The following is a 50,719-nucleotide window of genomic DNA, read 5'->3' as shown; positions in this document are numbered from 1 at the left end:
ACGATCGCTGGTCCGGCAGCCGCAGCCAGCAGTCCAGCGCCGGCTGCGATCACAACGGCGTCCCCGCGTCCGAGCGCGAGCCGGGGAAGCGTCGGATTCCACGCGAAACAACGGGCCGAGAGCGCGGTTCCCAGCCGGTCTGCCCGACCGAACGCCCGGTCGACACCGGCGACGGCGACGATCCGCATGCGATCACGGACCGGGAGCGTGCCACCCCCGCGGGCGTGAAGGGCCTCGCGAATCGTCAGGAGATCACGCCGCAACAGCGGTAGAAACCGGAAGACGAGCGCCACCCCGATGCCGAGGAACGCACCGGCGCGACCAGGAATCGTGTGCTGGATCGCCGCCCGGGAGTCCCGCACCGGCGTCGACCTGACGTACGCCGCGGCGACGACGAAAACGAGAAGCGCACGGTAGCTCGCCAGCGCCGTGTCGGCCGCACGGTCGAGGCGAAACCACGGAGCTCCGAGCGTCACACCCGCCACCACGGGAGCGACGAGGAGGAAGGGAAACGCGAACCGAAACCCCCACAGCGACCGCGGCCCGCCGCCGGCGAGCCACAGCGTGGCCGCCGCCAGCGCCGTCAGTGCCGTGAGACCACGGGGCGTGGTGTACGCGTACGCAGCCGCCGCGAACCCGATCTGCACGACCAGCTTCGACCGAGGATCGAGCCGATGCGCCGGCGTGTCGTCGGGGACGTATGTGAGCGTCACGGGTTCGCTCCCGGCTCGGGAACGCGGACGCCGAGCTTCGGCAGGTCGTCGACCGCGTCTTCCGGCGGTGCGTCAACGACGATCCGTCCCTCGGCGAGCGCCACGACCCGGTCGGCGATGTCGAGGACGTCACGGAGGTCGTGGGTGACGACGACGACGCTCGTCCCCTCGCGGTGACGTTCGCGGAGTCGATCGAGCACGGAGCGACGGGCCAGCTCGTCGAGGCCGGTGAACGGTTCGTCACAGACCAGATGATCCGGCTCCATCGCCAGCGCGCCGGCGATGGCGACCCGTTCGCGCTCGCCGCCGGACAGCGTCGCGATACGGTCGGCTCCGCGGCCGTCCATCCGCACCGCCGCGAGCGCCTCGCTGACGCGGCGGTCGATCTCCGCCCGCTCGAGACCCAGGTTCTCCGGCCCGAACGCGACGTCGGCCCCGACGGTCGCCGAGACGAGCTGGTCCCGAGGGTCCTGAAACACCATTCCGACCGCCGACCGGGCGGCGACGAGGTCCGCCGCGACCGTCGTCCCGTTGACGGCCACGGACCCCTCGTCGGGCGTGACGAGCCCGTTGAACGTCCGCACGAGCGTCGTCTTTCCGGAGCCGTTCGCGCCTGCGAGCACGAGGAACTCGCCGTCCGGGACGGTGAGCGTCACGTCGTCGACCGCGACGACACCGTCCGTGGCGGCTCCCGCGGACTCTGACGCCTCGCTCGCGGAGCCGTCGTCGTACCGGCAGGTAACCGCGTCGACGTCGATCACGTTCGGACCTCCGACGACCGGGAGCAGGTCACGGTGGCCTCACGTCGCTGCGATCGCGTCCGACCGGACGATCCCGACCGCGGCGGCGATCTTCGCGGCCTCCGCCGGCAGGAAGACGGCCGCACCCTGAACGAACGCCTCCGGGAGCGTGAGCTCCAACACGAGCGCCATGCCGACCACGCCGAACGCGTACACGACGGCGGTTCCGGCGACCATCGCGCCGACGAGCGTCCCGACCCCGACCGTCGAGAGGTCACGGAGGTCGACGCCCCGGTGAACGACGGCCCCGACGAGCACCGCGGCGATCGGGTACGACCAGAGGTAGCCGAGCGTCGGCGAGCCGAGCAGCACGCCGACGCCGCCGGTGCCCGCGGAGAACACCGGCGCGCCGAGCGCACCCGCGAGGAGGTACAACACGAGCGCCGCACCACCCCAGACCGGACCGAGGAGGATCCCGGCGAGGAACACGCCGAGCACCTGCAGCGTAACCGGTGCCGGAGACAGCGGAAACGGGAACGATACGTACGCGAACGCACCGACGAGCGCGGCGAAAAGCGCCGCTCGAGCGAGATTGGTCGCCGCTTCGTCGCCGACGAGATCGACGGACTCCGTCCGAGTTGCCATGGCGACGCCTCTCTCGTAAACCAACTTGAATATGGTGGTTTACGAGAAGCTCCCGGCGACACCCTTTTTCCTCCACCGAGCGTACCGTGGCGGTCATGGATGAGAAGACCGAGCGCCTCCGTGATCTCTTCGTCGACGCCACCGGGTCGGAGACGGTCACCGAGCCCCAGGAGGAGTCGCGCGGATCGCTCGCCGACCGCGACGAGGCGGCAGCCGCCGAGCGCGTCCGTGAACTCGTCTCGGTGATGCGCGACCGGTACGAGTTCTCGACGGACCTCGGTGACAGCGTCTACGCGGCTGTCGTCCGCGCCTACTTCACGGAGGGGATCGACGGCGACGCGGCGATCGCCGCCGCAGTCGGCGACGAGGAGGACGGATCCGTGGTCGACGGCGACGTCGACGCAGAGACGGTCAGGGATCTCCGGCTCGACCTGCACCTCGTGGACGACACGGACCGCGACGCGCCGTTCGAGTACGCGGAGCTGAAGCGTCTGGTCGTCGCGGACCGTTCGGTGGCGGAGTGCGCGCGCGAGCTCGACGCGGACGCCGACACCGTCGAGCGATACGCCGCCGTCGCGCGCGCCGACGCCGAGTCCACTCGGGCGAACGACCGGTTTCGCGACGAGTTTCGGGCGCTGCTCACCGACGCGGAGATAACGGAGTCACACGCCGGCGACGCCCGCGAGGACGGGCTCCGAGACGCGACCGAGGATATCGAGACCGACGTCTCCTTTTGAGTGTCACCCCTCTCCCCGTCCCTTTTATCTGAAGCCGCGGCCAGTCGCCCCGTGATCCCGTTCAGCGATCTCGCCCGCGCCGCGTTCTGCCCCCGACAGCTCTACTACGCCCGCCGCGAGGAGGATCGTTCGATTCCGGCGGAGAGCCGTACCCGGATCGATCTGGCGTTTCGCTATCCGGAGCTCGCCGACGCGCCCGACCGCGAGCTTCGCCGCCTGCCGCTGCGACGGTCGCCCGCAGCGTACAGGCGTAACCTCTCGCGGCTGCGCGAGCGCGACGACTACGACGCGCTCGCCGACCCCGACCGCGAACGCGCGTTCGTCTCCGGGCGCGACTGTCACGGGACGGTACGGAAGGTGTTGGAGTCCGACGGGGAGGCGGACGCCGACCCACCGGTCCCGGTCGTCGTCTCCCCGGGTGAGCCGCCCGAGACCGGCGTCTGGGAGCCGCAGTCGGTGCGGGCGGTCGCCGCCGCGAAGGCGCTCGCGTGGGAACACGAGCGGGACGTTCCACGGGCGTTAGTCGAGTACCCCGCGGTCGGCACCGTTCGCGAGGTGCGGCTTACCGTCCGCCGAACGGCGACGTATCGCCGGGCGCTCAGAACGGCTCGTGGGATCGACGGACCGCCGCCGCGCGTGGACGACGACCGCTGTGAGGCGTGTTCGTACCGCGAGGAGTGTGGGACGCGAACGCGGTCGATCCGCTCGCTGTTGGGTTGAATCCGGAAGCGTTGTGGGTCGTGCTCACGGCGAAAACGACGTGCCGCAGGCGGTACAGGTGAATCGGAACCGCCCGTCGTCATCGAGCTCGGTGGCGTGTGGTCGCTCTCCCTCGCAGGAGTGACACGTCGCGATCGTCTCGATCGCGTCCCAGTCGTGGCGAGCCCCGGGCGCGCCGAACGCCCAGGCGACGACCTTCTCGTCGGCGTCCTCGCGGACGAACCCGGACTGAAACTCGCCGGGCGCGAACCGGATCAGCTCGCCGGCCGCGACGTCGACCCGCTCCCGGTTGCGCCCGACCTCGAAGGTGGCGACGCCGGAGAGCACGTGAAATATCTCCTCCTGATCGCCGTGCGCGTGAAGCTTGCCGGCGAACGCGTCCCCGGGCGAGAGCTCGAAGTAGTTCATCGCGACGTGGTCGGTGCCGAGCGCTCGGGAGACGGGTTTCCGGATGTCGTGGACGTCGAGCGGATTGGTGACGACGTCGACGTCGTCGATCGCGACCTTGCGCATATCGAAGCCGTCCGCCGGGAGGCCGTTAACTGTGTTCCCCCGGAGCCGACCGGCACGACGCTCCCACCGATCCAACCGACACGACGCTCCCGCCGGTCAGGAGATCAGTGGTTCGTCGTGCGCTCGTGTGCGTGCAGGTCGATCTCGAACGTTCGCGCGCGAGCGGGCTGTTCGACGAGATGGTAGCACGTCTCCGCGGACGCGGTCGGGTCGATGAACCGGTCCTCGTCGATCTCGCCTTCGGCCTCGTACACGTCGGGGTTGAGCAGCTTCCCGTCGATGATCACGTGAGCGACGTGGATCCCCTCGGAGCCGTACTCGTCGGCGAGCGACCGAGCCAGTCCCCGTGTCGCGCCCTTCCCACTTTTAAACGCGAAGTCGCCCGCGTCGGGGAACGCGCCGAAGAAGAGCGCGGTTCCGCCGGTCTCGCGGAGGTCGTCGAGCAGCTCCCGGAAACAAAGCAGGCCGCCGTACGCGTACAGTCGCCACATCTTCTCGAAGCGATCGGGGTCGAGCTCCACGTTGGAGGCGCTCGTCGTCGTACTCGCCATGTGTGCGAACACCTCGACGGACCCCAGCTCCTCGCGGACGCGATCGAGCGCGTCGGCGACCGCGTCCGGGTCGGTGACGTCGACGGGGATCGCGAGCGCCTCGTGGCCCGCCTCGCGCAGGTCGGCCTCGAAATCGGCGAGGTACGCCTCACTTCGCGCGAACATGGCGACCGGGTGCCCCTCGTCGGCGAGTTTCCACGCGAACTCCTCACAGAACCCCGGACCCAGTCCGGCGATGACGGCGACGCCTGTCATGCGCGAACGTTCGCGACGGGTTTGATAAGCGTGGCGGAGCCGGCGATCCGGTCTGCGGAACGCGGCGGTGTGCGGAACGCGGCGGTGTGCGGAACGCAGCGGTGTGCGGAACGCGGCGGTGTGCGCCACCCGGTGGGCGATGATGTGCGCCACCCGGTGGGCGATGATGTGCGCCACGCACCACCCGGCGGAAGGTGGTCGGATCGGATAATGGATCGTCGGCGGGATGCGGGTCCAGTCGAGGGTTTTCAGGGAGATACGGACTCGACCCGACGATTTATATGTGTGTGACCCGTCAGCAGGGACACGAATGACACGAGATACTCGTGGCAGTTCGGAGGATAGAGGAAGTCGCCACGCGGCGGCTGGCCGTGAAATTCTTCGATAACGTCGATACCGCGACGGCCACCCCGATGACCGACGGCGGCCGTCCCGCTGGCGAGACGATCGGTGACGCGACTGCGACGACGACCGGTGACGACACCGCGGCGACCGGTGACGACACCGCGGCGACCGGTGACGACACCACAACGACGACGACAATGGAGGACCTTTTGAACCCACTCACACATCTCGAGGAGGTACAGCTGCTGGACACGACGCTGCGTGACGGCGAGCAGATGCCGGGCGTCTCGCTGACGCCGGCCGACAAGGTCGTGCTCGCTCGCGAGCTCGACGCCGCCGGGATCCACGTGATCGAGGCGGGGTCGGCGTGCACCTCGGCGGGCGAGCGCGAGGCGATCCGCCGCGTGGCCGACGAGGGGCTCGACGCGACCGTCACGAGCTTCGCCCGCGGCGTGCAGGCCGACATCGACCACGCGCTCGACTGCGGCGTCGACGGGGTCAACCTCGTCGTCCCCGCCTCGGACAAACACGTCGAGACGAAGGTCGGGTCGACCCGCGAGGCGGTCGTCGAGCGCACCGTCGAACTCGTCGAGTACGCCAAAGACCACGGGCTCTGGGTCGAGGTGCTCGGCGAGGACGGCTCCCGTGCCGACCTCGAGTATCTCGAACGGCTACTCGGCTCGGGGCTCGACGCCGGCGCGGACCGGATCGCCTACTGTGACACGGTCGGGGCCGCGAGCCCCGAGCGGACCGCCGAGATCGTCTCGCGGCTGGCGGATCTGGGCCCGACGAGTCTTCACACCCACGACGACCTCGGCTTCGGAATGGCGAACGTCCACGCCGGACTGAAGGCGGGAGCCGACACCGTCCACGGCACCGTCAACGGCGTCGGCGAGCGCGCTGGCAACGTCGCCCTCGAGGAGGTCGCGATCGCGTTGGACCGGTCGTACGACGTCGACACCGTCGATCTGGAGCGGCTGTACCGACTCTGCCGCGTCGTCGCCGACACGACCGGCGTCGCGATCCCGCCGAACAAGGCGGTCGCCGGCGCGAACGCGTTCGCACACGAGTCCGGCATCCACACCGACGGCACGCTGAAGGACGGGACGATGTACGAGCCGTACCCGCCGGAGACGGTCGGGCGTGAGCGCCGGCTCGTTCTCGGGAAACACGCCGGTCGGGCAGGGGTTGCCGCGGCGCTCGCGGAACACGACGTCGACGTCGACGAGGAGGAGCTCATCGAAGTCGTCTCCCGGGTGAAGGATCTCGGCGACCGCGGCAAGCGCGTCACCGACGCGGACCTCCTCGCGATCACGGAGGACGTGCAGGGTCGCGAGCGGGACCGGTACGTCGAACTCGTCGATCTCTCGGCGACGTCCGGCGGCAACCTCCCGACCGCCTCCGTGCGGCTCCGCGTCGGCGACGAGGAGCGCGTCGCTTCCGGCACCGGAGCCGGCCCCGTGGACGCGGGACTGCAGGCGGTCCGAGACGCGCTCGCGAGCGACGGCGGCGTCTCCTTCGAGCTCGACTCCTATCACGTCGACGCGATCACCGGTGGGACCGACGCGGTCGTCACCGTCGAGGTCGACCTCTCGCGAGGCGATCGCTCGGTGAGCGTCTCCGCCTCCGACGCCGACATCACCCGCGCCAGCGTCGTCGCGATGGTCGACGGGCTCGACAGGCTCCTCTCCGCGGCGGCCGAGGACGGGGACGTCGAGCCCGACGCGGTGAGCCCCGCGGACGACTGACCGACGCGGTGAGCCCCGCGCCCGGGGACACCGCGACCGCGCTCCCGCGATCGTTAGCTACCGTGATCCCGAAGTCGACGCCGTCGTCCACGAGGCGCTGTACTCGACGCTGACGAACGTGAACTGCAGCATGCACGACCACGTCGAGATGGCGCTCCGGGTCGGCGTCTCGGGCTACCGCTCGCCGCGGAGCCAGACGTACTCGCAGTCGTCGAGCCACAGCGTGACGCCGCCGTCCGCCACGTGGTACCCGCCGGGTCCGACGATCCGCTCCACGCCGTCGGGGTCGACGTCGAACCCACAGACCACCTCGCGGTGGTCGTCGGCGAAGTTGTGCGCACACAGCAGCGTGGCGTCCCCGTCGTCGAACCGATGGACCCACACCTCCTTCGGATCGACGTCGACGGGAGCGTAGGTGCCGCGGGCGATCTCCGGGCACCGGTCGCGGGCCGCCGACAGGTTGCGGACGCGAGAGAGCAACGAGCCGGGGTCGTCGCGCTGGGCGGCGACGTTGATCCGGTCGTAGGCGTACTCCCCCTCGTCGATGACGGGGTTGTAGCAGTTCTCGGGGTCGGCGGTCGAGAACCCGCCGTTCGGCGAGTCGTCCCACTGCATCGGGGTGCGGACCGCCTCGCGCTCCGGAAGCGAGAGGTCGGACCCCATCCCGATCTCGTCACCGGACTGGAGCGCGGGAGTTCCGGGAAGCGAGAACAGCAGGCTGTGGGCCATCGCGATCCGGTCGTGGTCGCCGGCGTACAGGTCGGCGAGCCGGAGGCGATGGCCCCGCTCGAAGATCCACGAGTCGCCCGCGTCATCGCCGAAGAACTCGCGGGCGTGCTCGAACGCCTCCTCGGGGAGTTTAAGCAGGTTCCACTCGTCGTGGTTCCGCAGGAAGTTCACCCACTGGCCGACGCCCTCGACGTTCGGGAGGATCTCCTCGGCGCGGCGGATCGGCCACGTGTCCTGCACGCCGATCGCGTACGTGAGGTGGGCGTTCATCACGAAATTGAACTGCAGATGAAACGCCTCCCCGTCGCCGAAGTAGTAGTCGAGGCGTTCGGGCTCGTCGTCGGCCTCCGCGAGCAGGACGGCGTCCGACTGCTCGGCCACCACGACCCGGCGCATCTCCTTGAACAGCTCGATGCCGTCGCCCAGATCGGTCTCGTCGAGCGTCGTGGCGTCGTGTCCCTTCGGCATCAACATCGGGTGGGCGGCGTCGATCCGGAAGCCGTCCGCGCCCTGCTCGAGCCAGAATCGGAGCACGTCGTACAGCTCCTCACGAACCGCGGGATTGGCGACGTTGAGATCCGGCTGATGTGCGTAGAACTGATGGAAGTAGTGTTTGCCGGCGACGTCGTCGTACGACCAGACGCCGTCCTCGTACTCCGGGAAGATGTTCTCCCGGTTGTGGGCGTCCTCGACGTGACTCGTCCACAGATAGTAGTCGTGGTACTCGGAGGACGGATCCTCGCGAGCGCGCCGGAACCACTCGTGGTGGTTCGAGGTGTGGTTAAACACGAGATCGGTCAGGACGCGGATGTCGCGGTCGTGGGCGGTCGCGGCGAACTCGCGGAACTCCGCGAGGGTGCCGAGCCGCTCGTCGACGCCGTAGTAGTCGGCGACGTCGTACCCGTTGTCTCGGAGCGGGCTCGGGTAAAACGGACGGAGCCAGACGGCGTCGACGCCGATCTCGTCGAGATAGTCGAGCTTCTCGATCGCGCCGCGGAAATCCCCCCACCCGTCCCCGTCGCTGTCGTTGAACGTCTTGATATCGAGCGAGTATATCGTCGCGTTCTCGTACCAGTCCCGGCCACTCATGCGCGTCGCTACGAAACCGGGGAACTTGTCCTCTTTCGATCGACTGCGCATGCGCCGGTCACGTCGCCGCGTCCGACGTGGCTGGTGTTCCACGCGCCGCGTCTGACGAGGTTTTTATTCCATGGCGCATGAACACTGCCCGTGAGCGTCGTCGTCGCGGTCAAGCCCTCGGCGCGCAAGCGCAACGCGAAGGTCGGACGGCTCGTCTTCGAGGACGGGTCACGCCACGCGTTCGAGAGCCGTGCGGCCGCGGAGCGGTGGGCAGCTGACCTCTCGACGGGTGACGGCCACGTCTGGGTCGCGAGCGCACATCCCCGCGACGACGGCGACGTGGACCTGTACCTGCTCTCGCGGGCGACGAACGCCAAGCTCGAGGCCGCCTACGACAAGCGCCGACGCCGACTGCACGGCGGCGACGACGGCGAGCAACGCTCGCTTGGCGGCGAGTCGTAGCGCCGCACCGCCGGATCCCCGACGCCTCGGTGAACGCCTTACACCTCGGTGAACGCCTTACACCTCGACGATCTCCGCCCGGAACCCATCGATCGCCTCGAGCACCGCCTCGCGGTCGGCGTCGCCGACATCGAACTCGCAAAGCGCGTCGTCGAGGTGGCCGGCGATCGCGTCGAACTCCTCGTCAGTGATCGAAAGACCCTCGTGGGCCGTCCGCATGTCGTCGCCGCCGTACTGGATCGGCCCGCCGGTGACCGCGCTGATGAACTTCGTCTGGTGCGAGCGCTGTTCGCTCATGTCCACATCGTCGAAGTGGTGGGCGACCGACTCGTCGGCGAGGACGCGATCGTAGAACTCGTCGACGACCGCGCCGATCGCCGGCTCGCCGCCCAGCCGGTCGTACAGCGTCTCCTCTGACATACTCGTGGATCGACGCGTCGACGTATGGGTCTTTCCCCCGCACCGGCGGTACCGAATCGAGGACGCGCACGAACGGAGACCGGCGGGGTCGCGACACCGGTGGCTCAGGAGGTGAAACGACGGGAAGCGCCGAGGCGGAGATTTGAACTCCGGTGTCCGAATGGACAGTAGATTTCGAATCTACCGCCTTGGCCAGGCTAGGCTACCTCGGCTCGTCTCGTCGTTGGCCGGTTTCGAGTTTAGGGGTTTCGATCCGGGTCCGTCGCGGCCGATGTGTTCAGTCCAGCCCAGTCCGCTCCAGTCCAGCCCAGTCCGCTCCAGTCCAGCCCAGTCCGATCCAGTTCGGTCGGCAGAGGACTCTTGGTCCGACGCGTCGTTCGAGAGTCCATGAACGTCCCCGACGCCGCAGACGCCTGTGCGAGCGTGGTCGACGAGGTCGCGGGCGCGGTCGTCGCCGACCGCGAGTTTCTCGAGCGCGTCACGCTCGGCATCGTCGCCCGCGGACACGTCCTGCTGGAGGACGTGCCGGGCACCGGTAAGACGCTCTCCGCACGGTCGTTCGCGACCGCGCTCGGGCTCGAGTTCTCGCGGGTGCAGTTCACCCCGGATCTCCTCCCTTCCGACGTCACCGGGACGAACGTGTTCGACGAGTCCGACGGCTCGTTCCGATTCTCACCGGGACCGATATTCGCGAACGTCGTCCTCGCCGACGAGATCAATCGCGCGCCGCCGAAGACGCAGGCCGCGCTTCTCGAAGCGATGGAGGAGGGACAGGTCACCGTCGACGGCGAGACGCACACCCTCCCCGACCCGTTTTACGTCATCGCGACGCAGAACCCCGTCGAGAGCGAGGGAGCGTTCCCGCTCCCGGAGGCGCAGCTGGACCGGTTCGCGGTGAAAACCTCGATCGGCTACCCCGACGAGGACGGTGAGATCGAGCTGCTCCGGCGACGTGCCGGCCGGGTCGAACGAGCTCCCGCCGTCGACCGCGTGCTCGACGCCGACGCCGTCGCCGAGCTGCGCGAGGTCCCCGAAACGGTCCGGGTCGACGACGACCTCCTCGCGTACATGGCGTCGATCACGCGGGCGACCCGCGAGGACCGCCGCGTCGACGTCGGCGTCTCCCCCCGCGGCACGCAGCGGCTGTTCGAGCTCGCGCGGGCTGCGGCGACGCTCGCCGGCCGCGAGTTCCTCACGCCGGACGACGTGAAACGCGTCGCGGAGCCGGCGCTCGCACATCGGCTCGTGCTCACGCCGGACGCCGCCGTCAACGACGTCGACAAGCGGGACGTGATCGCGGCCGTGCTCGACCGTGTCGCCGTGCCGACCGTCGAGTCACCGGGGGCGTGACGGGGTCACAACGGCGTGGCCGCCTCGATGCCCGCGATAAGCAGTGTGGTGTTGTACACGGCAACGACGGCGAAAAGCAGCGCCGGGATCCCGTAGCCGACGATCCGGACGACCGGCGCGAGGTGTCCGTCGGGGCGGCGGGCGGCGACCGCGATGGCGGCGATCTCGGTGAGAAGCGTGATCGCGACGACGACGACGAACGAGCTCCACAGCAGGCCCTCGACGATCCCGATCCGATGAAACGCCGCGTTCGCGAGGGGGTTCGCCTCGTAGATGCCCGGGACGTATCGGAGTCCGAACCCGGTCGTCAGCGCGTCCGTGAACTTCGTCGCGGTGAGCAGGAAGATGCCGGAGACGGACAGCGCGCTCCGCTCGAAACAGGCGAGCGGTGAGATACGTGATCGAGTGGTCGTCTCGAACGACCGATGACGCGCGTCGCTCGTCGACTCACCGGAGTGGCGGCCGCCGGCCGAGCGGTCGGATCGAGTGTCCGGTCGAACGCGCGTCATTCGTTGACACGTCTGTGTGTCATTTCAATACACTTAAAAGATGCTGTCGCCGTCAGGGAGCGGCGCAGGTTGTTATTAAGCTGTGTTGTCAGGATCCACTCCGAATCTGATCTCGTCGATCAGATCGACCGTATCAATCGCCTCTCCATCGAATGGATTACCAGTTGGAGCCGCGGCAGACTGTATCTGTCCCGGGAATCCATCCGGATTTTCAAGATCGACGATAAGATCGATCTGCTTTGTTTCACCATCTTCGATCGTCACGGTATCAGTAACGGTCTGGTCTTCGACGCCGTCATCACCTCCGAAAGAGGACTCTCCACGATTCGTGGAGATCGTCGTACCGTCGGCTTCGAACTGAAATCCCTCTACAACGTCGTTCGGATCCACGTCACCGTCTGGCGTATCGTTGTAGTCCGCCTCGTCAACTAGATCGACATCCTCACCGAACCCCGAGAATTTGATACCGAGTTCCCGTGATCCAACACCACCATTGTTAGCGACTTGGAGAATGTTTCCAAACGTCACCGTGTTCCCCCCAGGTTGCATATCAACCGCCAGTGCGGGTGAGAGATTACCATTCACCTCGTCGTTTATCGTCGCAGCACGTTCACCGTTGAAATCATCGAGATCGATTTCATCGAGTCCTCCATTGTCGAAGAGAGAATTATCCCCATCGTGTGCCCAGTCCTCACCCTCGCTAGGATTGAAAGAATCATCCGAACCGCTTCCATCGCGAAAAGCGACACCGGGTTCGACTTGAAGATCCGTGTCGGCGACGACGCGGAAGTCACTGCCTGCGTCCAAGTTCTCTTCGAACGCCGCGCTCGTGAACGCCGCGCCGCTTCCCGTCGCCAGTGCACCTAAGCCGAGTATCGTGGTTCGCCGCTTTACCATGGAGTTTCCACCTATCCTCCAAATTGAGGGTAGCCAACATAAAGGTAGGGAGCTTGAAACGACGAAAGGTCCGCTTGAAAACCGAGAAAGCACCGCTTGAAACACGCACGATCCGTCTGCCTGCGTCGGGTCCATGCTACCTGATGACATAATTCGTCAATTTTCGGCCGGGAAGTCGGGGTGATCGGTCGCAACGCCCGGTCGTGGTTCCCGTTTATATTCCTCCGGAGCGTATCCGGCGGCAATGCGAACGCGTCGCCGAGTGCTCGTCGCGAGCGCGCTGTCGCTGTCCGTCACCGTCACCGGCTGTCTCGATGACGGGCTCGACGAACTCCCGGGCATAGGCGGTCGCGAGGAGACGGAACAGCAGGACCAACGGCGCGAGATCCTGCTCACCTACGAGGACGCCCTCGGGGAGCGTAACGACGGGATCGAGACCCGCGACGGCGGCATCGAACTGTTCAACGCCGAGGCGTACGCCGACGCGATCGACGAGATGGAGACGGCGCTCGACCGCTTTGCGGCCGCGGCGGACGGCTTCGAGACGGCCGCGGACGCCGCCGCGGAGATCGATTCCGATGACCCCGACGTCGAGGACGCCCGCGGGATCTGTTTGGACGCCGCCGAGAACACCCGGATCCAGGTCGAGGCGACCGAGGCCGGCCTCGCGGCGACGACCGCGGCTGCCGACGACGAGGCCGCCGGCACGATCAACGACCACATCACGACGTACCAGGATCTCGTCGAGGAGGCCGAAGCGATTCCGGTCGCCGACGGCGACAAGCTCGCCGACGTGCTCGGCTTCTGAGACCGCATCCCGGCGGACGGATGACTGCCGGCGGCATCGACGCATCGACACCACCGGTTGTTTCGTTTAATTTAAATAACGAGGATTCGACGTTCTGTATGGTATGGAGCGGGTCCGGAAACCGAGCGGGGCGGGGGACGCCGATAGACGCGATATCAACCGCTCGGACCGCGACCGCGCGGCTGGACGTACGGGGAACGGATGTCACTGACGAGCCAAGAGAAGTACGACGCGCCCGAGAAAGACGAGCTGTACGACCTGCTGAGCAGCCACCGACGTCGGTACGTGCTTCACGTGTGTAAAAAACACGACGGGCCGGTGACACTTTCGGAGCTGGCCGAACAGATCGCCGCGTGGGAGCACGACAAAACCGTCGAGGAGATCACCTCCACGGAGCGAAAACGCGTCTACACCTCGCTCCAGCAGACGCATCTCGACCGGATGGCGGAGGCGGGGATGATCCGCTACGAGGGCGACGAGATCGAACTCACCGACGAGGCCGAGGGGCTCGACGTCTACCTCGACATCGTCCCGCCGCAGTCGATCCCGTGGGGCGTCTACTACCTCGGGCTCTCCGTGCTCGGCGCGATCGTCCTCGCCGGCGTGTGGGTCGGCTTCGTGCCGACGGGGACGGTGCCCGCGATCGGCTGGGCGGCGTTGGTGCTTATGGCGTTCCTGTTATCGTCGATCGGACAGGTAATACAGCATCGTCGGCACCGCCTCGACCGATTCGATCGACCGCCCTGAGGCCACTCCGTGCGTTCAAGCACGGCAATACAAAGTACGTGGAGCCCCAAGACCAACTGAGAACGAGGCGAGCAGCCTGATCGACGCCTCGACTCGATCCTATGGGACGAAACCGTAACCGAAGCCGGAGCCGGTCGAGTGGCGGGATCAGCCGCCGCTCTCTGCTGATTCTGGCGGGGGTCGGAACCGCCGGCGCGACCGGCGCGTACACCACCGGCGCGTTCGACGCCGTCACCGGTGACCGCTCGCTCGGCGTGGGGACCGCGGGCGACGACGCGGCGCTTCTCGGGATCGACGTGGAGGAGCGGTCGGGCGTCGACGGCGACACCGTGACGCTGTTCGAGCTGACGAACCGGTTCGGATCGGGGCTCACGTCGATCGACGCGGAGATCGTCGACGGCGTCGACGGCCCCGTCGACCCGAACAGCCTTCGGACGCCGACCGGACTCCCGCCGGGCGGGTCGGGCGTCATCGAGGGCGATCTGGCCTGTAGCGGGGACATAGAGCGCACGATCCAGGTGTCGATCTCGGCTGCGAGCCCGGAACAGTCGGTCGATCTCACCCGGTCGGTGACGGTGAGCTGTACGGTGCCGGATCGGGGACCGTGTGCGCCGCTGACCCCGCCGGGCTGTATCGACGACGAGTTTCCCGGGTGGGACGGCACCGACTGCAGCGTCGTCATCGACACCAGCGGCGAGATCGAGGAGACGGTCGGCGGCGGCGTGGAGATCGGCGGCGCGGTCGATCTGACCACCGACGACGAGGTGGATCTGACCGTTCGTGGGACGATCGCAGACTATCTGGGCATCGACACGTCCGACGAGATCGATGTCCTCCTGGACGGTGGCGGATCGATCGGTGGTCCCCTTCAACTGACGACCTCCGATGAGGTCACGCTCGATATCGGTGGGACCGTCGGTGGGGGGGTGTGTGCCGACGAGTCGGGCGAACTCGACGTGTTCGTCGGCCGAGGCGGGATCGTCGACGGCGAGCTGTCGCTCGCGTCCAGCGACGAGGTGAACGTCGATCTGGACGGTGACGCGTCCGTCGGACCGCTGTCGGTCGAAACGCTCGACGAGGTCGACATCGACGTCACCGGCGGCTCCGAGATCGACGGCTCTGTCGACGTGGAGACGAGCGACGAAGTGGAGCTGGAGATGGACGGGAACGAGCGCGTCCGCGGAGACGTCACGATTACGACCGAAGACGAGGTCGACGTCACGCTCTCGGGAAGCTCCGTCATCGAGGGCGACTTGACGATCGAAACCTCCGACGAGGTCGACATCGACGTCACCGGCGGCTCCGAGATCGACGGCTCTGTCGACGTGGAGACGAGCGACGAAGTGGAGCTGGAGATGGACAGGAACGAGCGCGTCCGCGGAGACGTCACGATTACGACCGAAGACGAGGTCGACGTCACGCTCTCGGGAAGCTCCGTCATCGAGGGCGACTTGACGATCGAAACCTCCGACGAGGTCGACATCGAACTCAACGGCAACTCGGCGATCGAGGGAGACGTGTCGACCACGACCGAGGACGAAGTGGATGTCGATATCGGCGGGAGTTCGACGATCGGCGGTGATCTGACGATCGACACGGATGACGAGATAGACGTCTCCGGCTGCCGGAACATCGAGGGCGAGGTCACGCCGCCGGGCGTGTGTTAATCGATCGTCCGACAACCACTCATTTTGATTGCTTTATCGCCAGCGTAAATCGCGTGTGCTCATTCCAGTCGTTCTGCGATGATATTCAGTTCGAGTTCCGCTTCGGAGTCCGGGAAGTCTGTGAGTTCAGCATCCCTACTCGGAAGAAAGTTCACTGTAACCCCAAACGTGATCGACTCACCCGGTCCCAGTCCGCCCTCCGGCTCAATTACGAAGGTGTCGTCATCCTCCGCAACGTCAGTACCCTCGGAGACGACACCCATCACGCTGGCCGCTTCGGGGCCCGAATCATCAAGGACGGAGAACTCGAACGTCAGCCTGTCGTAGCCGACGTTTCCTTCGTTCACGATCCGAACGAGCTGTCCGAAATCGGTGAATGCACGTTGATTCAGTTTCTCGATAACGATCTCGATCTCATCATCTTCGACATTGACATACTGATTGTCCTCACGAGCCGGTTCCAAGCGAAGATCCGAGACGACGACGACCCGCATGTCGGCCCCGGCCGACACGCTGGAGGTGAACGCCCCCGCGGAGAGGACGGCTCCGCCGGCGGCGGCCGAGGTGAGCCCGATGATCGTCTGTCGTCTCGTTGGCATGGTACGCGTTGGCGTGGTGAAATCCACGCTCGTTACGGGTTCATACGTTGCCCGCACGCTTTGTATTGTTGGTCCTGCCGGGGAGAAAGGAGTGCTTGAAACGTCGATCGAGTGTTCAAGCCGAGCCATACGGCGTTCCAAGCCGTGCCATCCGACCGGACGGGACCGTTCAAGCGACCCAATACAAAGTGGGTAGGGGTACATGGTGTAGATATGAACCGACGCAATGTGCTGATCGGACTGGGCGGACTGGTTGCAGGTGGCGGCGCGCTCATCGGTACGGGCGCGTTCGATACGGTGGAAGCCGAGCGGACGGTCACCGTCGAGACCGCAGGGGACGCTGATGCGTTCCTCGGGCTGTCGCCCGCTGATGGCGTTAGTGACGAGCTCGTCGAAGACCCCGGTGATGACACGATCGAGGTCATTCTCAACGACACTGACGAGGGAGCGGCCGGACTGAACCAGAACGCCGTGACGACGTTCAACGAGCTGGTGACCGTGACGAACCAAGGGACACAGGATGTCGACGAGATCAACCTCACGATCGACCATGATGAAGGCGACGACATCGAGGGTGTGTTCAGCTACCCGGTCGACGGCGACGCAGACGACCCGGTGGCAAACGAGGGGAACATCCTCGACGAGGCCGAAACGGAGCCCCTCACTCCGGGTGATGAGGTTACGTTCGGACTCATCGTGGATCTCTTGGACAACGAGGAAGACATTAGCGAACTGCCGGACGACGCCGCATACACCCTGACTATCGAGGCCATCGCCGCAGAATAGAATCCAAACGGTCGGCGGTCTTTGGCGGCCGTTGCATGAGCATAGCCGGACGAGACGGCATACAGAGGTGGAATGAGATGGTTTCTCGACGACGGACGATTCTCGGTTTCGGTGGCCTGCTCGCCGCGGGCGGCGCCGTCGTGAGCACCGGCGCGTTCGACACGGTTGAAGCCGATCGGTCGGTGAGTCTCGAAACGGCCGGCGACGCGAACGCTTTTCTCGGGATGACCTCGTTGAACGAGGACGTCGTCGATCCGGACACCGAACTGATCGGATTCGAGATACCCGAGAGTGCGTCGGTGACCTACGAAGAGCTCGTTCTCGTTACCAACCAAGGTACGCAGGCGGTTACGTCGCTGCGGTTCGAGTTCGCCGTTACGGGGGCGGACCAACCGGACGCCGACGTGGAGGACGCACTCCGGATCGTCTCTCCCGATCCCGATACTGACGGAGTCACGGAGATCGACGCCGTCGATGGGGCCAACCTGATCGCCGAAAGCGACGCCGAAGACGCCGACAATAACGAACTCGTACCCGGAGAGTCGTTCCCGTTCGGAATACGAATCGATCTCACCGATGCCGAAATCGACGAGATCACCGGTGATCCAGATATCACGTTGACGATCATCGCCGAGAGCGGCGAGGTCGACGACGGTGACGACGGCGACGGCCCCGGTGGGGTCTCCCGATTCGCCTTTTCACCCGGTGACCCGACCGCCGACCCACCGGATGCGATGGAGTTCACGGTCGAAAATCGGGGCCCGGACGCGACGATCGAAGGCTTCCGAGTCGAAGTTACGGGGACGAATCCTCCGACGTCGTTTACCGAATACGAGCTTGAGACGACAGGCGATCCCGAGACGGCGCGCGAGGCAGAACGCGAGGACGACCCGTTCGAGGTGAACGCGGACGTCGACCACGACCCCTACACGCTTCCGCCGGGTGGCGAGGTCGAATACAGCCTCGAGGGCTTTGACGAGAACACGCAATCGCTTTTGAGCAACGAACCAGACGATTTCACGTTCGTTCTTCTCACGGCCGACGGCCCCGCCGACGTCGCTCCGAGCGGCGAAACCTGACGATCCGCCGCTACGCGTCCTGCAGTCCGGGACCGACCTCGAACCGCGCTCCGCCATCCTCGTCCTCTGCAACCGCGATCGACCAGCCGTGCGCCTCGACGATCTCCCTGACGATCGGCAGGCCGAAGCCGGTGCCGTCGGACGCGGTCGTGTAGCCGTGTTCGAAGACCGTCTCGCGGTCGTCGGCCGGGATGCCGTCCCCGTCGTCCGCGACGTAGAACCCCTCCCCGTCCGGCAGCGTGCCGACGCGGACGGTGACGGGCGGATCGTTGTGTGCGGCAGCGTTCCGAAAGAGATTCTCGAACACGCTGCGGAGTAGCTCCGGACTCGCCTCGATCCGGGCCTCGTCTATCTCCGTCCGGAGCGTCGCTCCCTCGGTGTGAGACGTCTCCCACGCGTCGTCGACCACGGCCGTGAGCTCGACCGTCTCGGTGTGTTCGGCGGCGTCTTCCGCACGGGTCATCGCGAGCAACCGGTCGATCATGCTGTCCATCCGATCGAGAGACCGTCGGACCGCCGCGAGGTGTTCCATCTCGTCCGTCTCCTCGGCGAGATCCAGATATCCTCGTGCGGTGTGTAAGGGGTTGCGCAGGTCGTGGCTAACATAAATGCACGTGCAAGACGTGACCGCGGCCGACGCTGACTGCGCGACTCCACGGGCTTCTTACTGATGGGGACGCTCGGATGAGGTATCGATGCCCGACGGTCCAGTCGTGCTGCTGGTCGAGAACGATCCCGAGCTGGTCGAGCGCCACGCGGAGTGGCTCGCCGACGAGTACGCGGTGCGGACGGCGATCGACGGCGAGACTGCGCTGGAGCGGTTCGACACCGACGTCGATGTCGTGCTCCTCGACCGCCAGCTGCCGGATATGTCCGGAGGCGGGCTGCTCGGTCGACTCCGCGCACGTGATGGCGATCCGGCCGTCGGGATGCTGCTCGGGCTCGACCCCGACAGACGCGTGTTGGGGCTCGACGTCGACGAGTTTGTGGTTCGCCCCATCGACCGCGAGACGCTCGTGGGGCTCGTCGAGCGGCTCGACCGCCGAGGGGCCGTCGACGAGGCGGTCGACGCGTACCTCTCGCTGCTCGACCGACGACGAGAGTTCGAGGTCGAAGGAGGTCCGGACGCGCTCGAGTCGAACTCCGACTACCGGGCAGTCACCGGTGAGCTGGTGGCGCGACGTCGTCAGCTCGAGTCGCTGCTCGACCGGCTCGAGGAGGCGGCGGGCAAGGAGGCAACGGACGGCGAGACTGACGAGACGGCGCCGACCGCGAGCCCGTCGCCATCCGGTGGCGAGAGCGACACGAGCACGAGTGGGTGGGCGGTCAGCGACGGGCCGGCGGCCGACGAGATCGGAGCGGCGGCGGTGGAGCCGATCTACCGGCGACGACCGGTGGAGTTCTACGGCCTCTGGCTCGTGGCGGCGCTCACTTACGGTGTCGGAGATGTCGTCTCAACGCTGTATGCGGTGTTCGGCGTGCCCGGCGTCGACGAGGCGAATCCGGTCGTCGACGCCTTACTCGTCAATTTCGGGGTTCCCGGGTTCCTCTTTTTAAAGCTCCTCGTCTTCCTCGTGTTGATCTCCGTGAGCGTGCAGGGAGCCCGGACCGGAGACCGGTTCTCCTACTACTGGCCGCCGCTTTTGGCCTCGGCGCTCGGGATCGCACTCACGGCGTGGAACGTTTCGCTCGTCGTCGGGGTCGGGACCGCGATTACAGTGACTCCCGGGATCGGGATGCGCTCGGTAGCTGCTACAGCCACTTGCGGACCTTCCGCCGGACGCTGTCGGCGATCGACGTGTCCCGATCCCTGTCGCGGAACCGGAGCGGCTCGAAGCCGACGGCGACCGCGAACACGGCGGTGACGGCGACGGCGAGGGTGAGATTGATCGCGCCGATGGCGACCCACGGGTGGATCGCGTGTAGCGCGGCGATCACCGCAAGCGGGAGGATCCCGATGTACTGCCGCTCGGAGATCGCTCGGTAGTACACGCCGGTCTCGTCGGGAGCGTAGATCGTTGCGACGGTGTCCGCGCTCTCTCCCCGTCTCACCCAGTGTGTCGTCTCCTCCACCGTCACTCCCGTGCTCGCGGGCTCGATGATCGCCACCTGTGGGACGTACCCGTCGTTCGTCACGTTGTACTCGACCGTCTGGGTGCCGCCGCGTTCGATGACCGTCGGGTTCGAGCTCGGCGACTGTGAGCTCACGACGGTGATCTCGTTGATCCCCGACGGGACCACCATGCTCGCCGTGGCGGGAACGAGGATCAAAAGCAGGATGATCCCGAGCACGGCTCCGGCGCGCATCGCATCCTGCCGGTCGCGGTCGCGGTTTCGCCCGCCGCGCCCACTGGCGAGGAGGTCGGCCGCAAAGCTGTACAACAACAGCAGGATGCCGCCGCCGACCATGATCGAGCCGACGTCGCCATCGGCGATCGCGTCACCGCCCGGGAGCCCGGAAAGCAGCCCCGCGACCGCTCCGACCGCACCCTGCAGCGCCATCGCGGCGGTTCCGATCGACGGGATCACCACGAGCTCGTCGTTGAACTCCCACGCGACGGCGACGATCTGTGACTCCTGGACCGGTGGCTCGTCGCCGTCCTGGTCGGTGAAGGGGTTGGCATCGCCGCGTGTGATGTACCCCTCGTCCGTTTCGCCGACAACTCGGTGCGTGGTGAGCCCGCCGCCCTGCAGCTCCCGAGCGTCGAACGTGACGACGTCACCCTCCTCGATGTCGCCCGCCAGCTCCGGCGGGAGCGCAACGAACCCGTCGCCGGGTTCGAGCGTCGGCGACATGCTGCCGGTCACGACGAAGCCGAGCAGGATCGGCTGGCCGAGCTGTTGGCCGACCAGCATCGCGATCACGACGGCGACGAGCAGCAGCGTACCCGCCGTGCCGATCGAGGAGCGCAGTCCCATATCTTCGTGTCACCGAGTCGTACGAGAGAGCGACTTAAATACGGCCCGCCGCGAGCCGGCTCGAGCCCGGACAACGACTATATCCGACGAGCGAAAAATCCGATCGACGGGTCACCGTAGCCCTCTGCGCCGACGTCGCTACCTCGCACTCGCCACGGCTGGCGTCGGAGTCGCGCTGTCGGGCTGTGCAGCTCCCGGCGGGGATGATGAGACGGAGGCCGACGCTCCGGACGGCCCGGAGCCGTCCGAGCCGGCCGCTCAGCCACCAGCTGCCGACGACGAGGAACCGCCGGGCGATGACCCGCATCCGGCGCGCCTGCGAGTGCGCGACGTCTCGATCGACGGGAGCGAGGACGGGCCGCGACCCGGGTTCGAGACGCCGACGCGCGTCGCGGGGCCGTTCGACGTCGTCGTGGTGCTTGAGGATACGCGCGGACCGGCGTCGGCCACGGCGACCGGTCGAGCCGAGCGTGCGATCCGCCGACTCGACGCCTTCGTTCACGGCGTCGACCCCGACGGCACGCCGCACGAGAGCATCGACGAGCTTCTGGGCGGCGTCGCCCATCTCGACGCCCACGAGAGCGTCGAGCCGCTGATCGATGCGATCGTCGAGATGGCTGACGACCGCGAATCGACGGCTCGGGATCTCCGTCAGGAGGGGCTTGACGAGGCGGAGTGATCGGCAGCCGTCCGCCGGTCCGACCTCGGAGCGTCAGAAGTCGTAGGAGTCGAACTCGTCCATCGTCATGTCCGCGTAGTTGACGAGCCAGTCGCTGGCGGGCGAATCGGGGCGGACGTACACGTAGATATACTCGCCGTCGAGCACGGTGCTCACGCCGAGCTGTTCGTCCTTGATCACGCGCTTGTTCGTGTCGATGGCGACGTCGACGAGCCCCTCGAGGTCGTCGACGAGGATCGTCGCTTCGTAGTCGCGCTCGGAGGGGAACGTGCCGCTCGTGATCCACTCGGAGAACTCCTGTTCCTGCTGGTAGATGTCGAGCAGCTCTCGCTCGTCCTCGGTTAACTCGACGTACCCCATCACGCGACCGACGGTCAGTCCCGCGAGTCCGACCACCGAGAGGACGACCACGAGCAGCGAGCCGACCACCTCGCTCGTGTCCGGCTCGATCGGTCGCTCGACGACGTCCGTCTGCTGGTGGGTCTCCGAGACCGTCTCGATCTCAGTCACGCGGAACGTCTCCGGAGTCACCGTGATCGGCATCACGCTCTCGTGGGTCGTCGACACTTCCTCGCCCTCGACGACGCCCTCGACGGTCGATATCGACAGAATGCGGATCTCGATCGTCCCGGCCGCGCGGAGCTGTTCTTCGACCGTATCGACCGTCTCAAAGATCGCATCCATCTCGACGGTTGCGTCGACCGTGTGGTTGCCTTCCGGCGAGAGCGTCTCGTCGGTGCCGGTCGCGAGCGGCTCGGAGTACTCCCACAACACGTCGTCACCCTCAACGCCGCGATACAACAGCTGCGTCTCGGTCGTCACCTGCAGCTCTCCTTCCGCTGCATCGTACGCGTACACGTACGTCACGTCGAGCTCGTCGGAGAGGCTCGTGTAGTACACCGGGCGATTCGCGACGCGCTCACCCTCCTCGAACGGGATCGACTCGTTGACGATCACCGAGCCGTGCTCGTAGGTGGTCTCCTCGGACCACTCGGAGACGGTCACCGTTTCGCGTTCGACCTCCGGCGTCGCCTGTACCTGGTACGCCCACCAGCCACCGAGTGCGGCGACAAGAAGCAGGATGACCACGACGGCCGCGAACCACTGGTCGAGCAGCGCCCGCAGCCGGATCGACCGGTCGAGCTCGGTCACGGACTCACCACCCGCCACGGACGTCGCAGTCGACGCGTCGGTCGACGCCACCGTTCAGGCAGCGGACCGATCCGGGAGCTGCCGACGCTCCGGACGGATCGAGACGCGTTGCGGACCGAGCCGCCCGAAGAGATGCTCGCTACGGCGTCGACGCCTGGTGAGTCGAACATTCGGTTCGACGGCGCTACGACGGCGACCGTAATGAGTGCTGTGGCGTCGGCGTCTCGGGATCTGGCGTCGGCGTCTCGGGATCTGGCGTCGGCGTCTCGGGATCTGGCGTCGGCGACAGGGAACCCAACGCGAACGGTCGGTGAGCGCACGGCAGTCACTCGAGACTGACGCCCATATCGTCGATCGAGACGACCTCGTCGAACAGGGGTTTGAGCGTGTTGATATCCTGAACATCCCCCGCCAGCGGATCGACGTGGAAATGTGAGATCGCATCGCCGCTGTCGAGCGTCCCGAGGAGGATGTGCAGAAACCGGAACGTGCTGCGGGGGTCTTTGTACTCGAGCAGGACGTTCAGCGAGTCGTAACACAAAAGCGTCTCGCCGGGCCCGTCCGCCCAGTCGTCGACGGTGCCGGAGACCAGGATTCCCAGCCGCGTGATATCGTTCGGATTGTTGATCTCGACCGTCTCGACCGACTCTCGAACCGACTGGGGGATCGGCTGTGAGTGGCCGATCGAGATAACTTTGGTCCGCGCGGCCGCGTCGGCGATCCGTTCGAGTCGGCCCGTGTGTATCTTGCGGTACCGAACGAGGAGGACGTTTCGGTCGCGACCAGCGTCGGCGAGCCCGAGCAGGTCCGTGCAGGCGGCGTGTTTCCTGTCGTCCTGTGAGTCGCACTGAACCAGCACGCTCGTCCCGGGATCGAACGAGAGCTCGTCCGGCCGGGTGTACTCGTCGGACTCCGTCAGACCCTCGGTGAAAGCGTCCACGGGGTCTGCATCCGTCTCGTCGGCACTCGGGGCGCCGTCCCGTGAGGGTCCGCTCCAGATGCGGCGGCTGCGTCCGGTGTCGTCGGACTCGACGTCACCGTCCGGCTCCGACCGGCCCGGTCCCGAATCGTCGCGGTCCGTCGGCGGATCCGATGACGACGAGTCGGTAGACCGATCGAGACCGACGTTCGGGCGATCGGTCGACGTCACGGACGGCTCGGATCGATCGTCCACCGATGGCCCGTCAGTCTCCAAGTCGGCCTTTTTGGTGTCAACGGGAGCGGAAGCAGGCTCATCGGTATCAACGGGAGCGGAAGCAGGCTCATCGGTGTCGGTGGCTTCCGGAGGAGTCTCCGTCGTGTCATTGTCGATCCAGTCCCACGAGTCGATGTCGTCGGCTGCCGACGCGCCGGTTTCGGACGTCGCGGAGGCGAGCTCGGATTCCGTCGTCGATTCCGGCTCGTCAAGGGAGCCGTCCGCCCCGACCGTCTCGTCCTCGGATCGTTCCTCCTCGGTCGGTCCGCTTAGCGGCTCTTCGGTCGATTTCGACCGGGAGCCGCGGACGCGCTCCGACAACTTCTTGAATCGAGGACTGCGGCCGCTCGAGGAGTCGTCACCGTCGTCGCCGTTCTCACCGGCATCCTCCGTCATGGATCAGGTGTTGTGGGGGCGGCAGACGCGGTGGCGGCGACGCTCCCAGACTGCGTCCGAGACGCCGGATCGTGGGTGTTGGATCCGCGAATCATCGGACGAACACCCGGAGACGATCTCGGTGATTCATTGTACGAACGTAGTTGGATAGCAGTTCCATGTCGAGACGATTTCGTAGCAGTCTCATAGATCGTTCACTACTGCTGAATTACTGTGTCGCTGGGGAGTCGCGGATCAACGGAATCGACAGATTCCGTGATCCGCACCGACGACAGTTCGCTACTCCGCCAGCAGCTCGTAGTCAAGAAGCTTGAGAACCAGCTGCTGCGACGCCAGATTACTGCACAACAACAGAAGATCGAACAGCTTGAGGCTCGCCTCAAGCAGTACGAAAATCCAAACACACCACCCAGTAGACAGGGTGGTGCGGCTAATTCATCAGGCGATGACGACCAAACCGAGGACGAAGACCAAGAACCTGATGAAGACGACGCTGGCGGCGACTCTGACGCCGCCAGCGACTCATCGCCTGGACGCAGCGAAGGTCACGAGGGAACAACTCGAACAGCACCTGAACCAGAAGAGACGATCCTCGTTGATCAGGGATTCTGTCCAGACTGTGAGCAAATCCTCTCTAGCCCTGATAGCTACGTTTCACGGACTATTATTGACGTACCGCTTCCTGTTCCAACCACTGTTACCGAGTACAAGCTCGGTAAACACCACTGTTCTTGTGGTAACGAGGTTGTTGCTGAGCATCCTGACTGTCCCGAAAAGGGGCGGTTTGGGCCAAATATCATGGCCCAAACCGCTCTCGGTCGGTTCCATCAACGACTGCCGAACCGGAAACAGGCCGAGCTGTTTGACTGGGACTTCGACCTTCCGATCTCTCACCGGACGATCTACAACTTGACTAAGCGGGTCGCAGACCGGCTGCGACCCGCTTACGAGGATGTCAAAGAGAAGATTCGGGAGAGTGAGGTCGTCTACTGCGATGAAACAGGCTTTCCGGTCGATGGAGAACAACACTGGGCGTGGACGTTCGTCACTGATGACGAAGTGCTGTTTTGGGTTGATGAAAGCCGAGGAAGTGGAGTCTTAGAAGACGTCCTCGGCGAGGAATTCGCCGAGGACTCGACGCTCAGTTGTGACGGCTGGTCGGCGTATTCGAGTTATCACACGAAACTGCAGCGGTGCTGGGCGCACCTGTTGCGGGAGGCTGAGTACGTCGCTGAACGGTACGAGGAAGCAGAGCGGCTGTCTGAAGAGTTGCACGCACTCCACGACGATCTAACGACGTTCGTCGAAGGAGATCCGTCCGCTTCCGCCCGCGAGCAGAAGCGGGCGGAAGCATCCTTACACTTGGAGGGCCTGGTGAGGGAAGGTTACGAGGCCCAAGAGGTTCAGCAGCTGATCAAGAAGATCAGCAATGGCTTGGGTCACTGGCTGACGTTCGTGACCGAACGGGGTGTTGATTCAACGAATAATCGCGCAGAGCGGGCTCTGCGCGAGCAAGTAGTCCTTCGGAAGATGTTTCGGACCCTGCGTTCGGCAGAAGGGGTCCAGATTCACGAGACAATAACAACGATGTTGGCGACGTGGAAACGACGAGGACTTGATCCACCTGAACAGCTCCAGTCAATTCTGGGTGGGAGAGAACTTCGGTAAGGACGAGAGGCATCACTGAGCGGTGTATCTTTGTCTTGCTATCCAACTACGTACGAACCAGACAATAACGAGATATCAGAAAAGGAGACGGTTAAAATTACCGGAGACGGCCACGTTCGTGGGCAGCACGACAACGCGGGGGGAAAACAGCAGGATCCGGTGGATTCGACGTCTGCACGCTCGCGTCGGAAGCGAGGCACATGTGCAGAACTGTTAAAGGCCTGGCGGACCAACCTCGGATGATATGTCTGAGTCTCCGGGACCAGGCAACGGTTCGCCAGTCGGTTCCGAGGCCTTTCAAGAGTGGGTCGAACACACCGCATCGACGCGGGGTGTCGACGAGCAGGAGCTGTTGAACCAGCTGGTGTCGGCGTTCTGGGTGCTCGACGAGATGAACGGCGTCACCGGTGAGACGGAGCCGTTCGGGACGGAGATGGGGGACGAAACCGTCACTGAGCAGACGGGTATGGGCTCACCGCTGGACGCCGGAACTGACGACGGGGATACCGATCCGACCGATTCATTCCTCGGTGCCGACCAACCCGAACCGACAGACTCGTCGTCGACCGTGGAAGACGACACCACGACCCCGGGATCGGATGACGGGGACGCCGGGGAGCCAAGCGGGGAGGAGACAGATACCTCGCCCAGCGGGAGATCGGCGACCGGTGAGGGGAGCGAGGAGATAGCCGAAGAGGTTCGTGCGCTCCGGGAGTCGCTGCACACCCAACTCGAGATGGTGCAGGCGGTGAGTGAGATCCGTCGGCAGCTGTCCGACCTCTCGTTGGACGTCGAGAATCAGCGGTCGCGTCAAGAGCAGTTCACCGACCGCATCTCGGACGATCTGACGCGGCTCCACAGTCGGGTGGAAGAGCTGGAGTCGAGCAGCAAGGATACGGAGACGGCGAACGCCGAGGCGGTCGACCGCCTGGCCGCGGAGCTCCGCGAGGACGTCGAATCGCTGGCGGCCACCCAGCGGGAGTTCGAGTCGTGGATCGACGAGGAGTTCGACGAGATCGAGAGGCTGTTCGAGCACCTCCTCGACGTCACCGACGATCTCGACGACCGTCTCGCGACCGTGGAGACGGAGCTGAAGACGATCCGGGAGGAGGAAACCGAACGTGAGCGGCTGGAGACGCTCCGACGGACCGCCCAGCGGTCGGGAATCGATCGCGCCGTCTGCGGAGCGTGTGACGGTACGGTCGACGTCTCGATGCTGGACGAGCCGCACTGTCCCGAGTGTGAGACGACGTTCGAGGGCGTCGACCCGGCGAGCGGCTGGAACCCGTTCGCGAAGGCGACGCTCCGAACCGAACCGGAGCCACCAACCTCACCCGAAGAACTCGAGTAGCGAGTTCGAGTAGCGAGTTCCAGTGGCGCGAGCCGACCTTCTCGAAGCGCGTACCTCGGCGACGTGGACCGACCGACCAGTTATCCCCTCGAAGTTCTGCCTCAATAACACTTATTCGGCAGTAGTCGTATCGGTTCAACGGGATGTTCCCCGAGCCGGTCCACGACTCCGACAAAGTGCTGATCAGCGGGCCGTTGTTGAGTGGGAAGCGAACGCTGTTTCACCGGCTGTTGCGGACGTGGGCCGACGAGCCGGTCGTGGCCTCGACGCGGCAGGGCGCGGAGCGCGTGCGGCACGACCACGAGCGTGCGACGGGGTACAACGGCGACAGTGTCGTCGTGATCGACTGCGTGTCGGCGACTCACGAGGAGGAGCCGACGGAGACGCCGCGGACCAAGTACGCCGCTGGCCCGGGGAATCTGACCGACATCGGAACGACGTACACGGACGTGCTCAAGCGGAGGAGTGGCGACCTGGCGGTCGGGATCAGCTCCGTCTCGCCGCTCGTGATGTACGCTTCGCTGGAGGAGGTGTATCGGTTCACGCGGCTGCTGGTCCAGCAGGCGGTCGGAGAGGGGTATTCGGTTGCGGCGGTCGTCGAGTCGGAGACGCACGACGACCGAGAGCACAACACGCTCAAGGAGCCGTTCGAAGTGCTCGTCGAGACGCGGATCGGCGAGGACGGCAACGAGTTCCGCGCGCGGAGCCGCGAGGGGACGACGGAGTGGCGACTGATAGCCGAGACGGCCAAGTGACGGAGACCGCAGAGTGGCCGCCGGAGCGTGACGACGCGATGGTCTCCATTCCGACGCGTGTTCCGCACCTGACCACTCTCCGACGGGTTCGTCGGAACTGCGATCGGCGGCGGTACGAGCGTCTCGACGGTCAGATCACGGAGAAAGCGTCGTCAAGACAGCAGCCGATACGAGCCGATGACCAGACGCAGACGGCGGACGGAGCGGTCCGGTCGTCACCGCCATTCGCGTCGGGCACCAACGAACTCCAGTTCGTGTGCGAGATACGCCGTGGTAAACCCCAGCGCGTAGCCGAGGAAATGCACGTACACGTTCGTCACGGTGCCGTCGACGACGCTCACCCGCGGAAATCCGACCACCAGCAGCCCGAGCCAGACGCCGACGCCCGCGACGACGGACGGATCCGACGCCAGCCGCGAGAACGGAACCGACCCGGGAACGCCGAGCGCGAGCGCTCGCGCCACGACGGCGACGACGACCGCCAGCGACATCCCGATCACGCCGGCAGTGATCGGCGAGGGCGGCACCGCGACCGCGGCGACGTAGCCGGTCGATGCGGCGAACCACGCGATGAGCAGCGCCGCGTCGATCCGTCGACCGAGTCGCCACTCGGCGTACCGCACCACCGCGATCGGGAGAAAACCGACGAGCGCCATGTTCACGCCAGAGAAGCCGTACGTGACGCCGGGACGCGGCACCGCGAGATTCAGCAGGGTCACGGCGGCCGGCAGCGTCGAGATCACCACCGTGAGCGCACCGAGAAACAGCCACGGCGACCGCGCTCGCCGGGAGAGATGCGAGAGCGCGAATCCCGCGAGCAGCAGCACCGCGACGTTCCCCAGCAGATGTGACGGCGAGAAATGGACGAACGGTGCCGTGTACGCGGTGAGAATCGTCGGATCTCCGTACTCGAACGACAGCCCACGCCGTGCCGACTCCGGCAGCTGAGCAATGCCGACTAACGCGCCAGCGAGGACGACGACCGGAGCCGCCTGCAGCGTGTCGCGAACGCGATCGACGCGACCGCCCGATCCGGAGTCGTGTGCCATGACGAACGCTTCCCTGACTACACGGAGCAGAGATCCGAACCTAAATCCCCGCCTCCGAATATACAGTCTGATAACGTCGTCGTGACGGAACTGCCCACCGGCAGTTCCGGCTTCTGAGCTGAGTTTGCGGCGCTCACGAAGCGTATCGGATGATGGTCGTTGACGAGCTGCGAGAATGCATCGACCACACCGAACGGGTCAGTCCGCGATCGCCTCGGCGTCGGCGGTCGGCGCGGACGGATCGCGGATCCACAGGTCGCCGAACAGCTCGTCCTGCTGGAGCGTGACCAGTCCGCGGTGAGCCATAAACAGAAGCGCGAGGAACGTCATGAACGGTCGACCGCCGGCGGTCTCGATCTCCGCGAACAACACCTCCGTGCGGCCCTGCTCGAAGTGGGTTCGGAGTGCGGCGTCGATCCTCGTGATCACCTCCTCGATGTCCTCGTCGTGAGTCCGGTCGGTCGCGTCGTCGGCGGTCGGCTCCCCCTCGCGGCGGAACTCGTCGCCGGTGTGGTAGTCGAGCGTCTGCGTCCCGCGGGCGTACCCGGACGGTGAGTCGGTGGTGTCGTACTCGCGGGAGCGTTTCCACCACGAGTCGCGCTCCGCCTCGCGCAGCTCCCGGACGAGCTCGTCGAGCGTCTCCGGCGACCCGCGCGTGCTCTTCCGTTCGAGCCGCCGGTCCATCTCCGCCTCCAGCCGGTCGATCGGGTCGAACTCGGGATCCTCGGGGTCGGCCGCGCCGCCCTCCATCGCAAGCTCCCACGGCTCGGCCTCCGGCTCCGCCTCCTCGTCGTCGTCAGCGAGCATCTCATCGCTTTTCATCCGCAGCAGCACGCTGGCGTAAAACAGCGCGCGACCCGTCGTCCGGAGGTCGGTCTCGTCGAGCTTCTCGAGGAAGGCGTCGGTCACGTGGACGATGTCGATATCCCACGGCTCGATCTCGCCGTTCTCCGCGAGCTGGACGAGCAGTTCGACCGGCTCGACCTCGCCGTCGTCCGTCTCCCCGGACGGTTCGATGGCGACCGGGTCGGACCGATCGCCGTTTGCTGTCCGGTCGGGCTGGTCGCCGTTCGACGCCGGATCGGGGTGGTCGCCGTTCGACGCGGGCCGTGCCCGTTCGCTCGGCCGGGAGTCGGCGTCGGCATCGTCGTCGTCGCCGTCGCCATCGTCATCGAAGGAGAGACCCCCCTCGCGCTCGCTCGTCAGATCGAGTGCTGGGACGTCGTCGGCGTCGGAGTCCGAGCGGTCAGTCATCGGCGGCCACCTCCTCGTCGCCGTCGTCGGTCCCGTCGCCGAACTGCATCCCGGTTACGGCGGAGACGTTGTCACCCTGCATCGTCACGCCGATGGCGCGGTCCGACCGCTCCAACAGCGCGGAGCGGTGCCCGACGACGACGAACTGCGCCTCGTCGGCCAGCTCCTCTATCATCTCGCCGACCCGCTCGGCGTTCACCGCGTCGAGGAACGCGTCGATCTCGTCGAGCGCGTAGAACGGTGCGGGGTTGTGCCGCTGAATCGCAAAGATGAACGATAGCGCCGTGAGCGACTTCTCGCCGCCGCTCATCGCGTCGAGCCGCTGGACGGGTTTGTCGGCCGGCTGTGCTTTCATCGTGAGCCCCTCCTCGAACGGATCCTCGGGGTTCTCCAAGAGGAGCTCTCCCGTGCCCGCGGAGAGCCGCGAGAAGATATCCCGGAAGTGGTCGTTGATCGACTCGAACGTCTCCATGAACGTCGCCTTCTTTTCGGCCTCGTAGCTCTCGATACGCTCCTGGATCGCGTCCCGCTCCTCGACGAGCACGTCGCGTCGGTCCTGCAGCTGGTCGAGCTCCGCCTGCACCTCGTCGTACTCTTCTATCGCGAGCATGTTGACTGGCTCTAGTGCCTCCATCGCCGCCTCCAGCTCATCGATACGCTCCTCGACGACGTCGAGATCGGGGATCGCCTCGGGGTCGTACGCCTCGACCTGCGACTCCAGCTCGTCGATCTCCCACTCCAGCCTGTCACGTCGGTCGCGAAGCTCCTCGAGCTCCGACTCCGCCTCCGAGACGCGCGTCCGCTGCTCGTCGCGTTCGCGTGTCGCCTCACGGATCGTCTCGCGGAGCTCCTCGCGGTCGGATTTCAGCTCCGTCAGCTCCGCTTCGAGCTCCGCGATCGACTCCCGTTTGTCCTCGAGCTGCTTTTCCTTCCGCTCGATCGACGCCTCGTACTCGGTGATCGACGCCTCGGCGTCCGCCTTCCGGTTCTGGGCCTCCTCGACCGTGTCGTGGAGATCCTCGAGGGCGTCCTCCGCGTACCCCTTCTCCAGCTCGAGCTCGTTACGCCGACCGTCCAGCGAGTCCATCCGGCCTTCCAGGTCGGCGATCTCCGCGCGGATCTCGTCGGCGCGCTCGGAGAGCTCCGGGATCTTCGAGTCCGCGAGCTCCGCCTCGATCTCGTCGATCGCCGCCTCCGTCTCGGCGATCTCGGCGTCAAGCTCCTCGATCGTCTCGTCCAGCTCGGCCATCTCCGCGTCGACGCTGTCGCGTTCCGCGCGCAGGTCGGCGAGCTCGTCGTTCAGCTCCTCGATGCGCTCCTCCGTGGCCTCGAGCTCCGCCTCCGCACGCTCGATGTCCGACTCCAGCGACCGGACGCGGTCGGCGGCGTCCGCCTTTCGCTCGCGGGCGTCGTCGATCTTCGACTCCAGCTCCGCGATCTCGGACTCCAGCGCCTGCCGGTCGTCCTCCAGATCGGATATCTCCGTCGCGAGGCGTTCGAGCTTCCCGCCGCCGGACTTCGTGAACGAGTACCGGGAGCCGCCGCCGGAGCCGCCGGTCATCGCGCCCGACTTCTCGACGAGGTCGCCGTCGAGCGTCACCATCCGGTACTCGCCCATCAGCTCGCGGGCGGTCGCCATCTCCTCGACGACGAGCGTCGAGCCGAGCACGTACGAGAAGATCGGCTCGTACTCGGCGTCGTACTCGACGAGGTTCCGGGCAAAGTCGACGACGCCGGGCATCGACGGTGCTCGCGGCAACCCCCTGTCGTCCATCTTCGTGATCGGGAGGAACGTCGCGCGGCCCGCGTTCCGGCGCTTGAGATAGTCGATACACGTCGATCCGACGCCGTCGTCGTCGACGACGACGTTCGCGAGCCGGCCGCCGGCCGCCGTCTCACACGCCTCCGCGTACTCGGTCTCGACGGAGGCGAGCTCGCCGACCGCGCCGTGAACCCCGTCGATATCGCCGTTTTTCACCTCCGTCACCGCGCGCGGCCACGAGGCGTCGCCGCGCTCGCTCGCGGCCGCCTCCAGCTTGGCGTACTCGTTCTGTTTTTCGCGGAGCGTCGACTCGACCTCGTCGAGCCGCTCGCTCCGCTCGGCTTTCTCCGCGAACAGATCCGCAACCGCGTCCTCGATCGTCTCCCGGTTCTTTTCCGCTTTGTCGAGCTCGCCGTGAAGCTCCGAGATCCGGGCGTTGATCTCCGGCACCTCCTCGTGGGCCGCCTCAAGCGCCGACTGCGTCTCGCTTATCGTGTTCGACCGGCGGCGGGCCTCGTCGAGCAAGCGGTCCTTCTCGCGCTGTGTTTCGTTTTTCTCCTCGCGGAGCTCCTCGATGCGCTCTTTTTTCTCCGCGAGGTCGCGTTTCAGCTCGTCGAACTCCGTGTCCGCGCCCTCGATCTCCGCCTCGACGTCCGCCAGCTCGGAGCGTTTCGTCGCGATCTCGGATTTCACCGACGCCTGCTCGACTTTCACGGACGTGATCTCCTCGTCGAGCTCGGCGATCGTCTCCTCCTTGCGGTCGATGTCGACGAACGCGTTTCGCCGTTCCGTCTCCGCGGCCTCGGCACGCTCCTCGGCCGTCTCGATCTTCCCCTCGAGCCGAGAGATCTCGCCTTTGATCTCCTCTATCTCCGACCGGATCGCGATCTGTTCGTCCTCGCCTTTCGTCTCGATCTCGTGGTTGAGGTCGGCGAGATCCTCTTCCAGTCTGGTGAGTCGTCCCTGCCGGACGTCGAGCTCCTCGCGAAGCTCCGAGAGCGTCTCGTCGGCGTCGGCGATCTCCGCCTCGACGCTCGCGAGGGCGTCGCGTTTCTCCTCCAGCTCGGAGGCTTTGAGATAGCCGCGCTGCTCCTCCAGCTCGTCGCGATGCTCCTGATACTCCAGTGCCGTCTCCCGCTCGTCGGACAGGCGGTCGAGGCGGTCCCGTTTCTCGTCGATCCGGAGGTCGGCCTCGCCGATCCGGTCTTTCACCGTGTCGAGCTCCTCGAAGGCGGCCTCCTTCTTCGCGTCGAACTCGGCGACGCCGGCGATCTCGTCGATGATCCCCCGTCGCTGATACGGGGTCATGTTGATGATCTCAGTGACGTCGCCCTGCATGACGACGTTGTACCCCTCTGGCGTGACGCCCGCGGCGGCGAGCAGCTCCTGTATATCCGAGAGATTCACCGACCGACCGTTGAGGTAGTAGTACGAGTAGTAGTTCTCCTCGGTCTCTTTCACCCGGCGTTTGATCGTGATCTCGGAGACGTCGCCGACGTTCTCGGAGCCCGCCGCCGAGACGACCTGCGAGCGGTCGAGCGTGCCGTCCTCGTTCGAGAGCACGACCGTGACCGACGCCTCGTTCGGGCCGCCCGACGCCTCGCCGTCCTCGTGACCCGGATTGTAGATGAGATCCGTGAGCTTCTGTGCGCGGATCCCCCGCGTCCGGGCCAGCCCGAGCGCGAACAGCACGCCGTCGATGATGTTCGACTTTCCGGAGCCGTTCGGGCCGGTGATCACCGTGAAGTCCTCGTAAAAGGGGATCCTCGTCGTCCGTCCGAAGCTCTTGAACCCGTCCAGAACGACTTCCGTGATATGCATGATTTGCGGGGGTTATGACGTGAGGGACGCGTGAACACGCCGCCGTGACGGAGTCACGTCGCCTCGAGGCCGTGACCCGTCGCGGCGTGGGCGACGGCGTGTCGTCCGTGGAGCGCCGTGTCGCCTCACGCGACGATGATGTCGCTGTCCTCCTCGGATTCGTCGCCCTGCTGCTCCTTAGCGGCTTCGGCATCCGGCGTCGTCGCGTCCTGTTCGGCGACGACGACCTCGTCACCGGTGGCGCCCGCATCGTCGACGCCGTCCGACGCGGAGCCATCGGCAGCGTCCGTCTTCTCGACGACGTCAGCGTGGTCGTCCGAGTGGGTCGTCCGCTCCGTGGGCTCCGTCGGCTCCGTGTCGGCGGTCTCGTCGTGAACCGGTCCCGCGGCGGGCTGTGTCTCCCGCTCGACCGCGACCTCCTGTTCGTCCTCCAGCTGTCGAACGCGCTCTTTCATCTCCACCAGCTCCTCGGTGAGGCCGTTCACTGCGGCCTGCAGCTCCGCGACCTGCCGTTCGAGGTCCTCGACACGATTGCTCATGGTACACGTGTGCCCGCGCGATCCGTATAAACCTGCGTCAGACGCACGTGTGACTCCATGCCATGAGGGCGTGGGAGATGGGTGTGCGTCCGACGCCGCATGGGAGACCAGTGTCCATCGAACGACGCGTGGGAGACACGTGTCCGTCGAGCGTCGGACGCGTAAGAAGATACTTATACTCGGTCGTTGAATCGGGGAATGAAGATGAGCAAGATCACGTTCCGGGCCGACGACGACCTCGTCGAGCGGCTGGAATCGTGTGACGCCTCGAAAAGCGAGGTGATGCGGAACGCGTTGCGCTCGTATCTCGATGCCGTCGACGACGACTCCGGCGGAAGCGACGCGAGCGGCGACGGGATCGACGGCGCGATCGCGGACCGGATCGACGAACTCATCGCCGACCGACTCGACGAACTCATCGCCGACCGACTCGACGCGGCATTGGACGAACGGCTCGGAACGAACGCTGCGGGCGCACACACACCGTATACGCAGAGAACGCCCGGCGAGATCAACGTAAACGTCAGCGTCGAGGGCTCTCGCGCCGACGAAGCAGACGCTGACGTGACGCGTGAGACGACGTACGACGACGCACCCGACGCATCCGACGTGGAGTACGACGATGTGAAAACGCGTAAGACGGGTGGTGACGTCCCTGTGCAAACGCGTGAAAACGCGTGTGGTGGGTGTGGCGAAAACGTACCCGAGGACCACGTTTACTGCCCGAATTGTGGTGAAAAACAATCGCACAGAGCGTTCTGCGAGTGCGGCGACGAGGTGCGAACGGACTGGGCGTTCTGCCCCGGCTGTGGTCGTCGAACCCCCGCGGCTGACGTTCTAAAGGACCGGTAACCGACGCAAACGCCCGTTTTAGGCACGTATACGACGTAATCGCTGCTTGTCTTACGACCGTCGTTAGTTTTATAAGGTTAGCCTCGGTGCCTACAACTGCGTAAGACGGCCGTCTTACAGCGACCGTCCGTCGGAGAGGATGTCCTCGCCGTCGGGCGGTTTCGGGCTGTAAGACACACCCGACGTGTGCGGACCGTCTTACCGGGGGAATGACAATGGAGCGTGTGACACTACGAATCCCGAAACAGCAGATAGATGAGGTGGAGCGGATGGTCGAAACGGGCGAGTTCCCGAACCGGAGCGAGGCGATCCGGTCGGCGGTCCGCGACATGTTGAACGAACAGGACGGCGAGCGCGAGGAGCGCGGCCGCAACCGCAGCTGGGCGAAGGTGTAACGATGCAGGATATCGTGCAGGACGCCTTAGAGAACGCGGAAGCGGAGAAACGAGAGATGGACGCCAGCGTGGACGACGACGAGTTCGGCGATCCCCAGATCGTCGTCGTCGGCGCGGGCGGCGCGGGCAACAACACCATCAATCGACTGTACAACATCGGCGTCGACGGCGCGGACACCGTGGCGATCAACACGGACAAACAGCATCTCAAGATGATCGAGGCCGACACGAAGATCCTCGTGGGCAAGTCACTCACGCAGGGGCTCGGTGCCGGCGGCGACCCCAAGATGGGCGAGCGCGCCACGGAGATGGCGCAGGGAACGATCAAGGAGGTGCTCGGCGACGCCGACCTCGTCTTCGTCACCGCCGGCATGGGCGGCGGCACCGGAACGGGCGCGGCCCCGGTCGTCTCGAAGATCGCCAAAGAGCAGGGTGCGATCGTCGTCGGTATGGTGTCGACGCCGTTCAACGTCGAGCGCGCCCGCACGGTGAAAGCCGAGGAAGGATTGGAGACGCTCCGGAACGAGGCCGACTCGATCATCGTCCTCGACAACAACCGGCTGCTCGATTACGTCCCCAACCTCCCGATCGGCAAGGCGTTCTCGGTGATGGACCAGATCATCGCCGAGACCGTGAAAGGGATCTCCGAGACGATCACCCAGCCGTCGCTGATCAACCTGGACTACGCCGATATGTCCACGATCATGAATCAGGGAGGCGTCGCGGTGATGCTCGTCGGCGAGACGCAGGACAAGAACAAAACACAGGAGGTGGTGAACGACGCGATGAACCATCCGCTGCTTGACGTCGACTACCGCGGGGCCTCCGGCGGACTCGTCCACATCACGGGCGGTCCGGATCTCACGCTGAAGGAGGCCGAGGGGATCGCCGACAACATCACCGAACGCCTCGAGGCGAGCGCCAACGTGATCTGGGGCGCACGCATCCAGGACGAGTACAAAGGAAAAGTCCGCGTGATGGCGATCATGACCGGCGTGCAGAGCGCACAGGTGCTCGGCCCGTCAACCCAAAAGCAGGCCGACAAGTCACGTCAGAGCATCGACGGCGACCTCGGCGACGCGAAGTCGCGCGCCGGGGGCCCGGCCGGCGCTACCGGAGATGCGGGCGGCTCCGAACGCGCAGCCTGGGAGTCGGATGGTGGCACCGAGCCGGTCGAGAAGAACAACGGGCTCGACGTCATTCGATAGTTCCCTCGGAACCACTCGCGAACGGCAACGCTGCTTTTCTTCGGGTTCGGTGGATCGAACCGACGAGCGACGCGTGTCGTCTCGCTCCGCTATCACGTGGTTCGTCAACGCAAGCACTTAATAACGACCAACCCGAGATACCGGTGTGTCGTGTCAGGAGTCGTTGGTGTCGGTTCGGTCGAACACCGACCGTGATGCCGGACGATGAGCGACGCCGCGCTGTACTTTACCGCGCCGGAGACGGTCGAGATACGGCCGATAACCGTCGGGCCGCCTGACCCCTCCGAGCTACTCGTCGAGACGAACGTGTCGGCTGTCAGTGCGGGGACGGAGCTGCTCGTGTATCACGACGAGACTCCCTCCGACGTCCGGGCGGACGAGACGATCGACGCGCTGGACGAGGAGTTCAGCTATCCGATCCGCTACGGCTACGCCGCCTGCGGCGTCGTTCGGGCGGTGGGATCGGACGTGGACTCCGAGTGGGTCGGCCGGAGCGTGTTCTCGTTTACCCCCCACCAGACGAGATTCCACGCCGACCCCGAGTCGGTCGTCGTGGTACCGGACGGGACGACGGCCGAGACGGGCGCGCTGGTGCCGTCGATGGAGACGGCGACGAACCTCGTGCTCGATGCGGCCCCGCGGCTCGGCGAGCGCGTCGTCGTCCACGGCGCGGGCGTCATCGGACTCTGCGTGGTCCGGCTGCTGTCGTCGTTTCCGCTGTCGGAACTGGTCGTCGTCGACCCGGTCGAGCGGCGTCGATCCCTCGCACGGGGGCTTGGTGCGGACCGGGCCGTGACGCCGGAGGCCCTGTCGGAAGCGGTCGCGGACGTCGATCTCGCCATCGAGCTGTCCGGAGAGCCCGCGGCGCTGGACGACGCGATCGACGTCGTCGGCTACGACGCCCGCATCGTCGTCGGGTCGTGGTACGGGACGAAGCGAGCCGAGCTGGATCTCGGCGGGCGGTTCCACCGCGACCGGATCGACGTCGTCTCCAGTCAGGTGTCGACGATCAGCCCCGAGCTCCGAGGACGATGGGACCGGGAGCGCCGGTTCGACACCGCGCTCGACTGGCTCGGGCGGCTCGACGTCGAGACGCTGATCACGCATCGCATCCCGTTCGAACGCGCCGAAGAGGCGTACGAGCTGCTCGATGGCGACCCGAACGCTGCCGTGCAGGTTGTACTGGAGTACTGAGCATGGAAGGTACGGCGGAGCACTGATCATGGTGGGTGTGAAAGCACTGTTCACGGCCGTGCGAGCGGCGACGGCGACCGCGGTGGCGGCTCCGCTCTGGCGAGTCCGATCGCTCGCCGCCCGCGTCTCGGACCGGCTGCCTGACGCCGTCGTGCCGTATCAGCTGTCGGTGTTGCCGCCGCCTGACGCGGAGTACGCGGGGGTGTGGGATCGCCCGCCGGCGGTCGCGCGGCGGCGACTGATCGACGAGTACGGGTTCAGCCAGCAGCTTCGGGCGTACCTCCACGCGTACGAGCGCGACGGGCGGACCGTCTACGAGACCGCGAGCTGTGCGTACCGTCCCGAGGGGTTCACCGGAACGTGGCAGCTCCACGTCCGACTGTTTCCGGCCGGGCCGGACCGAACCGACGTCTGGTGTCACTGGGAGCGCAACCCGAACGTCTCGCCGATCGCCCACCTCAGACAGGAGGGATACGATCCCGAAGAGGGGGTACGCCGGTTCCGGGAGCTGGTCTCCGAGCCGATACAGCCGCCGTCCGGCGAGAACGCTCCCGCGACGGGATGCGGCGGCCGGACCGTCGACGAGGGCGGACGGTCGATGGAGGACGTCGCCGAGATCCGACGGTCGCCCGACCACGTTGACGATGCCGACGACGATTGACCACACCCATCGAAGCGCGGACTATCCGTCCGCGTCCGCCCGGAGAAGAAGGTCGAGGTGGTGAGCGACGAGGATCAGCTCCCCGCGGTCGAGCTGTCGTCGTCTCGTGTCGACCCACGCCTCACGGACGGTCGGGTCGAGCGTCTCGTTCGGGTAGTCGGCGAGCGCACCGTCGATCGTCGTCAGGAGGTGTGCGAGAAACGTCGCCTCCGCGTGCGGGTACGTTCCGTCCCACGGCCTGACGACCCAGTCACAGCCGCCGACGGCTTCGACCGTGAACCCGTGAGAGGGCGCGCGTTCGAGCACCTCACGCCCCGCTCGGCTGCCCCCAGGGCGCTCCCGTACCTCGTCCATATGTCGGTGGTACAGTCGCTCGATCCGGGAGTCGTGGTCCTGCGGCGGCGAGAACTGGGTCCCGCCGTCGAAGGTGCACGGTGCGTACACCACGCCGGCCGGCCGGAGCAGCTCGCGGAGCGCCGGCAGCATGCGGTCGAGGTCGACGACGTCGAGAAACGCCGCGGCGACGACCGCGTCGGCGTCGTCACTGGCGCGTCCGTCGACGGTCGCCCCCGATCCGTCCGCCCCCGACGCCGATCCGTCCGCCCCCGACGCCGATCCGTCCGCCCCATCTGCGAGCGCGGCCGCGTCGGCGACCGTAAACGACACGTCGAACTCCGTCCGCACGTCCTCCGTCGAGGCGTCGTCCGCTCGCGCGTCGTGCGTCGCCGTGGACTGTTCGTCGTCGCGCGTCGCCGTGAGCCGTCCGCAGTCGTGCCATTCCGTCTCGTAGCCGGCGTCCGCGAGCCACTCCGGCACTCGCTCGCGGGCGGCCGAGACCGTCGTCTCGTCGACGTCGACGAGGCGGTACGACACCCGCCCGGGAAGCGACTCCCACGACGCCAGTCGGGCGAGCATGGAGCCGACGCCAGCTCCGACCTCGACGACCTCGACCGGCTCGGCCGACGACCGCGCGCGATCGACGAGGTGGGAGACGAACCGATCCCAGACACGGCGGTCCAGCGCGCGGTCGTCGACGCTCCGCTTCGCCGTCAGGTACTCGACGAAGTCGGTCATCGGCGGTCACCCCGAGCCGGCGACCGGTCGCCGGAGTCCGCCTCCCTCGCGACCGTCGCAAGGAACGCGCGGAGTCGGTCGGTCGTCTCCTCCCACGTCGGGTGCGCCTCGGCGGTGGAGAGCGCGGCGACGCCCAGCTCCGCGAGTCGGTCGCGGTCCGCGGCGAGCCGCCGGAGTCGGTCGGCGATCGCCCGGTCGTCGTCCGGGTCGACGAGGAACCCGTTCACCCCGTCACGGACGAACTCCCCGGTGCCCCCGACCGCGCCGGCGACGGGAACCACACCGTGTTCGATCGCCTCGAGATGCACCATCCCGAACGCCTCGTATCGCGCCGGGACACAGCAGACGTGCGCGTCCTCGAACGTCTCCGCGAGCGCCACGTCGGACAGCTCGCCGACGAACGACACCCGGTCGTCGACGCCGAGCGCCGCGGCCCGCTCGACGACGCGGGCGGCGTACGCGGGGTCTACGTCGTGGCTGCCGACGACCGTCAGCCGCCAGTCCGGCGCGTGTCCGTCACGTGTGTCGTCGTCGAGCCCGGCGAGCGCGTCGAGCAGGGTCGTCGGGTTCTTCCGCGGAACGACGGTGCCGACGAAGACGACGTGGAGCGGTCCGTTCCCGGCGCGGTCGCGGACCGCCGTCGCGGTCGTCGCAGGCCCTTCGGCACGGCCGGCGGGGCGCGCCACGAGCGTCGGCGTCGTCGCGATCGACCGCTCGCGGCGAGTCGCTCGCTTCCGGGTGAATCGACTGGTCGTCACCACGGCGTCGACGGAGCGGAGGAATCGGCGCTCGAACGGACGCGCAAGCGCACCGAACGGGTCGGTCGGATCGTCGGACCGAAGATGGTGGACGAGCGCGACGACCGCGTCCGGGCCGGCGAGCGTTCGGTTGTGTCGCCACACCGACGGATGAGCGAGCCCGTCCTGGACGAGCACGTCGACGTCGCGGTCCAGCCGGTCTCTCACCGTCGGATCGAGGGCGTCGCGGACGCCGTCGGAGTAGCGCCGCCACGGCAACGAGATCACGTCGACGGTGTCGCCACGGTCGCGGAGCCGGCGGATCACCTCGCGGTCGTACCGGAATCCGCCGGAGGTCGTCTCCAGGTCGCCGTACACGACGAATCCGATGTGGAGCGGCACGGAGTCCACGTCTCGGGGTCGAGCGCGGTCGGATTCGGCGGGCCGGTCCGCTCCCGTGACACCCCCGGTCACAGCTCCCGCTCGTGGGTGACTTCGGCGACATCGTCCTCGCGGACGGTGACGACGAGTTGAGTGGCTGTCTCGGGGGCGAGTCGCTCGACGAGCCGGTCGCCGACGATCCGGGCGAGATGCTCGGCGCTCGGGTTCAATCCCTCGAAGGCGGGCACGTCGTTGAGCGTTCGGTCGGCCAATCCGTCGACGACCGCCTCCAGCGCCTCGATCACGGCGTCGATGTCGACGAGGTAGCCGTACTCGTTCAGCTCCGGGCCGCGGAACGTCGCCTCGATCCCGAACCGATGCGAGTGAAGCGTTCCCTCCGGCCCGGGATCGGGGACGGTGAGGTAATGCTGTGCGATACAGGACCGGGAGACCGACACCGCGTACATGTCACGGCGTTGGATGGGTAGACGTATAGTTCCGTCCCCGAACGGATCGAGCGCCGGGCTCCGCGCCCGCTCATCGACCGACGGACTCCCCACACGCTCAGTCGGAGTCGGTACGGCCCGCCACCGTCTCCGCGTACCGCCGCCGAAACGCCTCGTACGCGTCGGGATCGACGTCGACACAGACGTAGCGCGCGTCCTCGCCGAACGCGCGTTTCGCGGCGAGAGCCGCCGGCGCGGTGCCTGCACACGGGACGAGCACCAGCTCGCCGGGATCGACCAGTGCCTCGATCCAGGCCTCGTAGGGAGCGATCGGCTTGGCGCGCCCGCCGCGCCCGTACGCCGCGTCGGGCCACGTCGCAACCTGCCTGACTGCGGCGTCGCCCCGCCGGTCGGTCGGCCCGTCGTGGGCGAACACGACGGTGTACCCGCCCGTGCTCAGATGGTCGCCGTGGGTGTCGCAGTCGGGGGCTCCGTCGTCCGTCAGATACGTCACGCCGCCAAGCGCGCGGAAGCCGCCGCTCTGGGGCGTCGCGGCCGCGTCGCCCCACGTCGTCCGGAGGTGATCGACGAGCCGCGGCGCGAGCCAGTCGTCCGCGTCCGCCATCAGCCATCCGCCGTCGACGAGCGCCTCCCGGGCGGTCGCAACGAGCTCGGTCGTCGTGATCGAGTCGTCGACGTCGTCGCCCGCGACCGCGTGAGTCTCGTCGAACGGATGGAGGTCGTACGCCAGCCCGCCCTGTTGAGTTCGTCCCGGACGCGCCCACGCGTCGTCGAGGAACACAGCGGCCGCCGCGTCCGTGTACGCGGCGAGCACCTCGACCGCGTCGCCGACGACGTACCACTCCCCGTCGTCGACCTCGTGTGCGATCGCGTCGGTCCCGTCGGTCAGCGCGGCGAGGTCGGCTCGCATGGCCGCGGGATCGACCGACGCGGCAGCGCGAGTATCGTCGGAGAGTGAATCATCGGAACCCGTCATCGAACGACTCCAGTTGCGGCGGTGTGGGAATGAAGCTTCCGCCGGCCGCCCGCAGCTATCGGTCCACGCGACCCGAGACGACCAGCCAGTCCCACGCGAAATGCAGCAGGACGGGCACCGACACGACCCCGGCGACCCAGCGTGAGACGGTCGCGCCCGGGAGCGGCGCGAGCGCGATCAGAACCGTGACCATGATCGTCGCGCCCGTGACGCGGCGGAACTCGCTCGGCGGTAGCTCGGCGACCGGGAGCCCACGAGCGGACCGCCACCGACTCCCGGCGACGAACGCGTAGCGAGCGATCCCCACCGCGAGAAAGACGAGCGGCGCGGTCCCCTCGACGACGGCGACCGCGACACCGACGGCGACGAGCAGCGCGTCGATCTCGGTGTCGAGCCGGCCGCCGAGCTCGGACACCGTGTCCGTCCGTCTCGCGAGCGCGCCGTCGACAGCGTCGAGTCCGGCGGCGAGCCCGAACAGCCCCGCCGGCACCCACAGCGTTACGCCGCCGGGCGGAGCCGTGAAGAGGAAGCCGGCGAACGCGATACACAGCCACGCCCGTGCGAACGTCACCCACGTCGCGAGCGTTATCGGCTGGGGGCCCGCCGCCGCCCGCGCGCCGGAGAGCGTCCGTCGACTCACGACCGCCACCGCGAGGAACGCGACCGCGACGCCGCCGAGAAACGGCCACGTGGGCTTCCCCTCCCACGCCACCGCCACCGCCCCGACCGTACACAGCGTGACGGCCGCGGTGACGAGAAGCGGCGCGGAGAGTCGTCGAGCGAGCCGATCCGGACCGAACGACGCCGACGTCTCCGTCACGAGTTCTCACCCGGGGTGTCGGCGTCGCTCGTCTCGGCCCCGAGGTCCCGGAGATCGGGGTGTAAGCGGCGGTCGGAACGCGAGCCCGAGGCCGTGTCGCGAAGCCGGTCGCGGACCGCCTGCCAGTTCGCGTGTCGACGGTGGATCAGCACCGGAACCGACTCGATCCCGAGCAGCTTCGCGAGCGCGAGCCGGTGTTGGCCGTACGCCCGCCAGTAGAGCGTTCCGTCGCGGCCGACGTCGACGTTTATCTCGTCGAGCCGGGCGGTCGTCGCGTACGCGTCCGGCCCGCGAAGCGTCTCCTGTCGCCGATATCCCTGGTCGCGAAGCGACGCGTGAAGCCGGTCGATCTCCCGGCAGCGACGCGTGAACCCCTCCCGGCTCGTGTACCCCCACGCGTTGCCGAAGCGGGCGAGCTGGTCGTCGAACGCCTCGACGAGCGCGGTGTCCACCCAGTCGCGCCCCTCGACGTAGCGCTGTCGGAGCCCGGTGGGAACCGGCCGCTCGTCGAACGGCTCCCACTCGGCGTCGAAGTCGCCGCCGACGACCCGACCCCACTGGGGCGTTCGCGGCGCGGTTTCGAGCACGCTCCGACGGATCCGTGCCGGGTCGACGCGGCGGAGCGCGAACGCCGGCGCGTCGGTGTAGCGCCCCGGGGCGAGTCGTCGTCGGAGGCGGTGGGCCGCCGCGAGCGGTGCCAGCGGGGCGACGCCACGGACGGGACGCGTCACTCGCGAGCGGAGCGCCGCGGCGACTCGCCCGCGGATCCGACGGTGCCGAGACACTGCGTCGTCCGGATCCCCGACCGGCGACGAGGCTCTCGACGACGAGGCTCTCGACGACGAGGCTCTCGACGACATTGATGTATCACTCCGCACGAGCGTACAGGAGGGCCAACACGACGATCAGCGCGGCCTGTGCGACCTTGTCGATGGCGTCGGCGGCTCCGATCGCGTCGAGTCCCTCGGGACGATTCAGCGCGTACCAGAGGAGGATCTGCGCGCCGGTGAAAGGGATGCCGAGCAGGTAGACGAGCCGTCGCCGTCGGTCGGTGACGACGAGCCAGATCCCGACGAGGAAGCCGCCGGTCGCCGCGAGAAACGCAGCCCCCATCCAGTGGGGCAGAAAGCCGACGCCGAGCACGAGATGCACCGCGGCGGTGACGAGCGCCAGCGCGATCCCGGCCCAGTGCAGCGGCGTCAGCGTCGCCGATCGAAACGTCTCCGTGCCACTCATTACCGTTATCACGGGACGAACTGACATAGTTCTTTCACCGGCCGCCGGGACGCGCGGGTCGCGAGCCGGGCGCTGGAGCTCCGGACTACCGGTTCGACCGGACCAGCCGTCACGCCGCGTCGATCGCATCGAGCAGGCGGCATTTCCGGCAGACGTCGCGGCTGGTCGTCGAGCCGCACCGCGAGCACGCCGAGAGGGCGGGGCCCTCGCCGTCGTCGTCCCCGCGATACGCCTCGGCGGCGAGTCCGGCCAGCTCCTCGTAGCCGGCCATGATCGAGTGGCGCGTTCCGGGGTGGTTCTCCTCGAGGTCGTGTAACAGCGACTGGATCTCGCCGCGGTACGCCTCCTCGGCGTGGGGACACTCGGCCATGTGAACGGGGAGGTCGCGGACGTGGCAGTACAGGGCGATCTCCTTTTCCGGGACGTCACGAAGCGGTTTCGCTCGCGGCACGAACGCATCGGTGGCTTCCCGCTCGTCGAACGCGCCCAGCGACGCGTCGAAGTGTTTCGCGACCTGTCGTACGTCACCCTCGAGCACGTTCATCAGGGCGGTCTGGGCCTCGTCGTCGAGGTTGTGGCCGGTGAGCAGCTTGTCAGCGTCGAACTCGGCTGCGTAGCGTTCGAGGAGGTCACGGCGGAACACGCCGCAGTACGCACAGGCGGCCATGTTCTCCGGGTCGCTGTCTACGACGTCGTCCATCCTGACGCCGAACTCCTCGGCGTAGCTCACGAGCTCGTGTCGCATCGAGAGGTCGTCGGCGAGCTCGACCGTGGCGTCGACGCTCTCGTCGCGGTACCCCTCGATCCCCTCGTGGATCGTGAGCGCGAGCATCTCGACGCGCGGGTCGGGCCCGAACACGTCGTCGAGGATCTGCGTCAACACGACGCTGTCTTTCCCGCCCGAGAGACCGATCACCCACCGGTCGGGGTTCTCCGGCGTCGCGTCCGGATCGAGCAGCCCGTCCTCGCGGATGCGGCGCTTCACGCGTTTTTCCACCGAGCGACGAAGATGCTCGCCGCAGAGATGCGCCCCCGAGTAGGCGGCGTGGTGGATCGCGTCGGCCCCGCACGTGTCACACTCCATCGCCTCCCGGTTGCGGACGCGCGCGGATACGGGTTTCGGGACGACCGACTCCGGGACGGGGTTCGAGACGAACGAGCGGGCGTCATAGCACAGTTCACACACCGACACGAGAATCGCTCGGTGCAGCCAGCGCGGCGAGGAGTGGTATATAAATGAGCGATGGAGGGGAAGCCGACTTGGAACTGGCAGCCGCGATCCCCGCGAGCGAAGCGAACGGGATCGAGCCGCGTCGCTTAAGGAGAACCGGGGATATTACCGTACAATGACCGAGCCAACCGTCACCCGCCTGTTCGGCGGTCCCGGCAGCGGGAAAACCACGGCGCTGCTGGATCGCGTCGAGGGAATCTTAGCGGAGGAGGATGCGGACGTGCGTGACGTGCTCGTCGTCTCGTACACGCGAGCGGCCGCCGCAGAGATTCGCGAGCGACTCGCAAAGCGACTCGACGTCTCCCCGCGCAGTCTGCAAGGGAACGTGTGTACGATGCACGCGAAGGCGTACGAGCTGTTGAATCTCTCCCGGGGCGACGTCGTTGGCGAAAGCGACAAAGAGGAGTTCTGCGAGGAGTACGGCATCGAGTTCGAGGACCAGCACGGCGGTGCGGGTCGCCGGACCGCCCGGTCGACGACGATCGGCAACAAGATCATCGCCACCTCCCAATGGCTCCAGCGCACCGAGCGCGACGTCGCGGACTGGTACGACGTGCCGTTCCAGTGGAACGTCGAGGAGGTCCGACTCCCGCCGGAGGAGGACCCGAACGCCCAGCAGGGGAACAAGTACACGCCGACGTGGCCCTCCGACGACGACCGGATCGACGTTCCCGAGACGATCCGGGCGTGGCGGGCGTACAAGGGCGACCACGGGCTCGTCGGCTTCGCCGACATGCTCGAACGCGTCGCACAGCGCTCGCTCGTCCCGAGCGTCGAGTATCTGATCATCGACGAGTTCCAGGACATCACCACCCTGCAGTACAACGTGTTCGAGGAGTGGCGACCCCACATGCGGAAGGTGCTCATCGCGGGCGACGACGACCAGGTCGTGTACGCGTGGCAGGGTGCTGACCCCGACCTCCTCTTAGACACCGAGGTGGACGAGGACGTGGTGCTACCGAACTCCTACCGGCTTCCCTCTGAGATTCTCAACGTCGTCAACGCGGAGATCCGCCACATCGAGAAGCGCCAAGAGAAGGATCTCCACCCCCGCAAGGAGGGTGGCACCGTCGAGGCGATCGAGTCGCCGTCGATGCTCGAGCTCGTCCGAAACGTTCGATACACCGTCGAGGACGAGACGGGCAGCGTCATGTGTCTGTTCCGGGCTCGCTATCAGATGTTCGATTTCATCGACGAGTTCATCGACCACGGGATCCCCTTTACGATGCTGACGGACGGGCGGATGTGGACGGACCGTCTGCAGGACTACGTCTCGGCGATCGAGAAGACGGACGCCGGTGAACCGGTGAACGGGCTGGAGGCACGGCGGCTCGCGGATATGCTTCAGGAGTCGGCGTTCGGCACGAAGGAGCGCGACGAGTTCTACGAGTTCATCGAGGACCGCGAGGAGGCGGTCGACGCCGACGACATCGCCGAGATCGCGTTCACCGTCGAGGAGCTGAACGAGCACATTCCGTTCCTCCCCGGCACGGAGAGCGCGGACGACATGGTCCGGAAGGTGACGAGCTTCCAGCGGAAATCGATGGGGGCGTACTTCGGCGGCGACTACGAGGGGATGGACCCCAGCCGCGTGCGCGTCGGCACCATCCACTCCGCGAAGGGTCGCGAGGCCGACCACGTGTTCGTCGCGACGGACTTGACGGAGAAGGTCGTCGAGCAGATGGCGGCGTCGATCGACGACCCGACCGCCGTCGACGGAGTCGACGAGTTCACGAAAACGACGAGTCCGGTTCCGATCCTCACCGACAACGAGCGCCGCGTGTTCTACGTCGGCATGTCGCGGGCCCGTGAGCGGCTGGTGATCCTGGAGAGCCTGATCGGCGGTGCGCCGACCTTGCCGGTCAGCGTCCTGCTTTTCAACGAGCTTCGCGACGCGCCGCCACAGGAGCTGATCGAGGAGGTTCAGGCGGAGCTGGCGGTGCCGGAGCCCGAGCCGTGACCGGCCGGTCGGACGGAGCGCCCACGGACCCGGAGTCCAACCGAGAGGCGGACCGTTCGCGAGCGGAGCCCGCCCCGACCACGGATCTCGGTGCGCTCGTCGACGCCTGTGTGACCGCGGACGCGACGGGACTCGTCGCGGTCGGTGACCGGTTCGACGACGACCTGCGGTATCTCACCCGTTTTACCGGTCCGGACCGCGAGTTCGCGCTCGTCGTCGTCCCGGACGGCGCGATCGACGCCGACATCGGGGGAGCTGACGGTCGGCAGTCGCGAGGCCGGGCCGTTCTCTGTGCGCCGACCCTGTTCGGTGCGCAGGCTCGTCGCGAGTTCGTCGAGCGGGCCCGGGAGGAGAGCGGTGCGTTCCACGACGGTGTCGTCCGCGAGGTCCGTCTCGAACACGCCGACGAGCCGGTCGGCCGTCGCGTCGTCGCGGCGATCGAGGATCTCGTCGGCGAACCCGAGCGAGGCGCTTCCGACGACGAACGGTCGGGGTCGTCGACCGACCGGACGGTGGCCGTGCCGCGGTCGATACCGCACGACGCGGCGGTGTACCTCGAACGTGCCGGCTACACGGCGACGTCGACGACCGCGATCTCCGAGGCGCGGCGTGTCAAGACCGACGCCGAACTGCACCGTCTCCGACGGGTTCAACACGCGGCGACCGTGGCGATGGCGCGAGCGGAAACCGTCCTCGCCGACGGCGACGTGCGGTCGACGCCCGACGGCGACGTGCGGTCGACGCCCGACGGCGACGTGCGGTCGACGCCCGACGGCGACGTGCGGTCGACGCCCGACGGCGACGTGCGGTCGACGCCCGACGGCGACGTGCGGTCGACGCCCGACGGCGACGACGCCACGAACGCGGACGCTCCCGTCCTCGTTCACGACGACGCACCGCTCACGACCGAACGACTCCGCCGGGTAATCGATGCCACGCTGGCGGGGTTGGGCATGCGGGACGCGGGGAACACGGTTGTCGGTGCGGGCGCGTCGGCCGCCGATCTCCACTACCGAGGCATCGACCCGATACGCCCGGATGAGACCGTTCTCGTCGACATCTCTCCACGCGGGCCGCACGGCTACTACGGCGACCTGACGCGAACGTTCGTCGTCGACGGCGACGGCGGCTGGGCACGTCGCGCGTACGTCGCCGTCGAGGCGGCACGGAAGGCGGCGCTCGCCGAGATCGAACCGGGTGCGACCGCGGGCGGCGTTCACCGGGAGGCGGCGGCCGAGCTGGCCGCGTACGGCTTCGATCCGAACGCCTCCGAGGGAGCAGCCGGATTCACTCACGGGACCGGCCACGGCGTCGGCGTGAGCCTCCACGAGGCACCGTCGCTCACGAGCGACGCGGCCCTGTGTGCCGGCCACGTCGTCACCGTCGAACCCGGCGTGTACGACCCGAACCGCGGCGGCGTCCGTCTCGAGGACCTCGTCGCCGTCACTGAAGAGGGGTACGAGCTCCTCGCGACGTACCCGTTCGGCACGACGCCGACCTCGGAGTGACGACTCGGCGCGTGGTCGCCGGATACGCCGGCAGTTCGCCGAGGGAGGCCGTCGTCGCGGGCCTACTTGTCAGTGGCTGCAGCGTTCTCGTTGCCACTGGTCGTTGCTGTGGCTTCCTCGGCGTCGGAGTCGGTGGCACTGGCGTCGATCGACCCATCGTCCGCGCTGCCGCCGCGGAGCTGGCGGGGGAGGAGTCCGCTGGCGAGTCCCCGCAGGATGCGACCGGGATCGAGAAAGTACTGCGGCAGTACGACCATCGCGACGGCGACGACGAGCAGTCCGACGCCAAGCGCGGTCTCGCCGGCGACCAGCTGGATCACGGCGTAGTTCGCGAGCGGGATCGCGAACACGAGCGTCGTCGCCAGCCCGATTAGATCGAACAGCCCGAGCTTCATCACGCTCCCGTAGCTCGCCACCAGTTAAAAGGAGCCCGTCTACACGACGACGGTCGTCACGCGACCCGACCCCGAACGGCTATGTGTCGTCCGCCCCGCCATCCGATATGTTCACCGGGATCGTCGAGGGCACCGGGATCGTCCGTGGACGCACCGAGACGCAGGACGGACTCCGGCTGCGGATCGGCGTCGACGGGTTCGACGACCTGCATCACGGCCAGTCGATAAGCGTGAGCGGCGTGTGTCTCACCGTCGAGGAGTACGGCGTCGGCGACGGCGGTGAGTGGTTCGAGGTGTTCCTCGCCGCGGAGACGGTCACGAAGACGTACCTCGGCGAGCTTCGCGAGGGCGACGCGGTCAACGTCGAACGCGCGATGCCTGCCGACGGCCGGTTCGACGGCCACGTCGTGCAGGGACACGTCGACACCGTCGCCGCGGTGCGCGCCATCGAGCGCGTCGGCGAGGACTGGCGGTTCACGTTCTCGACACCGGCGGGCCACGGACGCTATCTGGTTGATAAAGGCTCCGTCACGCTGGACGGGATCTCGCTGACCGTCGCCGACAAACGCGACGGTGCGTTCGACGTGGCGATCATCCCGACGACGTACGAGCTGACGACGCTTTCTGAGAAGGAGGCGGGCGATCCGGTCCATCTCGAAGTGGACGTGATCGCGAAGTACGTCGAGAACATGATCGACGGGTACGTCGGGTCGGGCGAGCCGTGACCGCTCCCGGAGCCGCCGCCGAAGGTTTTTGTACCGAACCGGGCCGATCCGGTCGTATGAGCGTCGCCGTATCTCCGAGCGGTCGTCGTCTGCAGGCGTCGGAAAGAGGCGTAAAACCGGTAGGAGAGGCCGTGAGAACCCGCCAAGGACAACGCTTATCCGCGGGCTCGTCAACTCACGAGGTACGAGTATGGGAGTGATCGAGGACGTCTACGAGGACCTCGACACCGATGTCGACTTCGAGGAGTTCGAGGCGGCA

Annotated in this window: 51 protein-coding genes and 1 tRNA gene (1 of these 52 cut by a window edge); 24 read left to right on the top strand and 28 right to left on the bottom strand. The window is 66.8% G+C overall.

Annotation, left to right across the window (positions count from 1 at the left end; translation table 11 throughout):
* The 3 genes from ACYQ0R_RS15680 to ACYQ0R_RS15670 form a co-directional block, all read right to left on the bottom strand.
* Positions 1-713 (bottom strand): energy-coupling factor transporter transmembrane component T family protein (locus tag ACYQ0R_RS15680; protein ID WP_459825619.1); only part of this gene is annotated, 713 nt, incomplete at its 3' end.
* On the bottom strand, positions 710-1,474 hold the full coding sequence (locus ACYQ0R_RS15675) for an energy-coupling factor ABC transporter ATP-binding protein (protein WP_459825617.1): 765 nt from the start codon (positions 1,472-1,474) through the stop codon (positions 710-712). The genes ACYQ0R_RS15675 and ACYQ0R_RS15680, both read right to left, overlap by 4 nt.
* Positions 1,475-1,513: 39 nt before the next feature.
* Positions 1,514-2,098, bottom strand: coding sequence for a biotin transporter BioY (locus tag ACYQ0R_RS15670; protein ID WP_459825615.1), 585 nt, complete (start codon positions 2,096-2,098; stop codon positions 1,514-1,516).
* 95 nt (positions 2,099-2,193) lie between these two features.
* On the opposite strand from ACYQ0R_RS15670, the gene ACYQ0R_RS15665 reads away from it, so the two are divergent.
* Entirely contained in the window at positions 2,194-2,835 is a 642-nt protein-coding gene (locus ACYQ0R_RS15665) for a hypothetical protein (protein ID WP_459825613.1), read from the top strand.
* A 51-nt stretch (positions 2,836-2,886) separates the two neighbouring features.
* Positions 2,887-3,555 (top strand): CRISPR-associated protein Cas4, encoded by a 669-nt coding sequence (locus ACYQ0R_RS15660; RefSeq protein ID WP_459825612.1) that lies wholly within the window; start codon positions 2,887-2,889, stop codon positions 3,553-3,555.
* A 24-nt stretch (positions 3,556-3,579) separates the two neighbouring features.
* Here the strand turns inward: ACYQ0R_RS15660 and ACYQ0R_RS15655 are convergent, their stop codons facing one another.
* Together ACYQ0R_RS15655 and ACYQ0R_RS15650 are read right to left on the bottom strand one after the other, a co-directional pair.
* Positions 3,580-4,068 carry a cupin domain-containing protein gene (locus ACYQ0R_RS15655; protein WP_459825610.1) on the bottom strand — a complete coding sequence of 163 codons (489 nt, stop codon included), beginning with the start codon at positions 4,066-4,068 and terminating at the stop codon, positions 3,580-3,582.
* A gap of 104 nt (positions 4,069-4,172) precedes the next feature.
* Complete coding sequence (locus ACYQ0R_RS15650) at positions 4,173-4,874, bottom strand: SDR family NAD(P)-dependent oxidoreductase (RefSeq protein WP_459825608.1); 702 nt, start codon at positions 4,872-4,874, stop codon at positions 4,173-4,175.
* Between the two features lie 542 nt (positions 4,875-5,416).
* Here ACYQ0R_RS15650 and ACYQ0R_RS15645 point away from each other — a divergent pair.
* Positions 5,417-6,967: a (R)-citramalate synthase gene (locus ACYQ0R_RS15645; RefSeq protein WP_459825805.1), complete on the top strand. Its 1,551-nt coding sequence runs from the start codon at positions 5,417-5,419 to the stop codon at positions 6,965-6,967.
* 174 nt (positions 6,968-7,141) lie between these two features.
* Here ACYQ0R_RS15645 and ACYQ0R_RS15640 read toward each other — a convergent pair whose 3' ends face one another.
* A complete protein-coding gene (locus ACYQ0R_RS15640) occupies positions 7,142-8,785 on the bottom strand; it encodes an alpha-amylase family protein (protein WP_459825607.1) in 1,644 nt (547 codons plus the stop codon).
* 141 nt (positions 8,786-8,926) lie between these two features.
* On the opposite strand from ACYQ0R_RS15640, the gene ACYQ0R_RS15635 reads away from it, so the two are divergent.
* The gene (locus ACYQ0R_RS15635) at positions 8,927-9,238 is read left to right on the top strand and encodes a DUF8081 domain-containing protein (RefSeq protein WP_459825605.1); all 312 of its coding nucleotides are present in this window, start codon (positions 8,927-8,929) and stop codon (positions 9,236-9,238) included.
* A gap of 57 nt (positions 9,239-9,295) precedes the next feature.
* On the opposite strand, the gene ACYQ0R_RS15630 is transcribed toward ACYQ0R_RS15635, so the two are convergent.
* Positions 9,296-9,658: a group I truncated hemoglobin gene (locus ACYQ0R_RS15630; RefSeq protein ID WP_459825603.1), complete on the bottom strand. Its 363-nt coding sequence runs from the start codon at positions 9,656-9,658 to the stop codon at positions 9,296-9,298.
* A 127-nt stretch (positions 9,659-9,785) separates the two neighbouring features.
* Positions 9,786-9,870 (bottom strand) — tRNA-Ser (locus ACYQ0R_RS15625).
* A 175-nt stretch (positions 9,871-10,045) separates the two neighbouring features.
* Here ACYQ0R_RS15625 and ACYQ0R_RS15620 point away from each other — a divergent pair.
* Positions 10,046-11,008, top strand: a complete 963-nt coding sequence (locus tag ACYQ0R_RS15620) for an AAA family ATPase (protein WP_459825601.1) — start codon at positions 10,046-10,048, stop codon at positions 11,006-11,008.
* Positions 11,009-11,013: 5 nt separating this feature from the next.
* Here the strand turns inward: ACYQ0R_RS15620 and ACYQ0R_RS15615 are convergent, their stop codons facing one another.
* Both ACYQ0R_RS15615 and ACYQ0R_RS15610 read right to left on the bottom strand, forming a co-directional pair.
* Positions 11,014-11,517 carry a hypothetical protein gene (locus ACYQ0R_RS15615; RefSeq protein WP_459825599.1) on the bottom strand — a complete coding sequence of 168 codons (504 nt, stop codon included), beginning with the start codon at positions 11,515-11,517 and terminating at the stop codon, positions 11,014-11,016.
* A gap of 75 nt (positions 11,518-11,592) precedes the next feature.
* Positions 11,593-12,414 (bottom strand): hypothetical protein, encoded by an 822-nt coding sequence (locus tag ACYQ0R_RS15610; RefSeq protein WP_459825597.1) that lies wholly within the window; start codon positions 12,412-12,414, stop codon positions 11,593-11,595.
* 244 nt (positions 12,415-12,658) lie between these two features.
* Here ACYQ0R_RS15610 and ACYQ0R_RS15605 point away from each other — a divergent pair, with 244 nt between their 5' ends.
* The 3 genes from ACYQ0R_RS15605 to ACYQ0R_RS15595 all read left to right on the top strand — a co-directional run bounded on the left by ACYQ0R_RS15605 (position 12,659) and on the right by ACYQ0R_RS15595 (position 15,636).
* Complete coding sequence (locus ACYQ0R_RS15605; protein WP_459825595.1) at positions 12,659-13,222, top strand: hypothetical protein; 564 nt, start codon at positions 12,659-12,661, stop codon at positions 13,220-13,222.
* A 201-nt stretch (positions 13,223-13,423) separates the two neighbouring features.
* Positions 13,424-13,969, top strand: a complete 546-nt coding sequence (locus ACYQ0R_RS15600) for a DUF7344 domain-containing protein (protein WP_459825593.1) — start codon at positions 13,424-13,426, stop codon at positions 13,967-13,969.
* Positions 13,970-14,070: 101 nt separating this feature from the next.
* The gene (locus ACYQ0R_RS15595) at positions 14,071-15,636 is read left to right on the top strand and encodes a head GIN domain-containing protein (RefSeq protein ID WP_459825591.1); all 1,566 of its coding nucleotides are present in this window, start codon (positions 14,071-14,073) and stop codon (positions 15,634-15,636) included.
* Positions 15,637-15,695: 59 nt separating this feature from the next.
* Here ACYQ0R_RS15595 and ACYQ0R_RS15590 read toward each other — a convergent pair whose 3' ends face one another.
* Complete coding sequence (locus ACYQ0R_RS15590; RefSeq protein WP_459825589.1) at positions 15,696-16,364, bottom strand: hypothetical protein; 669 nt, start codon at positions 16,362-16,364, stop codon at positions 15,696-15,698.
* 84 nt (positions 16,365-16,448) lie between these two features.
* Here ACYQ0R_RS15590 and ACYQ0R_RS15585 point away from each other — a divergent pair, with 84 nt between their 5' ends.
* A complete protein-coding gene (locus ACYQ0R_RS15585; protein ID WP_459825587.1) occupies positions 16,449-17,021 on the top strand; it encodes a hypothetical protein in 573 nt (190 codons plus the stop codon).
* 77 nt (positions 17,022-17,098) lie between these two features.
* The gene (locus ACYQ0R_RS15580) at positions 17,099-18,100 is read left to right on the top strand and encodes a hypothetical protein (protein WP_459825585.1); all 1,002 of its coding nucleotides are present in this window, start codon (positions 17,099-17,101) and stop codon (positions 18,098-18,100) included.
* Positions 18,101-18,110: 10 nt separating this feature from the next.
* On the opposite strand, the gene ACYQ0R_RS15575 is transcribed toward ACYQ0R_RS15580, so the two are convergent.
* Positions 18,111-18,710, bottom strand: a complete 600-nt coding sequence (locus ACYQ0R_RS15575; RefSeq protein WP_459825803.1) for a sensor histidine kinase — start codon at positions 18,708-18,710, stop codon at positions 18,111-18,113.
* Positions 18,711-18,795: 85 nt separating this feature from the next.
* On the opposite strand from ACYQ0R_RS15575, the gene ACYQ0R_RS15570 reads away from it, so the two are divergent.
* Positions 18,796-19,965: a response regulator transcription factor gene (locus tag ACYQ0R_RS15570; RefSeq protein WP_459825583.1), complete on the top strand. Its 1,170-nt coding sequence runs from the start codon at positions 18,796-18,798 to the stop codon at positions 19,963-19,965.
* Here the strand turns inward: ACYQ0R_RS15570 and ACYQ0R_RS15565 are convergent.
* The gene (locus ACYQ0R_RS15565) at positions 19,853-21,019 is read right to left on the bottom strand and encodes a signal peptidase I (RefSeq protein WP_459825581.1); all 1,167 of its coding nucleotides are present in this window, start codon (positions 21,017-21,019) and stop codon (positions 19,853-19,855) included. The genes ACYQ0R_RS15570 and ACYQ0R_RS15565 overlap by 113 nt on opposite strands.
* A gap of 322 nt (positions 21,020-21,341) precedes the next feature.
* On the opposite strand from ACYQ0R_RS15565, the gene ACYQ0R_RS15560 reads away from it, so the two are divergent.
* A complete protein-coding gene (locus ACYQ0R_RS15560; protein ID WP_459825579.1) occupies positions 21,342-21,698 on the top strand; it encodes a hypothetical protein in 357 nt (118 codons plus the stop codon).
* A 33-nt stretch (positions 21,699-21,731) separates the two neighbouring features.
* Here ACYQ0R_RS15560 and ACYQ0R_RS15555 read toward each other — a convergent pair whose 3' ends face one another.
* Positions 21,732-22,850: a DUF5305 family protein gene (locus ACYQ0R_RS15555; RefSeq protein ID WP_459825577.1), complete on the bottom strand. Its 1,119-nt coding sequence runs from the start codon at positions 22,848-22,850 to the stop codon at positions 21,732-21,734.
* 325 nt (positions 22,851-23,175) lie between these two features.
* Positions 23,176-24,441, bottom strand: coding sequence for a DUF7504 family protein (locus tag ACYQ0R_RS15550; protein WP_459825575.1), 1,266 nt, complete (start codon positions 24,439-24,441; stop codon positions 23,176-23,178).
* Positions 24,442-24,654: 213 nt separating this feature from the next.
* On the opposite strand from ACYQ0R_RS15550, the gene tnpC reads away from it, so the two are divergent.
* The 3 genes from tnpC to ACYQ0R_RS15535 all read left to right on the top strand — a co-directional run bounded on the left by tnpC (position 24,655) and on the right by ACYQ0R_RS15535 (position 28,215).
* On the top strand, positions 24,655-26,109 hold the full coding sequence (tnpC, locus tag ACYQ0R_RS15545; RefSeq protein ID WP_459821113.1) for an IS66 family transposase: 1,455 nt from the start codon (positions 24,655-24,657) through the stop codon (positions 26,107-26,109).
* Positions 26,110-26,353: 244 nt separating this feature from the next.
* Positions 26,354-27,460: a hypothetical protein gene (locus ACYQ0R_RS15540; RefSeq protein WP_459825573.1), complete on the top strand. Its 1,107-nt coding sequence runs from the start codon at positions 26,354-26,356 to the stop codon at positions 27,458-27,460.
* A gap of 143 nt (positions 27,461-27,603) precedes the next feature.
* The gene (locus ACYQ0R_RS15535; RefSeq protein WP_459825571.1) at positions 27,604-28,215 is read left to right on the top strand and encodes a DUF7504 family protein; all 612 of its coding nucleotides are present in this window, start codon (positions 27,604-27,606) and stop codon (positions 28,213-28,215) included.
* A 215-nt stretch (positions 28,216-28,430) separates the two neighbouring features.
* Here ACYQ0R_RS15535 and ACYQ0R_RS15530 read toward each other — a convergent pair whose 3' ends face one another.
* From ACYQ0R_RS15530 to ACYQ0R_RS15515, 4 genes are all read right to left on the bottom strand, one after another.
* Entirely contained in the window at positions 28,431-29,264 is an 834-nt protein-coding gene (locus ACYQ0R_RS15530; protein WP_459825569.1) for a rhomboid family intramembrane serine protease, read from the bottom strand.
* Between the two features lie 198 nt (positions 29,265-29,462).
* Positions 29,463-30,518, bottom strand: coding sequence for a segregation/condensation protein A (locus ACYQ0R_RS15525; RefSeq protein ID WP_459825567.1), 1,056 nt, complete (start codon positions 30,516-30,518; stop codon positions 29,463-29,465).
* On the bottom strand, positions 30,511-34,101 hold the full coding sequence (gene smc, locus ACYQ0R_RS15520; protein ID WP_459825565.1) for a chromosome segregation protein SMC: 3,591 nt from the start codon (positions 34,099-34,101) through the stop codon (positions 30,511-30,513). The genes ACYQ0R_RS15525 and smc overlap by 8 nt, the downstream gene beginning before the upstream one ends.
* Positions 34,102-34,226: 125 nt before the next feature.
* Positions 34,227-34,640, bottom strand: a complete 414-nt coding sequence (locus tag ACYQ0R_RS15515) for a DUF7518 family protein (protein ID WP_459825563.1) — start codon at positions 34,638-34,640, stop codon at positions 34,227-34,229.
* A gap of 204 nt (positions 34,641-34,844) precedes the next feature.
* Here ACYQ0R_RS15515 and ACYQ0R_RS15510 point away from each other — a divergent pair, with 204 nt between their 5' ends.
* The 5 genes from ACYQ0R_RS15510 (at position 34,845) to ACYQ0R_RS15490 (ending at position 38,950) form a co-directional block, all read left to right on the top strand.
* Entirely contained in the window at positions 34,845-35,492 is a 648-nt protein-coding gene (locus ACYQ0R_RS15510; protein WP_459825561.1) for a double zinc ribbon domain-containing protein, read from the top strand.
* Positions 35,493-35,707: 215 nt separating this feature from the next.
* Positions 35,708-35,887: a transcriptional regulator CdrS gene (locus ACYQ0R_RS15505; RefSeq protein WP_459825559.1), complete on the top strand. Its 180-nt coding sequence runs from the start codon at positions 35,708-35,710 to the stop codon at positions 35,885-35,887.
* Between the two features lie 2 nt (positions 35,888-35,889).
* Positions 35,890-37,095, top strand: a complete 1,206-nt coding sequence (gene ftsZ / locus ACYQ0R_RS15500) for a cell division protein FtsZ (protein ID WP_459825557.1) — start codon at positions 35,890-35,892, stop codon at positions 37,093-37,095.
* A 204-nt stretch (positions 37,096-37,299) separates the two neighbouring features.
* Positions 37,300-38,289, top strand: coding sequence for a zinc-dependent alcohol dehydrogenase (locus ACYQ0R_RS15495; RefSeq protein ID WP_459825555.1), 990 nt, complete (start codon positions 37,300-37,302; stop codon positions 38,287-38,289).
* A gap of 28 nt (positions 38,290-38,317) precedes the next feature.
* Positions 38,318-38,950, top strand: a complete 633-nt coding sequence (locus ACYQ0R_RS15490) for a hypothetical protein (protein ID WP_459825553.1) — start codon at positions 38,318-38,320, stop codon at positions 38,948-38,950.
* 21 nt (positions 38,951-38,971) lie between these two features.
* Here ACYQ0R_RS15490 and ACYQ0R_RS15485 read toward each other — a convergent pair whose 3' ends face one another.
* The 8 genes from ACYQ0R_RS15485 to ncsA all read right to left on the bottom strand — a co-directional run bounded on the left by ACYQ0R_RS15485 (position 38,972) and on the right by ncsA (position 45,725).
* A complete protein-coding gene (locus tag ACYQ0R_RS15485; RefSeq protein WP_459825551.1) occupies positions 38,972-40,024 on the bottom strand; it encodes a class I SAM-dependent methyltransferase in 1,053 nt (350 codons plus the stop codon).
* Positions 40,021-41,163 carry a glycosyltransferase family 4 protein gene (locus tag ACYQ0R_RS15480; protein ID WP_459825549.1) on the bottom strand — a complete coding sequence of 381 codons (1,143 nt, stop codon included), beginning with the start codon at positions 41,161-41,163 and terminating at the stop codon, positions 40,021-40,023. Before ACYQ0R_RS15480 ends, ACYQ0R_RS15485 begins: the two co-directional genes overlap by 4 nt.
* A gap of 68 nt (positions 41,164-41,231) precedes the next feature.
* Positions 41,232-41,609 (bottom strand): 6-pyruvoyl trahydropterin synthase family protein, encoded by a 378-nt coding sequence (locus ACYQ0R_RS15475; protein WP_459825547.1) that lies wholly within the window; start codon positions 41,607-41,609, stop codon positions 41,232-41,234.
* A gap of 97 nt (positions 41,610-41,706) precedes the next feature.
* Positions 41,707-42,585, bottom strand: coding sequence for a hypothetical protein (locus ACYQ0R_RS15470; RefSeq protein WP_459825545.1), 879 nt, complete (start codon positions 42,583-42,585; stop codon positions 41,707-41,709).
* Positions 42,586-42,640: 55 nt separating this feature from the next.
* Positions 42,641-43,405, bottom strand: a complete 765-nt coding sequence (locus tag ACYQ0R_RS15465) for a CDP-alcohol phosphatidyltransferase family protein (protein WP_459825543.1) — start codon at positions 43,403-43,405, stop codon at positions 42,641-42,643.
* Complete coding sequence (locus ACYQ0R_RS15460) at positions 43,402-44,190, bottom strand: hypothetical protein (protein ID WP_459825541.1); 789 nt, start codon at positions 44,188-44,190, stop codon at positions 43,402-43,404. The genes ACYQ0R_RS15465 and ACYQ0R_RS15460 overlap by 4 nt, the downstream gene beginning before the upstream one ends.
* A gap of 82 nt (positions 44,191-44,272) precedes the next feature.
* A complete protein-coding gene (locus ACYQ0R_RS15455; RefSeq protein ID WP_459825540.1) occupies positions 44,273-44,641 on the bottom strand; it encodes a DUF7475 family protein in 369 nt (122 codons plus the stop codon).
* Positions 44,642-44,750: 109 nt separating this feature from the next.
* Positions 44,751-45,725 (bottom strand): tRNA 2-thiolation protein NcsA, encoded by a 975-nt coding sequence (gene ncsA / locus ACYQ0R_RS15450; protein ID WP_459825538.1) that lies wholly within the window; start codon positions 45,723-45,725, stop codon positions 44,751-44,753.
* A 262-nt stretch (positions 45,726-45,987) separates the two neighbouring features.
* On the opposite strand from ncsA, the gene ACYQ0R_RS15445 reads away from it, so the two are divergent.
* Entirely contained in the window at positions 45,988-47,832 is a 1,845-nt protein-coding gene (locus ACYQ0R_RS15445) for a UvrD-helicase domain-containing protein (RefSeq protein WP_459825536.1), read from the top strand.
* Positions 47,829-49,340 carry a M24 family metallopeptidase gene (locus ACYQ0R_RS15440; protein ID WP_459825534.1) on the top strand — a complete coding sequence of 504 codons (1,512 nt, stop codon included), beginning with the start codon at positions 47,829-47,831 and terminating at the stop codon, positions 49,338-49,340. Before ACYQ0R_RS15445 ends, ACYQ0R_RS15440 begins: the two co-directional genes overlap by 4 nt.
* Before the next feature lie 62 nt (positions 49,341-49,402).
* Here the strand turns inward: ACYQ0R_RS15440 and ACYQ0R_RS15435 are convergent, their stop codons facing one another.
* Positions 49,403-49,735 carry a DUF7533 family protein gene (locus ACYQ0R_RS15435; protein ID WP_459825532.1) on the bottom strand — a complete coding sequence of 111 codons (333 nt, stop codon included), beginning with the start codon at positions 49,733-49,735 and terminating at the stop codon, positions 49,403-49,405.
* Positions 49,736-49,842: 107 nt separating this feature from the next.
* On the opposite strand from ACYQ0R_RS15435, the gene ACYQ0R_RS15430 reads away from it, so the two are divergent.
* Both ACYQ0R_RS15430 and ACYQ0R_RS15425 read left to right on the top strand, forming a co-directional pair.
* A complete protein-coding gene (locus ACYQ0R_RS15430) occupies positions 49,843-50,460 on the top strand; it encodes a riboflavin synthase (protein ID WP_459825530.1) in 618 nt (205 codons plus the stop codon).
* A 190-nt stretch (positions 50,461-50,650) separates the two neighbouring features.
* Positions 50,651-50,719 carry the 5' portion of a single-stranded DNA binding protein gene (locus ACYQ0R_RS15425; protein WP_459825528.1) on the top strand. 1,422 nt of this gene lie beyond the right edge of the window, so only the first 69 of its 1,491 coding nucleotides appear in the window; it begins with the start codon at positions 50,651-50,653; the stop codon falls past the right edge of the window.

This window comes from Halorubrum luteum (assembly GCF_054652935.1).
The sequence above is the reverse complement of the archived record's forward strand: the minus strand, read 5'-3'. Positions and strand labels throughout refer to the sequence as shown.

Excerpts from the sequence above, each read along its gene's own strand:
- ACYQ0R_RS15670 (WP_459825615.1), bottom strand. The coding sequence starts at position 2,098 with ATGGCAACTCGGACGGAGTCCGTCGATCTCGTCGGCGACGAAGCGGCG.
- ACYQ0R_RS15665 (WP_459825613.1), top strand. The coding sequence starts at position 2,194 with ATGGATGAGAAGACCGAGCGCCTCCGTGATCTCTTCGTCGACGCCACC.
- ACYQ0R_RS15655 (WP_459825610.1), bottom strand. The coding sequence starts at position 4,068 with ATGCGCAAGGTCGCGATCGACGACGTCGACGTCGTCACCAATCCGCTC.
- ACYQ0R_RS15650 (WP_459825608.1), bottom strand. The coding sequence starts at position 4,874 with ATGACAGGCGTCGCCGTCATCGCCGGACTGGGTCCGGGGTTCTGTGAG.
- ACYQ0R_RS15645 (WP_459825805.1), top strand. The coding sequence starts at position 5,417 with ATGGAGGACCTTTTGAACCCACTCACACATCTCGAGGAGGTACAGCTG.
- ACYQ0R_RS15640 (WP_459825607.1), bottom strand. The coding sequence starts at position 8,785 with ATGAGTGGCCGGGACTGGTACGAGAACGCGACGATATACTCGCTCGAT.
- ACYQ0R_RS15630 (WP_459825603.1), bottom strand. The coding sequence starts at position 9,658 with ATGTCAGAGGAGACGCTGTACGACCGGCTGGGCGGCGAGCCGGCGATC.
- ACYQ0R_RS15620 (WP_459825601.1), top strand. The coding sequence starts at position 10,046 with ATGAACGTCCCCGACGCCGCAGACGCCTGTGCGAGCGTGGTCGACGAG.
- ACYQ0R_RS15615 (WP_459825599.1), bottom strand. The coding sequence starts at position 11,517 with ATGACGCGCGTTCGACCGGACACTCGATCCGACCGCTCGGCCGGCGGC.
- ACYQ0R_RS15610 (WP_459825597.1), bottom strand. The coding sequence starts at position 12,414 with ATGGTAAAGCGGCGAACCACGATACTCGGCTTAGGTGCACTGGCGACG.
- ACYQ0R_RS15605 (WP_459825595.1), top strand. The coding sequence starts at position 12,659 with ATGCGAACGCGTCGCCGAGTGCTCGTCGCGAGCGCGCTGTCGCTGTCC.
- ACYQ0R_RS15600 (WP_459825593.1), top strand. The coding sequence starts at position 13,424 with ATGTCACTGACGAGCCAAGAGAAGTACGACGCGCCCGAGAAAGACGAG.
- ACYQ0R_RS15595 (WP_459825591.1), top strand. The coding sequence starts at position 14,071 with ATGGGACGAAACCGTAACCGAAGCCGGAGCCGGTCGAGTGGCGGGATC.
- ACYQ0R_RS15590 (WP_459825589.1), bottom strand. The coding sequence starts at position 16,364 with ATGGCTCGGCTTGAACACTCGATCGACGTTTCAAGCACTCCTTTCTCC.
- ACYQ0R_RS15585 (WP_459825587.1), top strand. The coding sequence starts at position 16,449 with ATGAACCGACGCAATGTGCTGATCGGACTGGGCGGACTGGTTGCAGGT.
- ACYQ0R_RS15580 (WP_459825585.1), top strand. The coding sequence starts at position 17,099 with ATGGTTTCTCGACGACGGACGATTCTCGGTTTCGGTGGCCTGCTCGCC.
- ACYQ0R_RS15570 (WP_459825583.1), top strand. The coding sequence starts at position 18,796 with ATGCCCGACGGTCCAGTCGTGCTGCTGGTCGAGAACGATCCCGAGCTG.
- ACYQ0R_RS15565 (WP_459825581.1), bottom strand. The coding sequence starts at position 21,019 with ATGGGACTGCGCTCCTCGATCGGCACGGCGGGTACGCTGCTGCTCGTC.
- ACYQ0R_RS15550 (WP_459825575.1), bottom strand. The coding sequence starts at position 24,441 with ATGACGGAGGATGCCGGTGAGAACGGCGACGACGGTGACGACTCCTCG.
- ACYQ0R_RS15540 (WP_459825573.1), top strand. The coding sequence starts at position 26,354 with ATGTCTGAGTCTCCGGGACCAGGCAACGGTTCGCCAGTCGGTTCCGAG.
- ACYQ0R_RS15535 (WP_459825571.1), top strand. The coding sequence starts at position 27,604 with ATGTTCCCCGAGCCGGTCCACGACTCCGACAAAGTGCTGATCAGCGGG.
- ACYQ0R_RS15530 (WP_459825569.1), bottom strand. The coding sequence starts at position 29,264 with ATGGCACACGACTCCGGATCGGGCGGTCGCGTCGATCGCGTTCGCGAC.
- ACYQ0R_RS15525 (WP_459825567.1), bottom strand. The coding sequence starts at position 30,518 with ATGACTGACCGCTCGGACTCCGACGCCGACGACGTCCCAGCACTCGAT.
- smc (WP_459825565.1), bottom strand. The coding sequence starts at position 34,101 with ATGCATATCACGGAAGTCGTTCTGGACGGGTTCAAGAGCTTCGGACGG.
- ACYQ0R_RS15515 (WP_459825563.1), bottom strand. The coding sequence starts at position 34,640 with ATGAGCAATCGTGTCGAGGACCTCGAACGGCAGGTCGCGGAGCTGCAG.
- ACYQ0R_RS15510 (WP_459825561.1), top strand. The coding sequence starts at position 34,845 with ATGAGCAAGATCACGTTCCGGGCCGACGACGACCTCGTCGAGCGGCTG.
- ACYQ0R_RS15505 (WP_459825559.1), top strand. The coding sequence starts at position 35,708 with ATGGAGCGTGTGACACTACGAATCCCGAAACAGCAGATAGATGAGGTG.
- ftsZ (WP_459825557.1), top strand. The coding sequence starts at position 35,890 with ATGCAGGATATCGTGCAGGACGCCTTAGAGAACGCGGAAGCGGAGAAA.
- ACYQ0R_RS15495 (WP_459825555.1), top strand. The coding sequence starts at position 37,300 with ATGAGCGACGCCGCGCTGTACTTTACCGCGCCGGAGACGGTCGAGATA.
- ACYQ0R_RS15490 (WP_459825553.1), top strand. The coding sequence starts at position 38,318 with ATGGTGGGTGTGAAAGCACTGTTCACGGCCGTGCGAGCGGCGACGGCG.
- ACYQ0R_RS15485 (WP_459825551.1), bottom strand. The coding sequence starts at position 40,024 with ATGACCGACTTCGTCGAGTACCTGACGGCGAAGCGGAGCGTCGACGAC.
- ACYQ0R_RS15475 (WP_459825547.1), bottom strand. The coding sequence starts at position 41,609 with ATGTACGCGGTGTCGGTCTCCCGGTCCTGTATCGCACAGCATTACCTC.
- ACYQ0R_RS15470 (WP_459825545.1), bottom strand. The coding sequence starts at position 42,585 with ATGACGGGTTCCGATGATTCACTCTCCGACGATACTCGCGCTGCCGCG.
- ACYQ0R_RS15455 (WP_459825540.1), bottom strand. The coding sequence starts at position 44,641 with ATGAGTGGCACGGAGACGTTTCGATCGGCGACGCTGACGCCGCTGCAC.
- ncsA (WP_459825538.1), bottom strand. The coding sequence starts at position 45,725 with ATGGAGTGTGACACGTGCGGGGCCGACGCGATCCACCACGCCGCCTAC.
- ACYQ0R_RS15445 (WP_459825536.1), top strand. The coding sequence starts at position 45,988 with ATGACCGAGCCAACCGTCACCCGCCTGTTCGGCGGTCCCGGCAGCGGG.
- ACYQ0R_RS15435 (WP_459825532.1), bottom strand. The coding sequence starts at position 49,735 with ATGAAGCTCGGGCTGTTCGATCTAATCGGGCTGGCGACGACGCTCGTG.
- ACYQ0R_RS15430 (WP_459825530.1), top strand. The coding sequence starts at position 49,843 with ATGTTCACCGGGATCGTCGAGGGCACCGGGATCGTCCGTGGACGCACC.